Source organism: Brevibacillus sp. SYP-B805, assembly GCF_011059135.1.
Classification (GTDB): Bacteria; Bacillota; Bacilli; order Brevibacillales; family Brevibacillaceae; genus Brevibacillus_F.
In genome coordinates, this window is the sequence record NZ_JAALGD010000005.1 from 188,643 (window position 1) to 242,304 (window position 53,662).

The window sequence follows — 53,662 nt, forward strand, 5'->3', positions numbered from 1 at the left end:
GGCGCGTTGGGGAGGAAACCACCTTCATGAAGGTGACGAAGCTCGTCGCCGAAGCGCTGGAAAACAAGGCGCCTGTCCAGCGGGTCCTCGACCGCTGGGCAGCCTGGATCGTGCCGAGCAGCCTCGCCCTTGCCCTCCTGGTGTATGCGCTGACGGGCGATGTTGTGCGGGCGGTAACGATCCTGATCGTCTTTTGCCCGTGCGCCCTTGTGCTGGCTACGCCGACCGCCATCATGGCAGCCATCGGCAGCGCGGCCAAACACGGGATTCTGGTGAAAAGCGGTCTTGCCCTGGAGCAGGTGGGCCTGTTAAACGCGCTGCTGTTCGACAAGACGGGGACGCTGACCGAAGGCAGGCTGCACGTAACCGGCGTGGCGCACGCGGCGGGCGAATCGGGCGACGGGCTGCTGCAGACGGCCGCCGCTCTTGAACAGTATTCGGAGCATCCGTTGGCACAGGCGATCGTCGCAGCGGCCCAACAGCGCGGTTTGGCGCTGCCGGAAGCGGCAGACTTTACGGTGCATGCCGGCAGCGGGGTGTCGGGACGCGTGGGCGACCGATTCGTGCTTGCGGGCAACCGCCGATTGATGCAGGAAGCCGGCGTGGACATCAGTGAAATGGAAGAGATTCTGCTGGAGAAGGAACGCCTTGGCCACACGGGCGTGCTGGTTGCCGTCAACGGCAGGATCGCCGGCATGGTGACGCTGGCCGACCGCATCCGTCGCGAGGCCAAGGAGACGATCAGCCGCCTCCGGTATCATGGGGTCGGCGACATCGCCATCCTCACCGGGGACAATTACGGCGCCGCGCGTCATGTGGCGGAACAGGCGGGGATCGCCACCGTGTATGCCGAGCAGTTTCCGCAGGCCAAATATGAGAAAGTACAGGAATATCGCGAGCGGGGACTCGTCGTCGGCATGGTGGGGGACGGGATCAACGATGCGCCCGCCTTGACGGCCGCCCATGTCGGCATAGCCATGGGCGCAGGCGGCACCCAAATCGCCGCACAGGCCGCCGATATCGTGCTGTTGAGCGAGGATGTGTCGAAGCTGGCCGACCTGGTGAAGCTGGGGCAAAGAACGCTGCGTGTGATCCGGGAGAATCTGCTTGTCTCCACCCTGATCAATGCCGCAGCCATTCTGCTGGCGATGACCGGAGTGATGGGACCGGTGATGGGGGCGTTCGTCCATAATGCCACCTCGGTGCTGGTGGTGCTCAATTCCGCCCGTTTGATCGGATACCTGACCCGAACGGACAAAAAACGCAAGGAAAGCGGCGCACCGCTTGCCGGCTGTGCCAGCTGCCACTGCCCGGCGGGTTCCTGCCAGCTGAAGCTGTCCAAATAACTGGCAGGAGAAAGAACATGCTTTTTTGCCCAATCTGCGATACAATGGAACAAGCAGAAACGACGGATAAGGGGGCATTCAGTCACGTGATCATCCAGGTAACCGATCTCCATAAAAACTACGGCAAGCTTGAAGTGTTGAAAGGCATTACCACACAGGTGGCGGAACGGGAAGTGGTATGCGTGATCGGTCCTTCCGGATCGGGGAAGAGTACCTTTTTGCGCTGCCTCAACCAGCTGGAGGAAGTAACCAGCGGCCGCATCGTGATCGACGGTAAAGACCTGACCGATCCGAGAACCGATATCAATAAAGTACGGGAAGAGGTGGGCATGGTCTTTCAGCGCTTCAATCTCTTCCCGCACAAAACCGTCCTGGAAAACATCACCCTGGCGCCGATCAAGGTGAAAAAGATGGCGCCGGAAGATGCGAAGAAGCGCGCCCTGGAGCTGCTGGAGAAAGTGGGGCTCCGCGACAAGGCGGATGTGTATCCCGATCGGCTTTCCGGCGGCCAGATGCAGCGCGTGGCCATCGCCCGCGCGCTGGCCATGAATCCGAAGGTAATGCTGTTCGACGAACCTACCTCTGCCCTCGACCCGGAGCTGGTGGGCGAGGTGCTGGCCGTGATGAAGCAGCTGGCCAAGGAAGGCATGACCATGGTGGTGGTGACCCACGAAATGGGCTTTGCCCGGGAGGTGGGAGACCGCGTGATCTTCATGGATCGCGGCGTGATCATGGAGGAAGGCACACCCGAGCAGATTTTTACCAATCCGAAAAACGAACGCTTGCGCTCGTTTTTGAGCAGCGTCTTGGGAAAAACGGCGGCCCTTTCCTAACAGAGAGGGCCAGGCTGTCGATAGAGTCGGCAGCCATTTTTTCGTATATTGGAATGTTTAAGTACTTTAAAGCAATAAAGCAAGGTGGAGAAGCTGGGGGCCCCCGCCGACAACAGCAAGGGACCCCGCTCGGCAAAGCGTTAGCTATTGCCGAGTGGGTGGAGCGTTCGCTTAAGTCGGCGGGGATTTCTTATGGAAGCGGTCTCCTGAACAGGACGGACTTTGTCGCGCCGCTGCGGCATGCTATCTGGACGCTTCCAGCAGCTGGCTGATCGTGACGAACTTGTAGCCTCTGGCACGCAGATCCGTGATCAACTCCTGCAGAGCCGCCAGTGTCTGCCGCTGGTTCAGTCCGCCATCGTGAAACAGCACGATATCGCCGGAAGAGACGTTTTTCTTCACGCTGTTGGCAATCACGGAGGCGGTCCGCTCCAACGACCAGTCGCGGGGATCGACGGACCAGTGAATCAGGTCGTAGCCGGAGGATTGGACTGCGTTCCATACATCGTGGGTCATCACGCCCCCCGGCGGCCGGTAATATTGGGGGAGCACGCCGGTTGTCCGGTAGATCGATCGCTCCGTCCGTTTGATCTCATCGTAAATCTCCTGCTCCGTCAGCTTGTGCAAATCGCAGTGATGATAGCCGTGGTTGCCGATCTCATGCCCGGCTTTCTTGATCCACTGCATCACCTTCGGATATTTGTCCACCTGCGCGCCCAGCACGAAAAAGGTGGCGGGCACACCGTTTTGATGAAGGGTCTCCAGAATGAGCGGGGTATAGCGGGCATCGGGCCCATCGTCAAACGTCAGGGCCACCACTTTTTTCTGCGTGTCGATCCGGTGGATCGGCTGGTAGGCGGGGTGGCTGTGTAAGGCAGGCAGCGGCACGGAAAAGAGCAACGCGATGACCAATGGCAAGGAAAGCGCCCGACAGCGCAAGAAGACCACCTCATTTTCGTTTTTCATCTAGATAGCTTGGCCGGGGAGAAACAAAACATGCTTCCCCGACAGCCGGTTCTCCGTGAAATTTTTGACAGTCGGCAAACTCCCGGCGCCGGGAACGATTGTGGTACAATGGGACCATACATATGAACAAAGGGGAGACGCATGTGGAACTCCGCGGTGTATTGCATGGGCTTGTCCATCGTTACGAGCACAAGAACGAACCGGTTTCCTATTTTATGCAGATAAATGAAGAGAAAATGCCGCTGAACGAGCTTCTGGGCGGGCAGCTGACCCTATCGTTTCTGGGGGAGAAGAACTGCATCGCCTGCGGCCGCAAGACGAACAAAACGTTCAACAACGGGTACTGTTACCCGTGTTTTACCAAACTGCCGGAAAACGACCTGTGCATCGTGAAACCGCACGAATGCCATTTTGACAAAGGCACCTGTCGGGATGAGAGCTTCGGGGAGACGCACTGCATGATCCCGCATTACGTCTATTTGGCCCTGTCCAGCGATGTGAAAGTGGGCCTCACCCGCAAGCACAACCAGCTGAAACGGTGGGTGGACCAGGGGGCGGTGCGGGCGATCCCGATCGCGGAGCTGCCGACGCGGCGGATGGCGGGCGAGCTGGAGGCCCACCTCAGCCAATATCTGCCGGACAAGACCAACTGGCGCAAGATGCTGAAAGGCGAGGTGAATGAAGTGGATCTGCTCGTCTTGCGCGAGGAGGTGTACGGTTATTTTCCCGATGCGTTCAAGCCATTTTTCCTGCGGGAAGACGAGTGGGTGGACATTACCTATCCGGTGCTGGAGTCGGCGGGCAAGATCAATTCTCTCTCGCTGGACAAGCAGGAGAGCATCAGCGGCAGGCTGATCGGCGTCAAGGCCCAGTACCTGATTCTCGATTGCGGCGTTTTCCATGCGAAAAAGCACGCCGGCTATCAGGTAAGCGTCACTGCATAAGAATGCTCTCCATACTTCACACTGAGAGAAAACAGGTGAAGGAGAGACGTTGATGGACCCAACAATCGAGTACACCGATGAACTGACCGGCACGCTTGCCGAAGCGGCGGAAAAAGATCCGCTCGGCGTGCCGTACAGCCCGCTGCAGCAGATGTGGCAGGTGAATCCGGGAGCGGAAGCGATCGACCCGTCGGATACGGTGGGGCAGCAGGAGACTCCCTGAAGCGGAGAAAGCGGCAGCATGGTAATACCGGCTGGCCGCTTTTTTCTCATAAATGGTAGAATGGTTTGGAAAAACATTGCATTTCCAAGGGGCAGGAGGATGGCGATGAAAGGGTGGATCTATGCAATTGTGGCCGCTCTGCTGGTGTCTGCTGCAGGCTATGGAGGCTTCCTGATGGGACATGACAGCGCAGACATCCGTGCAAGGGGAGAGAAAATTAAGCTTGAACAGAAAATAACCGCCCTGCAGACGGAAGTGGAGCAGTTGCGGAAGAATGCGGCTGAGAGAGAGGAGGGGGATGTGGCCGTCCAGGACCATGACGGGTTAATCCGCTGGTTCCGGACGACGGATGACAAAGGCGTCGGTATCGAGCATACGCCCGAGGAGCTTCTCGCCTTGACGCAGAACCCGGAGAACAGGGATTACAAACAAGTGTTGAAGCGTTTCGTCAGCGAAGCGCTGGGAAAGGAGATCGCCAGCTTTCAAACGGCAAGCCGCACCCTCAATCCGCGCGAAGTACTGGTGATGACTACCGATCATGAAGCGCTGCAGATTCATATGAAAAAATGGAGCAATTACGACCAGATCTGGACGGTGACAGGATACAACAATCTCTTTCCAGCATCGGAGAATCTCGATCCGGTTCAACGCTATCGTACCCTCAAGATGGGGGATGCGCCCCAACCGGTTCAGGAGTGGGCGAGCAAGCTGCTGGGGACACCGGAATGGCAGCAAGCGTTTACCACGCAGGATGGAAAAACATACATTCTCCTCAAAACATCTTCCAGCCCGACGGATTCGGTTGAGGTGGAGGATATCGGCATCTGGGCAAATGAGATGTATGTCGATTACCATCGCTATGAGTTTGGCAAATCGGCCGATCCCTCCCTGATCAACGATTATTTGCTGCTGGAAGCAGATTACCCGGCGGATCGGGGCGTCCGTTTCACCGAAACGTATGCGTACCGCGAATAGGTTTGAGCCTGTCCCTTTTGCCATGATATGCTTAAAGAGAGAAAGCGAGGAGATGCAGAGTGACTATCACAGCTTACTTGTATGACAAATGCAGCACCTGCCGCAAAGCGAAGCAGTGGTTGACCAGGGAAGGCGTTCCGTTTACGGAGGTACCGATCGTGGAGTCGTCGCCGACCAAGGAGGAGCTGCGCGCCATGTGGCAGGCAAGCGGCCTTGACCTGCGCAAATTTTTCAATACCAGCGGACAGCTCTACCGTGAGCTGGGGCTGAAAGAGAAGCTGCCGACGATGTCGGAAGATGAGATGCTGGAACTGCTCGCCTCCCACGGCAAGCTGATCAAGCGCCCCCTGATCAGCGACAAGAAAACGGTGACGCTCGGCTTTGATGAAGCCGAACTTGCCAAAGCATGGGGGAAAAAGTGAGATGGGGATGCCAACACCTTCGCGCAGATTGGAGCATCTGACATCGGCGATTTTTACCGAAATGGCGCAGCGCAAGCGTGAAGTGGCCCGCAAGCGGGACGTGATTGATCTCGGGATCGGCAGTCCGGACAAACCGCCTGCCCCCCATCTGATGGAAGCGCTCGCCCAGGCGGTCAACCGGCCGGATGTCTACGGCTATCCCGGTTCGGAAGGATCGAGCGCTTTCCGGGAAGAGGTGGCTGCCTGGTATCGGCACCGGTTCGGCGTGGCGCTGGATCCGGAGCGGGAAGTCCACGCCCTGATGGGCTCTCAGGACGGCCTTGCCCATTTTGCCCTGGCCTGGGCGGATCCGGGCGATGTGGTGCTCGTCCCGGACCCCGGTTATCCCATCTATGCGGGAAGCGTATATCTGGCGGGAGCGGAGCTGTACCCCATGCCGCTTGTGGCGGAAAACCGGTTTTTGCCCGACCTGTCCGCCATTCCCGAGGAGATCTGCCGGCGGGCCAAGTTCATGGTGCTGAACTATCCGAACAATCCGGTCTCGGCGGTGGCGCCGCTCTCTTTTTTTGACGAGGTCGTTCGGTTTGCCAAACGGCACGGCATCATTGTCGCGCACGATCTGGCCTATTCGGAGATGGCGTTTGACGGGTATCGTCCGCCCAGCTTCCTGCAGGCGGAGGGGGCCATGGAGGTGGGGATCGAGTTCAACTCGTTTTCCAAAAGCTTCAATATGGCAGGCTGCCGCATCGCCTACGTGGTCGGCAATGCCGAGATCATCAAGCCGCTGGCCATCGTCAAGTCAAATGTGGATTACGGGGTTTTCGCCGCCGTCCAGGAGATGGCGGTCGCGGCGCTGCGCGCGGACCGCAGCGGGCACTTTCCCAATCCCACCGGCGCTCTGTACCAGGAACGGCGGGATGTGCTGCTGAAGGCGCTGGCGGAAATCGGGTGGAGGATCGACCCGCCGAAGGCCACGATGTTCGTCTGGGCGCCCATCCCGGCTGGCTGGGACTCGCGCAGCTTTGCCTTTGCCCTGCTCGAGCGTGCGGGCGTCGTGGTGATCCCGGGCAATGCGTTCGGCGCCCAAGGGGAAGGCTACGTCCGCATGGCGCTGGTTCAGGAACCGCATGTTCTGGCCGAGGCGGCGAGAAGGATCGGCGAGAGCGGCGTCCTGCAGGCGCGTTCTGCAGAGCGGGATGTATAAAGAACCCGCGAGCGGGGCAGGATGTTGATGGCGCAAATGCGCTTCTAGGTTGAAATTATTCCTATATTGTATTGACTATAAACTGGGCGGTTTGATATAGTGATAACTGTGTAAAGCAAAATTACTTTCCAAGGAGGTTCTCACCTATGGCACAACGTTTGGTTGGTCTTCCGGCACCAGATTTTACAATGGAAACCGCTCTCGGAAACGGCAAGGATTTCGGCAAGGTTTCCCTCTCCGATTACAAAGGCAAATGGTTGGTTCTTTTCTTCTATCCGCTCGACTTCACCTTCGTTTGCCCGACGGAAATTATCGCGCTGAGCGACGCATATGAGGACTTCAAGGATCTGGATGCAGAGATTCTGGGTGTCTCCACCGACTCGATTCACTCCCACCGCGCATGGATCAACACCCCGCGCGACAAGAACGGTCTCGGCGGCCTGAACTACCCGCTCGCGTCCGACATCCTGAAAACCACCGCCCGCAGCTACGGCGTGCTGGATGAAGAAGGCGGCGTAGCGTTCCGCGGTCTGTTCATCATTGATCCGGACGGCATTCTGCGCTACCAAGTGGTAACCGACATGAACATCGGCCGTTCCGTCGACGAGACGCTGCGCGTGCTGCAGGCGCTGCAAGCCGGTGGTCTCTGCCCGGCCAACTGGCGTCCGGGTGAAGCGCTGCTGCAAGCGAAGTAATCGGTTTACACGCAAGCATGGAAAAGGGTCTAACTTTCTGGCGTTAGACCCTTTTTGATCATAACAAAGGAGGAAGAACATGCGTCTGCGCGAAGAGCTGCCTGATTTTCCGGGGGTTACGGAATGGGTAAACGGTCAGGTGACCAAAGCGGATCTGGCCGGCAAGCCGGTGCTGGTTCATTTCTGGTCGGTCAGCTGCTACATGTGCAAGGAATCCTTGCCGCAAATCAATGAATGGCGGGATAAATACAAGGAAAACGGTCTGCAAGTAGTCGGCGTACATATGCCGCGCTCCGAAGCGGATACCGATATTCAGGCGATCAAGGATACGATCGCCCAGTACAATCTGATTCACCCCATCGCTATCGACAATGGCATGAAGACTACGGACGCCTTCCAGAACGAGTATGTGCCGGCGTTCTACCTCTTTGACGAAACGCTGCAGCTGCGCCACTTCCAGGCTGGCGAGAAAGGGCTCAATCTGTTGAAAAAACGTCTGCACAGAATTTTGGGGAGTGAAGAGGAATCCTAGGAGTTTTGTCCAATACTAAGAGGGTAATCATCCGATTGAATGCGATGGGAGGATCTGCAGAAATGGAATTTCCGAAAGAGCTTCGCTACAGCGAAGAGCATGAATGGGTACGCGTCGAAGGGAACAAGGCATATATCGGGATTACCGCTTTTGCCCAATCCGAGCTGGGGGACATTGTGTTCGTGGAACTGCCGGAAGTCGGCGCGACGGTGAAGCAGGATGAACCGTTTGGCAGCGTGGAATCCGTCAAAACCGTTTCCGAGCTGTATGCGCCTGTCAGCGGCAAGGTTATCGAAGTGAATGGCGAGCTGGAGTCTGCTCCTGAGCTGGTCAACTCTTCGCCGTACGACAAGGCGTGGATGATCGTTGTCGAAATGTCCGATCCGGGCGAACTGGAGAAGTTGTTGGATGCCGACAAGTATGCGGCGATGGTAAAAGAATAGGCATGACCAAGGCTGACATCCGCGATGCGACAGGTGTCAGCTTTTTGCTTTCCATGAGTGCGGGGGCCCTGCGGTTCGGGCTGACAGGAAAAGGATGCCTTTTTAATTGTCGGATTACTTTGAAAAAATGGCGCCGGCGTCCGGTTTTCGGTACAATAAAAGTGCTCCCCATGATTTGGCTGGATGTGTTGGCAGCTTTTGCGCATGGAAGAGACGGAAGCGTCTGCGGTACAATCAATAGGTGCAACGAAAAAGCAGATGAGACAGCAGGAGGTTGCACGCAAGGAGGGAGAGCGTATGAGTTATTGCTGTGGTGCGGGGATGATCGGATCGATTGGCACGGTCAGACATCAGCGGACATTGATCCGCAATGTGCCGATCCTGTACTGCCCTGCCTGCGACCGGATCGACGTGCATCCTTCAATCGAGATGGAGTACGAGATCCTGGTGGAGTACGCCCAGGGGGATCGGTCTCCGGAAGTGGATTTCAGCGATTTCGTCAATATTGAACATAGACAAGAGTTGTTTGAAAATTGTACGATGGTGGATGACGGCACCGGCTTCGGGGAGGTGCTGCGCCAGCAGATCGACATCTCACTGGATCTTCTCGGCGTTGCGAAAGCGCTGGAGGACGACGAGTGGCGGCAGGAGTTGAAAGACCGTTTGCATAGACTAAGCGAACGTCTGAATAAGTACAATAAGCGCAAGGAGATTTCACAGCGAAGCGCTTAATGGCTGCGAATCGTCGTCGCTTGGGAGGCTGGATTCATGTTTTATTTGAAAGGCGTTCATCATATTGCGCTCAACTGCCGCGATGTGATGAGGGTGGCCCGTTTTTTTGCAGAGATTCTGGAGGTGCCGGTCCCGCTGGAGAAGGCGGTGGAAGGAGAGCCCATCTACTTTATGGTCGGCCCCCAGACGAGAATCGGGCTGCATCCCGCCAAGGAAGAAGGGCGCAACGGCATCGGTCAGATGGATCACATCGCGTTTTCCGTTTCCACCCGGGCAGAGCTTGATTATCTGGTCGACAAGCTGGAAGCGGAGAACATCTGCTATCGCGGCCCGATCGAACGGCCCGAAAGCTTTAACCTGTACTTTGAAACGCCGGAGGGGCATCATCTGGAAGTGCGCCTCGACAAGGATGAATGGGACGACACCTGATGCGGGTGTCGTTTTTTATGGTTGCAGGGGGGCTGGAATGGGGGCATGGGGCGATGGGGCCAGGCGAGCTCCTTTGACGACCTGCTCAGCGCAGAAACGAAAGACGCGGGGAAAAAGGGGGCGTGAGTCTCACATCGCTGAGACACCCGGATGTTGAGCCCCCTTCCCGCGTCTCGTTTCGGAGCGGACATGGTACACTTCTCGCGGGTCGTCAAGAGAGCGAGCAGGAACCATCGTCCATGACAACTTTTCCGAGATTACAGCTTGTCCATGACATGTTCCTGCAGATAGGCGACGATCGCTTCGCTGCTGTCGAGGGTCATCACATGGCGGGCGATCTCTTTCATCCGGCCCTTGTCAAGCTGCTTCACCAGGTGGCGGGCACGCAGAATGGAAGAGGCGCTCATGCTGAACTCGTCCAGCCCCATGCCAAGAAGAAGCGGAATGGCCGTCAGGTTGCCTGCCATCTCGCCGCACATGCCGACCCATTTGCCTGCGCTGTGGGCCGCCTGAATGACGTGTTGAATCAGGCGCAGCACGGCCGGATGGAACGGTTGGTACAGATGGGAGATTTTTTCGTTCATGCGGTCCACCGCGATGGTGTACTGAATCAGGTCGTTGGTGCCGATGCTGAAGAAATCAACCTCTTTCACCAACTGGTCGGCGATCATGGCGGCAGACGGGATTTCGATCATGATGCCCACTTCCATCGTCGGGTTGTAGGCGATGCCTTCGCGGGCTAGCTCCTCCTTCACTTCTGCCAGCAGCTGATTGGCCTGGCGCAGCTCGTGCAGGGACGAGATCATCGGATACATCATCTTGATGTTGCCGAAGGCGCTGGCCCGCAGGATGGCGCGCAGCTGAGTCTTGAACATCTCCGTGCGGTCCAGGCAGAGGCGAATGGCGCGGTACCCGAGGAACGGATTCATCTCTTTCGGCAGGTTGAGATAGGGAAGCTCCTTATCCCCGCCGATGTCCAGCGTCCGGATCACGACCGGCTGCGTGCCGCCGAATGTTTCGGCCACCGCCTTGTATGCCTGGAACTGTTCATCTTCGGTGGGCAATGCCGACCTGCCCATGTACAAAAACTCCGTCCGGTACAGGCCGACGCCTTCCGCTCCATATTCTTTCGCCAGCACGGCGTCCTGCGGATTGCCGATGTTAGCCACCAGCTCTACCCTTGCGCCGTCAGCCGTCACGGACGGTTCGTCCTTCAACTGCTGCAGCAGTACTTTCTGGGCCGATTCCCGCTCGGCTTTTGCCTTGTAAGCTGCGACAAGATCGGGGGACGGGTTGACGTAGACAAGCCCTTCGCTGCCGTCCAGGATGAGGATGTCTCCCGGTTTGACGTTTGCCGTGATCTCCTTCAGCCCCACCACGGCGGGAATGTCCATGGACCGGGCCATGATGGCAGAGTGGGAGGTACGGCCGCCGATGTCCGTCGCGAACGCGGAGACCTTGCTGCGATCCAGCTGCGCGGTGTCGGAGGGGGTAAGGTCGTGCGCCAGCAGGATGACCGGTTCGTTGAAATCATCCAATGACGCGGTTTTCGCCCCTGTCAGCTTGCGCAGCAGCCGGTTGCGGATGTCGCGGATATCCGCGGCCCGCTCCCGCATATACTCGTCATCCATGCTGTCGAACAGCGCGATAAAGCTGTCCGCCACCTCTTGCAGGGCCGCTTCGGCATTGACGGCTTCGGTCCGGATCTTCGCTTCGATGGCGCCGATGAATTCCGGGTCTTGCAGGAGCAGAATGTGGGCGGAAAAGATCTCCGCCTGCTTTTCCCCCATCTTTTGCCGGGTGGATTCCCTGAGCGCTTCCAGCTCCTCGATGGCGAGCGACGTATGATCGGAGAAGCGCTTCACCTCACGTTCAATCTCCGCCTGCGGAATGGTCCGCTTCTGCACCTCGATTTTTTCCTCCAGCAAAAGGAAGGCGGGCCCGATGGCATAGCCGGGGGCCGCCCCAATTCCCTTCCATTGCATGATGCTTCGCCTCTTTTCTGCTCTCTATTCGAAGATGGTTTCGATGACGGCTCCCACGGCTTCCAGCGCTTCCGCCTCTTTTTCGCCGCTGGTGATCACGGTAAGCTGCTCGCCCTGCTTGGCGGCCAATGCCATCAGGCCCATGACGCTTTTGGCATTGATCTGTTTGCCGTCTTTCACCAGATAAATGTCACAAGGATAGGAGTTGGCAGTCTGGGCCAGCTTGGCTGCCGGTCTGGCGTGAAGACCAGTCGGGTTTTTTACGGTAAATACTTTTTCCATAATGAGGTTCCTCCTTTATTTTGAAAAGATGTTACAGGATTTCAATGGCTGCCGCTTCGGTTTGGGCGGCTGCGGCTTTCCCTTTTGTGACGGACAGGCGATGTTCCGGCTTCAGATTGGTAAACACAACCGGTGTGATCGTCGGTTTGGCCTGTGCCTCGAGAAAGCCAAGGTCCACCTGCAGCAGCGGGGTGCCTACTTCTACATTGTCTCCTTCTTGGCACAGGGATTCAAATCCTTCTCCCCGCAGCTTGACGGTATCGATGCCGACGTGGATCAGAAGCTCAAGCCCGGAGTCGGTGACGAGGCCGATGGCGTGCTTCGTCGGGAAGAGGGTGGCCACTTTCCCCTTCACCGGCGAGACGACCATGCCATTCGCCGGCTTGATCGCAAAGCCGTCTCCCATCATTTTTTCCGCGAAGACGGGATCCGGGACGTCCGCCAAGTCCACGATCTCGCCGCTCATGGGGGCGACGATGGCGGTAAAGGCAGGGAAGAGGTCTTCCGCTGCAGCCTGCGGGGCGCTTTCCGCCATCACCGGCTCGGCCGCTGCCCCGGCCTCCCCGTTTATGAGAGCCTTGATCTGCTCTTTCAGCGAGTCGGACTGCGTTCCAAAAATCGCCTGAAAGCGGTTGCCCATCTCCAGAACATTGGCCGCGCCGAGACGCATTAACGCCGCTTTGTCCACGCGGGACGGTTCTTTCACCGATACGCGCAGACGGGTGATGCAGGCATCCAGGACAGTCAGGTTCTCCATGCCGCCCAGGGCTTGCAGGACGTTGGCCGCGAGACTGCCTGTCCGTGCGGGGGCAGCGTCGACCGCTTCCTCATCCGCTTCCCGGCCTGTCTGCTGCAAACCCCGAAACGAATTGTGGAACATGTGATCACCTCTGCTGCTGAAAGTGGTCATGAAAAAACAAAAAAAGGCATGAGCAAGGAAGCAGGCGCGCTTTCCACAGGATGCGCCGGCTGGTCATTACTCATGCCTGATCGAGTCAGTCACATGGTCCGGTATTTATTTTGAAATGGCTTTCAAGCCGTTGGATGTGCAGGGTCAGATAGCCGACCTCCGCTTCGGGCATCTGCAGCTTCAACTCGTTTTGCATGATTTTGACGAGTTTATAGCTGAGATTGTAGCATACGGGATATTCTTTCTGCAATAAGGTGCTTAATGGGTGATTTTCCCCCAGGCCCTGCCCCTTCTCCGCCCGGTCGATGGCGAAGCGCAGGTGGGTCACCAGCCTGGCGTAGTCGGTAGAGGTTTTGTCGATCCGAATGGACAATTCTTTTTCAATTAGCTCCACCAGGAGGGCGATAAGCTTGGAAAAGCGGTTCATGGCCGCGATGGTCTGATTGGTTTGCGCGCTGCGCAGGTGAAGCGTGATGAACCCCAGCTCGTCTTCGGGGATTTCCAGACCGAGCTGCTGCTTCGCCAGGGGAATGATCGCCTCCGCGATGGCGTATTCCGCCGGATACAAGCTTTTCACTTCATGCAAAAAAGGGTTGTAGATGCGGATGCCCTGCCGCAGGCGTTTGATGGCAAACGACAGGTGATCGATGAACGAGAAGGCGAACTCTTCCGATAGCGGGTGGTTGAGGGCCTTCTCTACATGACGAATGTATTCCTGGATGGTCCGGATCACCTCTTCCTCCGTTTCGGCAAACAGCAGCAGCATCGCCTCCCTGCTGCTGTCCGAGGAAGGGACAAACACCCGTTCAATCGCTTCATCGTGCCGGATGATATCGTTTTTCTTCCGTCCGTAGCCGATGCTTTTTCCGAGCAGGATCACTTCCTGCTCGGCGTCATCCACCGCCAGGACGGCGTTGTTGCCGATTATTTTTCGGGCTGTATAGCGTTTCTGACTCTCCATGGGTATCACCACTACAACAATACCATAGAAAGGCCGCCTGCCGACATGGAAAAGTTACCTGTACGCGCACGGATTGTCGAACATTTTTCCCTCCGGCTGACAGCAGCCGACAAAGCCTTCCACCGCTCGCGAAAGGATTCGACGCGCCCCTGCCCGAACATGGTTGCAGCGAAGGAAGGTGTTGGCAATGCTCTCATTGGCTGCCCGATTGCACGCGTTCGTGGAAGCACTGCACCGCAAACCGCATGTGGCGGTATTGCTCAACGGATGGGAACGGAAAGTGGGCATCATCACGGAGGAAGAGGCACAGCGCTGCTGCCTGCTGTGGTTTCGGGCGGGGAAGGCGGAAATCGTGCCGTGGACGGAAGGGGTTACGCCCGATCTCGTCCTTCGCGGCGCCGAACGCCATCTGCTTACGCTGTTTGCCGGAGAAACGCTTTCGTATCTGCATGTGAAAACGCGGATTGAAACGACAGGGTCGGTGCGGGACCAGTTGAAGCTGGACGCCCTGATCCGGCTGGCCGCCGCCGGTGACGCGGCAAAGTGACAGCCGTGCCGACGGATGGGGCCCGTCGGGAGAGCCCTGCAAAAATGCTCCTTTTTTAATATAGGCTCATGGTGGTATGGAAAGGAGGCGCTTTCATTTGCGGAGCGCCAAAGCGGAACAAAGAAACGCCCACCGGATCGGAAGTGGTATGGTATAATGCACCTGGGAGTGGATGGAATAATGAAGAGAAACATACTGGGCAGGACCGGTCTGGAGGTTTCCCATCTCGGTTTTGGCGCCATGCGCCTGCAGGGGGTCAGCGAACAGGAAGCCGCACGGGTGCTGCATCATGCGCTCGACCGCGGCATTACTTATATCGATACTGCCGCGGAGTACGGAGACAGCGAAGAAAAGGTGGGCAGGGCGATCGCCGCGCGCAGGGCGGAATACGTGCTGGCCACCAAGACGAAGAAGCGGGATTACGCGGCAGCCAAGGCGGAGATCGAAAATAGTCTGCGTCTTCTGAAAACGGATTACATCGACATTATCCAGATTCATTACGTGAATTATGTCCAGGAATACAAACAGGTGAAAGGGCCGGAGGGGGCCTTGCGGGCTGCCGAAGAGCTGAAAGCGAAAGGCTACATCGGCCATATCGGGATTACCGGACATCGGCCGGAGCTGTTGGCGCGCTGGCTGAAGGACTATCCGTTTGATACGGTGCTGTTTCATCTCAACATGGCCCAGCCCTTCGCGGAGCGCGAGCTGATGCCGACCGCCCTTGAGGAGCAGGTCGGCATGATCGCCATGAAGCCGCTGTCCGGCCCGTTTTTCTCCCATGTGCGGGAGGCGATCCGCTATTCGGCCGGCTCATCCGCTCATGTGATACTGTCGGGCATGAAAAGCGTGGAGGAAGTGGACATGAACCTGGCGGCGATGGAAGGCGACATCACGCCCGAGGAGCGGCAGAGCCTGCTCGCCCTGGCGGAAGGGCTGGATGCGCACGGATGCCGCCGCTGCAACTACTGCTCCTGTCCGCTGGGGATCCGGATTCCGGATACCTTGATCCCGTCGCGCTACCGGGAACGGTTCGGCCTGCTGGAAGCGGGCGAACAGCTGTGGGAGAAATCGGCCGCCAAATTCGCGGCATGCCTGGAACATGAACGATGCCGGGAGAAGCCGCTGTGTGAGCAGGCTTGTCCGTACCACCTGCCCATCCAGGAGGAAATCCGCCGCCTGGCGCAGGTGCAGATCAGCCGTTAAAGGGGAGAAGTAGATGAATACATCGAGGATAAAGGAAACGGTGGAAAAACGGCGGGAGCAGATCATGTCCACCTTTGACCATCTGCATGCCCATCCGGAAATCAGCTGGAAGGAAGTGGAGACCACCCGCTATCTGGCGGAGCGGGCGCGTGCCCTGGGGCTGCGGGTGACGACGTTTGACGACTGCACCGGTCTGGTGGCGGAATGGGGGGAAGGCAAACCGGTGATCGGTCTGCGCACCGATATCGATGCGCTGTGGCAGGAGGTGGACGGTACCTGGCGGGCCAACCATTCCTGCGGCCATGATGCCCATATGACCTTGGTTCTGGAAACGCTCGAGACGCTGAAATCGTCCGGCTTCCAGCCCCCAGGCACGCTGAAGGTCCTGTTTCAGCCGGCGGAAGAAAAGGGGACCGGCGCCCTGAAGCTGGTGGAGAAAGGGGTGGTCGATGACATCGACTACCTGTTCGGCGTGCATCTGCGCCCGATCCAGGAAATGGAGGCGGGCTGTGCCGGACCGGCGATCTACAACGGAGCAGCCATGTTTCTCGAAGGGGAGATAGCCGGAACAGCCGCACATGGCGCGCGGCCCCACCTGGGCATCAACGCGATCGAAGCGGCAGCGGCCATCGTGCATGGCTTGGGCGCCGTTCATACCGATCCGGTTGTGCCGGCCACGGTGAAGATGACGATGCTGCAGGCGGGAGGAGAGAACTACAACATCATTCCCGACCGCGCGACGTTTGCGCTTGATTTGCGCGCGCAGACAAACCAGGCGATGGATGATCTCCTCAGCCGTGTCCGGAAGGTGATCGCCGGTGTGGAAGCGATGTTCGGCGCCACCATCACGCTGAAAACCGGCTCCCGCATGGTGGCGGCGGAAGTGGACGGGCAAGCGAAAAAGCTGATGGAACAGGCGATCGTCGACGTGCTGGGCGAAGAGGGCCTGCGGCCGGCGCCGGTCAGTCCGGGCGCGGAGGATTTCCACTTTTATACCGTGGAAAGGCCCCATCTCAAGGCGACGATGCTGGCGCTCGGCTGTGACCTGCAGCCGGGGCTGCACCATCCGCACATGCGGTTCAAGCGGGAAGCGCTGTTGGACGGGGTGGCGATCCTGTCGCGCGTGGTGATCCGCGCATTTGAAGAAACTTCTGCAACCTTGGACAATCCTGTCCGCGTCTGAAGGGACAGCAACACAACTACCCCTTTTGCAACCGTCTGGGTATCCAGGCGGTTGTTTTTTGGGAAGACTTCCCCTGGACAACCCTTCACATTTTTTTCACACCTTGCACAAAAATCATGTAGCTTAATTCATTAAATGTGATATACTAATTTCATACCAAGCGATTATTAGAAAAATTTTATTGGGATATGATCAGGGGAAGGAGTTCGTTCACAATGGAAACCAAAACGGTTAAACAACTGGCTGACGTACTGGCTGCCACCACCGTTTTTTATAATTTGCCGGTTGCTCAACTGGTCGAGATAGCTGTAAAGCGCGGAGAAGGGGTCTTGACGGACAAAGGGGCCCTGAACACGCTGACAGGAAAATTTACTGGCCGTTCCCCGAAAGACAAGTTTATTGTGGACGAAGCTTCTGTCCGCGACATAATCAACTGGGGAGCCGAGAATCAACGGATTGCCCCGGATAAATTCGACCGCCTGCATGCGGATGTGCTTGATTATCTGCAGAAGAAGGAACTGTTCGTCTTCGACGGCTTCGCCGGTGCAGCGGAAGACTACCGCCTGCCGATTCGCGTGGTGAATGAATACGCTTGGCACAATCTGTTTGCCCGCCAGCTGTTTATCCGCCCGACGGCAGCCGAACTGGAGGGTCATCAGGCGGAATTTACCGTCATCGCGGCTCCCGGGTTCAAAGCCGATCCGGCAGTGCACGGCACCCGTTCGGAAACGTTCATCATCATCAGCTTCGAAAAGAAAACCGTGCTGATCGGCGGAACGGAATACGCCGGCGAAATGAAAAAATCGATTTTCAGCGTCATGAATCTGCTGCTGCCGCAGCGCAACGTCCTGTCGATGCACTGCTCGGCCAATATCGGCAAAGACGGCGATGTGGCCCTCTTCTTCGGGCTTTCCGGCACCGGCAAGACGACGCTTTCCGCCGATCCCAACCGCTTCCTGATCGGGGATGACGAGCACGGCTGGTCGAATGACGGCGTCTTCAACCTGGAAGGCGGTTGCTACGCCAAGTGCATCCGCCTGTCCGAAGAAGGGGAGCCGCAGATCTGGAAAGCGATCAATTTCGGCACGGTGCTGGAGAATGTCGTGATCGATCCGCTTACCCGGACTGCCGATTATGACAGCGACGCCTATACGGAAAATACCCGTGCCGCCTATCCGGTTGAAATGATTCCGGGCGCGGTCATTCCCGGGGTGGGCGGACATCCGAAGGTGATCATCTTTCTGACGGCCGACTCGTTCGGCGTCATTCCACCGATCGCCAAGCTGAACCGCGAACAGGCGATGTACCACTTCCTTTCCGGTTACACGAGCAAGATGGCGGGAACCGAACGGGGCGTAACCACCCCGCAGACCGAGTTCTCCACCTGCTTCGGGTCGCCGTTCCTGCCGCTGCGGCCGCTTGTCTATGCCGAGATGCTGGGCAGGAAAATCGTGGAGCACGATGTGCGCGTCTACCTGGTGAACACAGGCTGGACCGGCGGCCCGGTCGGGGTTGGCAAGCGCATGAACCTGGCGTACACCCGCGCGATGGTGACCGCGGCGCTGAACGGCGAGCTGGAGAATGCGGAATTCGTTACCGATCCGGTGTTTGGCGTGCAGGTGCCGACCTCCTGCCCGGGTGTCCCGGCAGAGGTGCTGCAGCCGCGCAACACGTGGGAAGACAAGGAGGCATACGACAGGCAGGCCCGCGATCTGGCCGCCCGTTTTGCCGACAACTTCTCCCGGAAATTCCCGGATGCCGCAGAGATCGCAAAAGCGGGTCCGCAGGTAAACTAAGGGAACATGCCGAATAGGAAAGCTCTCCTCCTTCGCTCCGATGCGAACAGGAGGAGGGCTTTTTTGCGTCTTTGAAAAAAAGATCATTTTGCCGCCAACCAAAACGGCCGATTTCGCCTCTAACAGGATAGAAACGAAAAAAGGAGGCGCATCAAAGATGGATGCAGCTTTCGTGGAAGACGCCGAACGGGCCGTCGCCGGAGAAAAGGAAGCGTTCGTCCGCCTGGTCATGGGCATGGAGCGGACGCTCTACCGGGTCTCCCGGTCCATTCTGAAGTCGGACAGCGAGTGCGTCGATGCCGTGCAGGAAGCGGTGCTGAACGCCTACCATGCCGTGCATACGCTCCGGGAGCCGCGCTTTTTCAAGACCTGGATGGTCCAGATTCTGATGAATGTCTGCTACCGGATGGCCCGTGAGAAAACCAAGGTGGTTCTGCTTCCTGATCCAGAGCGGCGGGAAACGGAGCGCAGCCTGGAGGCCCATGTGGAATTGCGGGAGGCGCTGGATGCGCTGGAGGAGGATTTGCGGCTGGCGATCGAGCTGCACTATTTGGAAGGGTTTACGGTGAAGGAGATGGCCGAGATCCTGCAGGTGGCCGAAGGGACGATCAAATCCCGCCTGGCGAAGGCCCGGACCAAACTGGCCAGCTGGTTTTTGTCTGATGACGGAGAAAGGGGATGGGTGATCTATGAGCGATAGGCTGGAACAACGCGTGGACGAATGGCTGAAACTGACTGCGCAGTCCCAGGAGGAAAGCGTTCCCCGGGCATTTCACGAAGCGTTGGTGCGGATGCTGGAGAACCTGCCGGAGAGGGACGGCAGGGTACCTGTGAAGCCCCGGCAGCCGTTCTCCCGATCCAAAAAATACCTGCTGGCCGCCGCTTCCGCTGCTGTCATCGTCACCGGATTGGCCGCCGGTACCTATGTATCCCCGACGTTTGCCGAATGGATCAAGTCGTTCTTCACGCGTCCCGAACTGGATAAAGGATGGCAGGCTGCTGCCCAGCAGGGCTTCTCGCAGCTGCCGCAGGCGGCGGTGACGGATCAGGGCATCACCCTGAAAGTGATGGAAGTGCTGGCCGACACCAAACGGCTCATTTTCACGTACAGCCTGGAGAAAACGGACGGAACCCCGCTTGATCCCACGTCCATCTTCCAGAAGGAAACATACGGACGCTATACCGATTACTACATCAAGGACCGCAACAATTTTTACCTTACCGACGAGAAGGGGAATGTGGTCTCCGAAAGCATCACGTATGGACTGCTTTCCGGCCAAAAGGTGACCCAAAGCTTCCGCAGCGTCACCCCGCACGACGGCAGGTTTGCGGATGTATCGTTTTATCTGAAGCCCAATGTGGCGCCCAAGCAGATTTATTTGAACATCCTGTTGAAAAAGGTGGACGGCGTGGATGGCACATGGTCGCTCAAGGTGCCGGTTGACCTGGAAAAAAGCATCGCCGCGACCATGACGGTTCCGGTGAACGCCACCTATACGACTCCGTCCGGGCTGGTGATCGAACTGGAAGATGTCACCTATTCGCCGACCGTGACTACGTTCAGGATCCGATCCGAGTGGACAGGGAAAGCGTTGCAGGAGATGAGAGCCAACCATCCCGAGTATTTTGTCGATGAGAAACGGGATCGGCTCATTTATCACAGCGTGCATTACGATGTGGTGGATGAGACGGGCAAGGTGGTGGCGACGACGGACCCGGCAGCCTACCAGAAGTCAGGCGGGGAACTGTTTCATCAGGAAGAGATCGACCCGAATGATCGTTCCCGGGGAAGCATTTCCATCGTCAGCCAATCGTTTGCACCGCTGGATAGGAACAAGACGTATAAGCTGGTGTTGAGAGGTATCGCCCGGACGGAACGGCCCATGAAGGCGTGGAAAGTAAACCTGAAAGACCTGGAGAACCAACAAGCCTCATTTGCCTACAAGGATTTCCGCGCGGCCATTACCGGCATCCGGTACGGAGAAGAGAGCAGCATCCTGGAAATGGAGCAGGAGGTTACGACGATGGGCGGCGATTTCGAGGTGCTGGATGAAGCGGGAAACGTGCTGCCGATCAAAGAGGAGGAGAGCAAGATCGAGCTGGGCGAGCCGGAGTCCGGAACCATGATGCGCCGGATCAAGGTGCAGCTTCCCGTCGAAGGCTTGACGCAGAAGACTCAATCGATCACCCTGCGGCTGCGAACCGTAAGCACGTTCGACCGCAACGTCGACTGGCAGGTGGAGATTCCGCCGCGGAAATGAGGAAACACCGCAAGCCTGGCACAGGGCCAGGCTTCTTGATTTTGTCAGCGGACGGAAACGGACATGCTGCAAAAGATAAGCGCAGGGTACATTTCCGGATCTCCGCCCCTGTTGCGCTGGGCAAGAAAAACAACTATACTATGTATTGCTGCTAACAAATGTAAAGCAAAGGAGATTTGACATGATGAACACAACGCCAACCAACACGTCAACCGATTTCTTCGAAGTGGTGAAATCCCGGCGTGCCGTTAAACAATACGATGCGAGCTATCAAATGAGCGAGGCGGAGCTCAAGGAACTGCTCGAAATCGCCGGACGTGCTCCTTCCTCCTGGAATCTGCAGCATTGGAAGTTTTTTGTGATTACGGATCAGGATGCGAAACAGCGCCTTCTGCCCATCGCTTACGGCCAGCAGCAGGTGGTGGATGCTTCCGCCGTCATCGCCGTTCTTGGCGACCTGGAAGCGAATCGCAATGCGGAGGCGGTTTTCGGCCCTGCCGTGGCAGCCGGTCTCATGTCTGCCGAGGTGAAGCAGAATCTTGTCGCCCAAATCAACGGCGCCTACACGATTCCGACCGTGCCGCGCGACGAGGCAATCCGCAATGCGTCGCTGGCAGCCATGACCCTGATGCTGGCAGCGCGGGCCAAAGGGCTGGACACATGCCCAATGGGAGGATTCGACGCCCAAAAATTTGTGGAAGAATTCCGTGTGCCAAGCCGTTATCTGCCGGTCATGCTGATCACCGTCGGCAAAGCGGCGCAGCCCGGCCGTCCGAGCAATCGCTTCCCGGTGGAAGAGACGATTGTCTGGAACCGTTTTTGAATAAAAGCCATCCTGCAGGGAGCACCTCACCGGGTGCTCCCTTCAGACTGATGACAAACTTCTGTTTGGGACATGGAGTAATGGGGACAGGCGAGCTCCTTTGACGACCGACTTAGCGGAGAAACAAAGACGCGGGGTCACAGGGGGCGTGAGTCTCACATCGCTGAGACGCCCAGATGTTGAGCCCCCTGCCCGCGTCGCGTTTCGGAGCGGACAAAAGCCCACTTCCTCGCGGGTCGTCAAGAGAGCGAGCAGGAACCATTACCCATGATCGACCGACTTTGTCGGCACACTGCAGGGAGCACCTCACCGGGTGCTCCCTTAACTGTTGGGACGGGTATGCTTGAAAACCTGTTTCATGCTATAATAATGTACTGTTATCCATAAGGCACGTTTTGCTCAGAGAGGGGTTGGGTACGATGATTACCTCCGTTCGACAACCGGTTTCCACGCTGGCGCTGAAGGAATGGGCCGTTGCGGTCAAGGCGCTTGGGGAAGGCAAGCAGATCATTACCGTCCGCAAAGGCGGTTTGTACGAAGAGACGCGGGAGTTCAGGCTGGAGAACGACACGTTTTATCTTTACCCGACGTATGAACACCAGAAGCCGGAAATGGTGAAGGAAGAATACCATCCGATGCTGGAGGCGACGTTGGCGGGGTGGAGCCCGGAGAAGACGACCGTCGAGATCGGCTACTTCGCCCACATCACGGACGACATCGAGCTGATGGATGAAGCGAAGTTGCGCGCGCTGGCGCCGTATCACATCTGGACCGACAATTTTGCCGATGTGCGCCTGCACTGGAAGAAGAAGCAGCCGCTGCACATCCTGTTTGCCCGGGTGTACCGCTTGGCCCAGCCGGTGACCATTCCGATTGATGAGGCGTACAAGGGATGCAAATCCTGGCACCATCTGCTGCAGGAGATTGGTCAAGGCGATTTTGCCCCGGTGCTCACCGATGAGGAGTATGAGGCGAAACGGACAGCGATCATGCAGGTCCTGAACGGCTAACCGATCACGTGGAGATAGGGGAAGGCTTTCGCGCAAAGCCTTCTTTTCTACGTTTTTTCCATGCTGCACCAGACACGAAGGCGCGTTCGGAGCCATACATAATAAACATAAGAGTTTAAAAAATGCTGAAATAGTTCTATCCTTGATTTAAGATAAGAATTATTATAAGATGGTAATTGAGAATGGATTGAGAATGATGCCGGATGGGAAGAGAGGAAGTACGTTCCTGTGCGCAGACCGGCCATTCCACAATCGATATGCATACTGGAGGGAAAGTAAGATGACTGCTGTACCACATCTGCAAATAAACAATCTTCATGCCCGCATTGAAGAGAAGGAAATCATCAAGGGCCTCTCCCTGGAGATCAAGGGAGGCGAAGTTCATGCGATCATGGGGCCGAACGGGACGGGGAAATCCACGCTCGCCTCTACGCTGATGGGGCATCCCAAGTATGAAGTGACGGAGGGAAGCGTCACCCTGAACGGGGAGGATCTTCTGGAGATGGCCGTGGACGAGCGCGCCCGGGCTGGTCTGTTCCTTGCCATGCAGTATCCGTCCGAGATCAGCGGCGTCACCAACTCCGACTTTCTGCGTTCCGCCATCAACGCCCGCCGCGGGGAAGGCAACGAAATCTCGTTGATGAAGTTTATCCGCGAGCTGGACAAGAAAATGGCGACCCTCGAAATGGATGAATCCTTCGCGCACCGCTACCTGAACGAAGGCTTCTCCGGCGGTGAGAAAAAGCGCAATGAAATCCTGCAGATGATGATGCTTGAACCGAAAATCTGCATCCTCGACGAGATCGACTCCGGTCTCGATATCGACGCGTTGAAAGTGGTGGCCAAGGGCGTGAACGAGATGCGCACCGCTGACCGTGGCTTCCTGATCATCACGCACTACCAACGCCTGCTGAACTACATCAAGCCGGATTTCGTCCATGTCATGATGCAGGGCCGCATCGTGAAATCAGGCGGTCCCGAGCTGGCCGAACGCCTCGAGGCGGAAGGATACGACTGGATCAAGGAAGAGCTCGGCATCGTGGATGAAACCGTAAACGCGAACGTGTAGGAGAAGGAGGCCATCCCAAGATGAGTGTCGATTTGCAACTCCGCTTCGACCGTGAAGCGATTACCCAATATTCGAAAGCCAACCAAGAGCCGGAGTGGTTCCTTGCCAGCCGTCTCGCCGCATTCGAGGCCTGTAGCCAACTGGAGCTGCCGGTTTTGGAAAAAACCAAAATCGATAAATGGAACATCGACCAATACGTTCCGTTTTTGACGCAGCCCAAAGTGGCGAGCGCCGATCAGCTGGATGACGTGGTCAAGGCGGAAATCGACGCGGCGGCGGTCAAAAGCCTGCTGGTGCAAAAAAACGCTTCGATCATTTTCCACCGGGAGCAGGCGGAAGCAAAAGCGCAGGGCGTGATCTTCACCGACCTGGCAACCGCTTTGCGCGAGCATGGCGACCTGGTGAAAAAATACTGGATGCAGGCCGTCGCCGCAGACGAGCATCGATTGACGGCCCTCCACGCAGCCTTGGTCAATGGCGGCGTATTCATCTACGTGCCCAAAAACGTGGAGGTGGACGTACCGCTGCAAGCCGTCTTCCAGGTAGCCGGTGATGGTGCCCTTCTGTGTCCGCACGTGCTGATCGTGGCAGAAGCCAACAGCAAGGTTACCTATGTGGACACCTACGTCTCTTCGGCCGGAACCTCCATGGTGGCCAACAGCGTCGTGGAAGTGTTTGTCGGCCCGGGAGCGTCCGTGCAGATGGCCTCGGTCCGGTCCCTTTCCGCCGAGGTGCACGATTACGTGTTCCGCCGGGCCATCCTTGACCGCGACGGCAAGATGGAGTGGATTCTGGGCGAGATGAACGACGGCAACACGGTTGCCAACAACACCACGGTGCTCAAAGGCAGCGGCTCCGCCGTCAACACCAAGACGGTGTCCGTGGGAACCGGCAGCCAACGGCAGAATCTGACGTCGCAGGTTCAGCACATCGGCACCCATTCCGAGTCCGACATGCTGAGCAAAGCCGTGATGACGGACGAAGCAACGGCGATTCTCAACGGCATCACCAAGATCGAAAAGGGAGCGGAAAAAGCCAATGGCGAGCAGGCGGAAAACATTCTCATGCTGAGCGAAAAGGCTCGCGGCGACGCCAACCCGATTCTGTTGATCGATGAAGACGATGTGAAGGCAGGACACGCAGCATCCGTGGGCCGCATCAGCGAGGAGAGCGTCTACTACCTGATGTCCCGCGGCATTACGCGCAAAGAAGCGGAACGCTTGATCGTACTAGGATTCCTTGATTCCGTCGTAACCGAAATCCCCATCGAAGAAGTGAAGAACCGGCTTCGTCAGGCGCTGGAAAGGAAGTTGGCCTAACATGAACGCGAAAGAACTCCGCCGTTATTTTCCCATCCTGGATCAACAGGTGAACGGGCACCCGCTGGTTTACCTGGACAGCGCGGCAACGTCGCAGAAGCCCGTCCAGGTGATCGAGGCGCTGGACAAATACTACAAGGAGTACAACTCCAATGTGCACCGCGGCGTCCACACGCTCGGCTCCCGCGCGACGGACGGCTATGAAAACGCGCGGGAAAAGGTTCGCGCCTTCATCAACGCCAGGGAAAGCGCCGAGATCGTCTTTACGCGCGGCACCACCTCGGCGGTCAACCTGGTTGCTTACGGGTATGCCCGTGCAACGCTGAAGCCGGGAGACGAGATCGTGACCACGGTGGTGGAACACCACAGCAACTTCATCCCGTGGCAGCAGGCAGCCAAAGCGACGGGGGCAACCTTCAAGTTCATCCCGCTCGCAGCGGACGGGACCGTGACGGTGGACGCGGTGAAGGAGGCGATTACGCCAAACACCAGGATCGTCGCCATTCACCATATTTCCAACGTGCTGGGGGATACCACCCCGATCAAGGAAATCGCCGCCATCGCGCATCAGCACGGGGCGGTCCTGTTCGTCGACGGTGCCCAGAGCGCACCGCACAAGAAAATCGACGTGCAGGCGCTGGACTGCGATTTCTTCTGCTTTTCCAGCCACAAGATGTGCGGGCCGACGGGCATCGGCGTGCTGTACGGCAAGCGCGCTGTCCTGGAGAAGACCGAACCGGTGGAATTCGGCGGAGAGATGATCGACTTTGTCGACCTGTATGACTCCACGTGGAAGGAGCTACCCTGGAAGTTTGAGGGCGGCACGCCGATCATCGCAGGGGCGATCGGCCTCGGTGCGGCGATTGACTTTTTGACCGAGATCGGGCTGGAAGAAATCGAGCGCTACGAAAAGCAGTTGCTGCGCTATGCATTGGAGCAGATTAAGGAGATAGAGGGACTGACCATCTACGGTCCCACGGAGAACCGCAGCAGTCTAATCACCTTCAATCTGGAAGGCGTGCATCCGCACGATTTGGCCACCGTGCTTGACAGCTACGGCATTGCGGTGCGGGCCGGACATCACTGCGCCCAGCCGCTGATGCGCTGGCTGGGTGTGACGGCCACGGCGCGTGCCAGCTTCTACCTGTACAATACGGAGGAAGACGTGGATGCCTTGATCGCCGGATTGAAGAAGACAAAGGAGTATTTCGGCAATGTCTTCTCTTGATGATCTCTACCGCCGCGTCATCATGGACCATTACCAAAAGCCGCGCAACCGTGGTAAACTGGATGAAGCGGAAGGACTTATCGTACATCTGAACAATCCGACGTGCGGCGACAGCATCTCCCTGTCGTTGAAGCTGGAGAACGGCAGGGTAGCCGACGCCAGATTTTTGGGCGAGGGCTGTTCCATCAGCATGTCCTCCGCTTCCATGATGACGGAAGCGGTGAAGGGCAAGACTGTGGAAGAAGCGCTCCACCTGGCGCAGGTGTTCTCCGAGCTGATGCAGGGCAAGGAGCCGGACGAGTCGATCGATCTTGGCGATATTGAAGCGCTCTCCGGCGTGGCGAAATTCCCCGCGCGGATCAAATGCGCCACCCTGGCCTGGAAAGCGCTGGAGCAGGGTATCAAACAAGCCGAGCAATAATACAAAAGAAGTAGAGGAAAAGGAGCGTGAGCGCAGATGGCCAAGAAAGCCCCTGAGCTGCAGGATTACCAGTACGGCTTTCACGACAAGGATGTGTCGGTCTACCGTACGAAAAAGGGCTTGTCCCGCGAGATCGTCGAAGAGATTTCGCGCATGAAAAACGAGCCGCAGTGGATGCTTGATTTCCGCCTCAAGGCGCTGGATATCTTCCTGAAAATGCCGATGCCCAAATGGGGCGGCAATCTGGACGATCTGAACTTCGACGATATCACCTACTATGTGAAACCATCGGAAAAAACGGGCCGCAGCTGGGATGAAGTGCCGGAAGAGATCAAGGCGACGTTCGACAAGCTGGGGATTCCGGAAGCGGAACAGAAGTTCCTGGCCGGGGTCTCCGCCCAGTACGAATCCGAAGTGGTTTACCACAACATGCAGGAAGACCTGGAGAAGCTGGGCGTGCTGTTCACCGACATGGATTCTGCGGTGAAGCTTTATCCCGATATCGTAAAAGAATACTTCTCCACGGTGATCCCGCCGGCGGACAACAAGTTCGCTGCCCTGAACTCGGCGGTATGGTCCGGCGGTTCCTTCATCTACGTGCCGAAGGGCGTGAAGGTGGAGACGCCGCTGCAGGCCTATTTCCGGATCAACTCGGAGAACATGGGGCAGTTTGAACGCACCCTGATCATCGTGGATGAAGACGCGTTCGTCCACTACGTGGAAGGCTGTACGGCGCCGATCTACAGCACCGACTCCCTCCACTCCGCAGTCGTGGAGATCATCGTGAAGGAGCGGGGACGCTGCCGCTATACGACCATCCAGAACTGGTCCAACAACGTGTACAACCTGGTGACCAAGCGTGCCGTTGCCTATGCCGACGCCACCATGGAATGGATTGACGGCAACATCGGCTCCAAGCTGACCATGAAGTATCCGGCCGTCATCATGAAAGGTCCCCGCGCCAAAGGCACCGTGCTTTCCATTGCGGTGGCGGGCAAAGGGCAGCATCAGGATGCGGGCGCCAAGATGATTCACCTGGCCCCTGACTGTACGTCGACGATCATCTCCAAATCAATCTCGCGCGACGGCGGCAAGGTGACCTATCGCGGGCTGGCCCAGTTCGGCCGCAAGTCGGATGGCTCCAAGTCCAACATCAAGTGCGACACCTTGATTCTGGATAAACTGTCCACCTCCGACACCATCCCGTACAATGAAATCATGAACGACAACATCACGCTCGAACACGAGGCGACCGTGTCCAAGGTTTCCGAAGACCAGCTCTTTTACCTGATGAGCCGCGGCTTGTCCGAAGCAGAAGCCACCGAAATGATCGTCATGGGCTTCATCGAACCGTTTACGAAGGAATTGCCGATGGAGTATGCCGTGGAGATGAACCGCCTGATCAAGTTCGAGATGGAAGGCTCAATCGGTTAATCAAAACAGCAGCATGCCTTGCGGGGCATGCTTTTTTCACTTCCGGCGCAAGGGGGAGAGCGGATGTACATGATCGGCTGGGGAATCGTCGCGATGGTGGCGATCTTGACGATTCTCTTCATCATACGCTGGGTGCAGGAGAGACAGCGTCCTACCTATCCCCTGTTCCTGGACGCCTTGACAGGGGCGCTTGATCCGGATGCGCGGCAGGAAGCGGAACCTCCCGCAGCCGGCGGGGCGGAAGAACCGGAAGATCCGAAGCATCCGGAAGTTCCAGAGGTTCCGGAAGTGCCAGCGTCTCTCCGTACGCCGCTGCCGCTTTCACCCGGGGTGCTGGCCCATTACCGCTCCTTCTTTGCGGTGGAAGGGGAGAGGGTGGAACGCGACGATCTTGCGGTACCCATCGTGGTGTTCCCACCAACGCGGAAACGGGGCTGGTGGACGTATGCGACAGCCGGACTGCACCGGCGGGGCCAGACGGAGCTGCTGCTCTATTCATACAAGCGGGATGAGGCCATGATCGCCCATCTGGTCCGCATCGCCGACGACGTGCAGGGCATCTTTCAGGCCCAGGGGACGGGCATTGCGGAGCATGTGCTGTTTCCGCTGCCCGGTCCGATCATACCCGGCTCTGCTTTGGATCGGCTGCTGGCGGTTCCTCCTTTTTTCGAACAGGAGGGATTCGGGTATTATTATGACGGGGACACCGTGATCCGGTTCCTGATGCTGCTTCCCGTGACGGAAGCCGAGTACCACTGCCTGCTTTCACAGGGATGGGACGCGCTGGTAGAGAGATTTGTCCAGCAGGAGGTAAATGCCCTTGATCTTCTGCGCCATTCTGCCGTGGACGGGGGTGAATGTGATGAATCAGATCCGCTTGCGCGTGAGCGTCGTGGTGGTCCATGACGGCAAGATTCTGCTGATCAAGGAAGTGACGGACGGTGTGCTGGCCTACAGCCTGCCCGGCGGGGGCGTGGAGTTCCTGGAATCAATCCCGGAGGCGACCCGGCGGGAGGTGTGGGAGGAGACCGGCGTGCTGGTAGCCTACCAGCAGATGCTGTGGCTGGATGAGAGGATCGACAGGAACGGGGACGGCAAGCATACCGTTGGTGTCGGCGTATTGGCCGCGTTGGTGGGGGAGGAGACCACCCCCATTCCGGGCGGTCTGGAGGACGAAGAGATCGTCTGGGCGGGGTGGGTGAGTCTGGAGGAGCTCCATACCCTGCCGTTTGATAACGACAGACGACGGGAACAGGTGTTGAAAGCATTGAAGGAAGCAAACTATCTTCCCGGGTACATCGGGAACGTGATGTAAAGAGCCGTGGCTGCGCGATGTCAGCGCGGCTTTTTTTTCGTCGTTCGACAATTTGAAACATTTTCCTGGTTTCCTCGTAATACATACGGAAACAGTTTCTGGAAAGGAGGGTGCATGTTTGGAATGGCTTGAGACGCTCTATGTCGTCTGTATCGGGATCGGCATCATCTATTCTCTGCTGCTGCTGTTTTTTGGCGATTGGTCCGGAAATTTTCACATCCCTGTCCTGCAGCCGGTGATCCTGGTAAGCGGGGTGACCGCGTTCGGCGGCTGCGGAATTCTCCTGTCACGGCTGACAGCGTATGCTCCCGGAATCGTGCTGCTGCTGTCGCTGATGGGCGGAGCGATCCTGGCCGTGCTTTCTTATTTTTTCTGGATCAAGCCGATGGAGAAAACGGAGTCCTCCACCGGGTACTCCATGCAGGAGCTGACCGGCCGGCTTGGCCTGGTCTCCACCTCCATCCCCGCGTCCGGCCTCGGAGAAGTGTTGGTGACGATGGTGAGCGGCACGACCCATCATATGGCGTCGAGTCTGGAACAAAAGCCCATTCCGGAGGGAACGAAGGTAGTCGTCGTGGAAGTGAAGGACCATGTCCTGTATGTCGTGCCATTTGAGAAAGAGAACGGGGAGCGTGTGGTATGAGCGGATTGTCAACACTGACGATAGCGGGTATCGTCGTCGTGGTGCTGTTGGTGCTGGGCATCGCGTTTTGGGCGCGGTACAAGACGGTTGGCGCCGATCAGGCGATGATCGTGACGGGCAGCTTCCTGGGGTCGAAAAACGTGCTGGCCGACGAATCCGGCCGCAAAATGAAGATCGTCCGGGGCGGCGGCGCTTTTATTCTGCCGATTTTTCAGCAGGCCAAGTTCCTGAGTTTAATGTCCCATAAACTGGATGTCTCCACACCGGAAGTGTATACCGAGCAGGGCGTGCCGGTCATGGCGGACGGGGTCGCCATCATCAAGGTGGGCGGTTCGATAGAAGATATCGCCACCGCGGCGGAACAGTTTATGGGCAAGACGGATGAGGCCCTGAAAGCGGAGGCGCAGGAAGTACTGGAAGGCTATCTGCGCGCCATTCTGGGCAGCATGACCGTCGAAGAGATTTACAAAAACCGCGAACGCTTCGCGCAGGAAGTGCAGGCGGTCGCCGCCAAGGATCTGAAGAAGATGGGCCTGTCCGTCGTCAGCTTCACGATCAAGGATGTGCGGGACAAGAACGGCTATCTGGCGGCGCTCGGGATTCCGCAGATCGCGGCGGTGAAGCGGGACGCCACCATCTCGCAGGCGGATGCGGACAAGGAAGCGCGTATCCGACAGGCGCAGGCGGAGGAGGAAGCCCGCAAGGCCGAGCTGCTGAAAGAGACCAACATCGCCGAAGCGGAAAAAGAAAAGGAACTGAAGGTGGCCGCCTTCAAGCAGGAGCAGGATCGGGCCAGAGCGGCGGCCGACCAGGCGTACAAGCTGCAGGAAGCCGTGATCAAGCAGCAGGTAACGGAAGAGGAAATGAAGATCGACATCGTCCGCAAGCAGAAGCAGATCGAGCTGGAAGAGAAAGAGATCCTGCGCCGCGAGCGGCAATATGATGCCGAAGTGAAGAAAAAGGCGGACGCCGACCGCTATGCGGTGGAGCAGGCGGCCGAAGCGGAGAAAGCGAAGAAAATCCGCGAGGCAGACGCGCTGAAATACCGGATCGAGGCGGAAGCGAAAGCGCTGGCGGAGCAGAAGCGCCTGGAAGGCCTGGCGGTAGCCGAGGCGGAGAAGGCAAAAGGGACGGCCGAAGCCGAAATCACCCGCTTGAAGCTGGAAGCGGAAGCGGAAGGGAAACGGAAGCTGGCGGAAGCCTACGAGAAGTTCGGTCAGGCAGCGGTGCTGGACATCGTCGCCAAGATGCTGCCCGAACTGGCGGCCAAAGTGGCAGAGCCGATGAAGGCGATCGACAAGGTGACGATCATCGATACGGGCGGCGGCCAGGGAGACGGCGTCAACCGCTTGAGCACCAATGTGACCAAGATGATGGCGCAGCTGCCCGAGATGTTGAAAGACGTCTCCGGCCTGGATGTGAACCAGATGATTGCCGAGTTCATGAAGCAGCAGCCGGCGCAGCATGCCCCGGCTGCGGAAGGAACGAAGGGATCAAACGAAGTGATTGAAAAAGGTTGAGGCATGGTGAGCGGGAACCATCACCCATGACAGGACGGACTTTGTTTGCACAATTAGGCGGGATTTCGATCCCGCCTGTTCGCATGCTTCACTCCATCCCGTCGTAAACCACGCTTACCCCAAGGTGGCTGTAGGTTTCTTCCGTGTAATGGCCTTTTGGGCACGATTTAATGCTGCACAAGCGGGTATGTTCCACCTGCAGCGGATGACGGCACAGCGGACAGTTCGCCGACAGCATGCTCTTCAAGAAAGCGAACATGTTAATCACCATTTTCCGATTCATTTACTTGGTTTTTATTATACGATTCTATGCCCTCTTCGAACAGAGGGTTTTTCGGTATTTTACCGCAAAAGGAGGAGGTGTATAATCGACGTTGTCAGGGAGTCGGACCAAGGAGGACGTCTATGGATTGGAACCTGTTCATCGTGATGCTGATTCTGGGGGGAATCGGCTCTTTTTTTTCGGGTTTACTGGGGATTGGGGGAGCCATCATCCATTATCCTCTGCTGCTGTTCATTCCATCCGCTCTGGGGATAGCCCGCTTTACCGCCCAGCAGGTATCGGCCATCAGCATGTTTCAGGTCTTTTTTTCGGCGCTTGCGGGGGTGCTGGCGTATCGCAGCCATGTCAGGAACGGGCCCGCGCTCATACATAAAGGGCTCGTACGCTGCATGGGAACCAGCATCCTCCTCGGCAGCCTCATCGGGGGCATCAGCTCGACATACTTGTCCGGGGAGGCCATCCATCTCGTCTATGGAGTGGTCGCGATCGTGGCGGTTGTCCTGATGCTTTTCCCGAACAAAGGTACCCCGCAGGCTGCACCTCACGAGATGGCGTTCCACAAGCCCACGGCGGCCGCGGCCGCGTTCGTCGTGGGAGTGGTATCGGGAATCGTTGGGGCGGGAGGAGCTTTCGCGCTGATTCCCATCATGCTGACGGTGCTCAAGATCTCGACAAGGGTGGCCATCGCTTCGTCCCTGGCCATTGTCTTTATCTCGGCTGTCGGCGGGGTGATAGGAAAGATCGCCGCGGGGCATATTCCGCTCATGCCAACCGTGTTTACGGTGATCGGCAGCTTGCTGGGAGCCCCCATCGGTTCACGCCTCAGCACCAAGATCAATGTCAGGGTTCTGCGCTACGGGCTGGTCGTCGTCATCACGGCATCCGCCATCAAAATCTGGCTGTCGGTTTTCTAACAGTGTATGGGGATGGCCGCCTGCATGTGACAGCCGCCCTGTCGGGAAAAAAACAAGAAGAGAGGCACACGCCTCCCTTTTTTGTCAGGATGGAGCAGGGTTAAGCGCCATCCGACTCGTCGGACTCGACATAACGCTGGAGCGCGGACATCTTGTTCTCCCAAAAACGCTCGTAATACGACAGCCATCGCTTCAGTTCAAGCAGCGGTTCCGGCTCAAGCCGGTAGCGCGTCTCCCGGCCGACTTTCCTCGGCTTGACGAGTCCCGCATCCGCCAAAATGCGCAGATGCTTGGAAACGGCCGTCCGGCTCATCGGAAAGTGGCCGCTGATGGCGGTGACAGGCATTTCCTGTTCGCCCAGCAATCTCAGCAGCTGACGGCGGGTAGGATCGGCGATGGCCTGAAAAACGTCATGTTTCAGTAATGAAGCCGCCATGTCAACCCTCGACGTAGCTGCCCAACTTGTTGACAATCCCGCTCCAGCCTTGGTCCATGCGGTCGCGCACAATCGTATGGGCTTCCCCGAACTCCGTCACCTTGTCGGCATCCCAGCCGGAATGAATCAGCGTAAACTCCGTTTTTCCGTCAAGCTCCTTCAGTTCAAACGTGATGGTCCAATCTTTTCCCCAACGGAAAGAAAGGCGGTGGGGAGGATCGATTTCCGTGACTTTGCAGGGGGACATGCCAAACGGCCCCGCGTTCAAGTGAAATTCGTGGCCCACTACAGGCTGAAAATCATTCGGCATGAACCATGCGGCGATGCCTTCCGATGTGGCAACGGCCTGCCATACTTTTTGAATCGGCGCGTTCATTACAAGGGTTCGCCGTATATCCGGCAGCGTGCTGTGGTTGTTGTTTTCCATTGTCGTTCCTCCCATTTCCGATATGATTGATTTTTCAGCTTTCCCTTTGTCCTGGCGGCGAATACACAATGCCGCCGACCATTCCCTTCCTTTTTGTGAAACCATTTGGTTTCGTTTTGTACTATATAACACCTTTTGGTTTCATGTCAAGTGACGGGGGAGCATTTCAGGCGCAAAGCATTTGCCTGAAGCCGGGTGCATTCGCTTGGGTTCCAGGAAATAAGCATTGCATTTTCGTGCAGGTGGAGATAAAATAAAAACAAAAGTTGCCCCGAGGCAAAAATTATAGTTTAGACAAATTCTTAAGGAACATTTTTTCTTCCATGTCATACCTATGGGTGTAGGCGCATTTTTTTAGCCTAAAAAGTTGCGCTAACGCAAAATAGTTAGCTTGTTCCATAAAATGACCGTAAATGAGGTGAGACTGATGACACCCGAGTATGGAAGCAGTGTGGCTCTTGAGCAAAAAGGGGAATGGCATGACGCCCCCAAGCAGCCGTCCCTGCCGGAAGTGCATCGTTCGCTGCGTGTGCCCAAATCGGGATCATGGCTGCGCAAGTTTCTGGCGTTCGCAGGTCCCGGCTATCTGGTGGCTGTCGGCTATATGGACCCGGGGAACTGGGCGACCGACCTTGCCGGCGGATCGCTCTTTGGCTATACTTTGCTGTCCGTCATTATGCTTTCCAACCTGATGGCGATTCTCTTGCAAGCCTTGGCCGGAAAATTGGGAATCGTGACGGGAAGGGATCTGGCCCAGGCCTGCCGGGATCATTACAGCAAACCGGTGGCGATGGGGCTGTGGGTGCTCTGCGAGCTGGCCATCGCCGCGTGCGATCTGGCCGAGGTGATCGGCGCCGCCATCGCGCTGAATCTGCTGTTTGGCATCCCGCTGCTGTACGGGGTCATCCTGACCAGCTTCGACGTGATGCTGGTGCTGCTCCTGCAGAACAAGGGATTCCGGTACATTGAGGCGATTGTGATCGCCCTGATCGCCACCATCGCGGGTTGTTTTGCCGTGGAGATGTACCTGTCCAAGCCGGATGTGACGGGTATTCTGGGCGGATTCGTGCCCAGCGCCGAGATCATCCGCAATCCGGAGATGCTCTACATCGCCATCGGGATCCTGGGGGCGACGGTGATGCCGCACAACCTCTATCTCCATTCCTCCATCGTCCAAACCCGCCGGTATGAACAAACCAGCAGCGGCAAACGGGAAGCGATCCGCTATGCGACGATGGATTCGACCATCGCGCTTCTTTTCGCCTTGATGATCAACGCGGCGATCCTGATTCTCTCTTCGGCAGCTTTTCACCGGGCGGGGATGACGGATGTGGCGGAGATCGGGGATGCGTACCATCTCCTCACGCCCGTCCTCGGCACAACGGCAGCCAGCATCCTGTTCGGGGTGGCGCTGCTCGCGGCAGGGCAGAACTCTACCTTGACGGGGACCCTGGCCGGACAGATCGTCATGGAAGGCTTCCTCAACATCCGCCTGAAGCCCTGGCTGCGCCGGCTGCTCACCCGGCTGATCGCGATTATTCCCGCCGTGATCGTGACCGCCCTCTACGGCGAGAGCGGAACGGCCCAGCTGCTGATCCTGAGCCAGGTGATTCTCTCCCTGCAGCTTTCCTTCGCTGTGGTGCCGCTTGTGCAGTTCACCAGCGACAAAAGGAAGATGGGCGAGTTCGTCAACCCGCCGTGGCTGAAAATGCTGGCATGGACGGTTGCCATCGTGATTATGGGGTTAAACGCCTATCTGCTGTTCCAGACGTTTTTTGGGTAACATGAAAACATCCCCTCTGTGCTGACAGGTTCTTCCTGTCGCGGGAGGGGATGTTTTTTGGAGAGCATGTTCATACGGGATCGACAAGCATCAATGCGTGCCGGAACTGCTCTTCCGCATGCGCCAGCGCTCTGAGAGCGGCCGCAAGATCCTGCCGGTTATCCGCCACCGCGTGTACGTGGCAGGTGCCGAACAACTGCGCCTGCCGTTCTTTCAGGCGGGCCAAACCTGGCAGACGCCGGGCGAAAAAGTTTGCGTAATCGAGCGCTCTGCGTGCCCCCAACTGAAAAAGGAAATAGCGCATATGATTGCGGCCTTCCGGGGTGATCGTTTCCTGTTCGATCGCGTCGGCGAAGGCTCGTATGGCTTTCTCGCAGCAGGGAAGGCCCTTTTGACCGGCTTCTTCCTCGGTTTCCCGATACACCGTTTGGAAGTAGCGGATCGCCTGCCCGAACAGTTCTTGTTCCGCGGGTGTGCGCTGGCGGGAGGGCCGTGTCCAGAACTGATAGGGATACCTGCGATAGGGAATCTTCTCCGCCCGCCATGCCAGCCCGAATGGTTCCCACGCCAACGATACATGCGGGTAGCCGGCCGGATCGTGCAGGTATACGTTCTCGTCATCTGCCGCATAAACGAGCACATAATGGTCGCTGCCGCCCAAATAGGAATGGTTCGGATGGTACAGCAGCATGCCCATGTCAAGGGGGCCCACGACGGCAGGTCCGTCTTTCAGGTGGGTGCGCAAATCCTCAACAGGCGGTGCGGATGTGGTGTCACAGCCTTGTGCAAGAAAGGTGAACCCCAACAGGTCCAGTGCCCGGCCAATCCCTTCATCGGGTGCGACCCGGCCGTTAAACCAGGCAAACTGCAGCGCTTCCTCCCACATGGCCCCGAGTCCTACCCCGGTTAACACTTCAATCAGGGAAGGGGCGATTTTTTCTCCGATGCTGTGAAGCAGCATGGCGGTTGAATTGGCATAGCAATAGGCGCCGTTTCCGATGTACGCGGTGGTGCCCATGCCTCTCATCCTCCTTTCATGCAAAAACGCCTGTTGCATAGACATCAGGAGGAGCGGTTTTCTGACAGCGGTTGAACCAAGTCGGAAAACAAGGGATGATCCGACCTATTCACCCGTGTCCAATTTCAGTTTCAGATAAATCTGTTTGCTTCCGTCGCTATCCGTTTTGACCCATTTGCCGGCCAGCTTTTCTCCCTTCTCGCCATAATTCTCTTTCACGGTCTGCCAGGCGTCCTCCCTGGGTTTAAACACAAGCTCCACATACATGTTCTTGCTGTCTTTCGGGTAAGGGATGCTTAGATCAAAGGAGCCGTCGGGATTGACGTATTTCGTGGCGGAATAGCCAAACGTGACATAACCGGGTATCTCGACACCGCCTGTTACTTGTGAACCTTCCAGCAGATTGCTGGTTGCATGCACATAGATCAAACGCTCGTCTTTACGCAGCTCCGGTTTGATCCACACTTCCGGACTGCCGTAATCGGCCGGTTTTTCCCATTTCGGCATCTCCAAAGCCAGTTTGAGCGGATGATCCTTCCTGGGGTGAAAATAGCCTTTCAGTTCCACTTTTTTCTTTATCGATTTGTCATCATCCTGATATTGATAGACGGCGTCCCCCTGCAGCTTGTCACCGTTTTCGCCGTAATGTTGCTGCAGTTCGGGAATCTGCATCTTGGGGTTGAAGGTAACGGTCAATTCCACCTGCTGGTTCAGATTCGGTTTTTTGATGAACAGCTGAAAACTGCCATCCGGGTCGACCTCCGCCGTATCCGAGTATCCGAACATGGCATATCCCTCCGCATCCACGTTTCCGCTTACCTTGGCGCCCGACAGCAGGTTGCTGGTGCCTTTGACAACCAGATAGCCATCCTTTTCTTCGACCGTTGCCTGCATGGACACCTGTAGGTTTCCCTGATCCGGTCGAACGCTGTTTTCGGGACTGCCTACTACTTGAAAGGAAACGGCCTCTCCTTGCTGCTCTGGAGCGGAAGAGGGGGAACTGCCAGGCGAGCCGGAAGCGGAAGGCTGTATGCCGGTTGCAGCCAAATCTGCTTCCTTGCCGGCTGCATCCGGTTGAGCAGCCTGATTCTCCACTTGCTTCGGCGTTTCTTCCGCTTGATTGCAGCCTGCGATCATGAGCGAAAGAACAAGTAACAGGGCAAATCGTTTCACATCATTACCTCCTTGTTCTCCATTAAAGAGAAGTATAATACACAAATTACAAAAATGTATAATTTTGTTAATTTGTGAAGAATGCAATGAGATGTGACGATTGCCCTTGCGTCAACGCCAATGTTATTTTTTACTCGTAGAGCCCGCGATCAATACCGGTCACAGCACGTCGTAATCCCGCTCATGAAAGCGGCCGTCCTCCATCTGGTACAGGCGCAGATCAGGATGCCCGCCTGCGAAGGACAGGATCCAGTAGCCGAGGGACGGGTAATGCCAGCCATCCCTGTCTGCGGCGGAAGGGACGGGCGGTGTGGCGGGATGGGTGTGGAGCACGCCGAGCCACTGCAGGCCGGCTTCCCGGATGGCGCGCAGCGTACGGAGAAGGATCTCTCCTTCCCAGGCGAAGGCATGGCGGTATCTTCCCTCGGGAGGATGGGGAAAACAGTGCGTAATGACGGAGCCATGTCCGGCCAAAAGCGCAGAATATTCATCGGGAAGCGCCTCTCTTCCATCTGCGCAGAGGCGTTTCACCACTTTTCCATCTATCTGCAGTCTGGTATGCTTATTCCGAAAAGGATTTCCCAACAGATCGGGGCGCATGTCCGTTCCCCCTTTTAGCAGAGAGGTTGTTATGGCAAAAAGCAGCATCCACGTGGGATTATGCGGATGGGGAGATCATGAATCGCTCTATCCTCCCGGTGTACGCGACAGGGAGAAGCTGTCGGTGTATGCCAGCCATTTTCCGCTGGTGGAAATCGACAGCTCGTTTTACGCTATTTTACCACAAAAAAACTATGAGACCTGGGTGCGGGAAACGCCGGAATCCTTCCGCTTCGTGATCAAGCCGCATCAAGCCATCACCGGCCATCAGCGCGGCGGGCAGGAGGAAGACCGAAGCGAGCTGTTCCGCCGTTTTGAGGAGAGCATCCAGCCGGTGGCGGCATCGGGGAAGCTGGCTGCCCTGCTCTTTCAGTTCCCGCCCTGGTTCGACTGCACGCGGGAGCATGTGCGGTACATTCAGCGCTGCGCGGAGGCGTTTTCCCGCTATCCGGTGGCGGTGGAGTTTCGCCATCGCAGCTGGTTTGAAGCGGAGTACCGGGAGAAGACGCTCGCGTTTCTGCGGGGGCTTGGGGCCATCCACACCGTGTGCGACGAACCGCAGGCGGGGGTGGGGTGCGTGCCGATCGTGGTCGCCGTCACCCAGCCCAAGCTGGCGCTCGTCCGGTTCCACGGCCGCAATGTCAAGGGATGGCGCGACCCCGGCAAGGGTGTGAACTGGCGGGACGTGCGCTACTTGTACCACTACAAGGAAGAGGAGCTCCGGGAATGGGTGCCGCGCGTCCAGGAACTGGCCCGGCAGGCGGAGCAGGTATTGGTCCTGTTTAACAACAATTCGGGGAAGCATGCGGCGGGCAATGCCAAGGAATTCATGCAGATGCTCGGCATTCAGCCAAGCGGCCTGCATCCGAGACAGCTGGAGCTTTTTTGACATCGAGCCAATGCGAAATGAGGGGAATCATGTTTGGATTGATCCTGCTTTTTATCATCATCGGATTGTTTGCCGGAGCGACCGGGAGCATTGTCGGGATAGGCGGAGGCATGTTTTTCGTCCCGGCGCTGCTGTTTTTTGTCAATCAGCAGGCGCCTGGCACGATGACGCCGCAGATGGCGGCCGCCACCTCCCTGGCGGTGATCGCCGTAACCGGGCTTTCGTCGTCGCTCTCCTATTTGAAGCAGAAGCGGGTGGATACGCAGGCAGCCCTGCTGTTTTTCCTCGGCAGCGCGCCGGGGGCGGTCGCCGGGGTCTATCTCAACAAGCTGCTGCATTTTGAATCGTTTTCCCTCTTTTTTGGGCTGTTTCAACTGGGGATGTTCGTGCTGTTGATGGTGAGGGACCGCATCAAGCCGCGTACGCTCCGGTGGGATGTGAAGCGTACCTTCATCGATGCGGAAGGCATTGAATACGAATACGGCTATCAGCGGTGGTTGGCTGTGACCATCGCCTTCTTCGTCGGAATCGTTTCCTCGCTGTTTGGCGTGGGGGGCGGCATCCTGATGGTGCCATCCATGATCATTCTGTTCCGTTTTCCGCCTCACGTGGCGACGGCTACCTCCATGCTGGTCATTTTTCTGTCGGCCGTGGTCGGCTCGGTCACCAACGCGCTTCACGGCCACATCGACTGGCTGTATGCTGCCTGCCTGGCCCCCGGCGCCTGGTTCGGCGGCAAGGCCGGGGCGCAGATTGCGGCACGCTTGAAAGGAAAAACGGTCGTCCTCGTGCTGCGCGTCCTGATTCTGGGAATCGCGATACAGATGATCGGCGAAGCCATCCTTGAATAAAAAGCTCAAACGGGATTGTCGCGGGCGCGAGGGGGGGAGAAACGTGACGAGAATCCTGCACATTCTACATACCAATGATCTGCACAGCCAGTTTGCCCACATGCCGCAGATCGCGTCCTGCCTCAAGCAGCACCGGGCCAGATGGGAAGAGCAGGGGGAACATGTGCTGACCGTCGACGTCGGCGATCATCTGGACAGGATGAGCATCAAGACGGAAGCGACCTGGGGCCGGTCCAATGTGGAGGTCTTAAACCGGTCGGGTTATCAGTATGTGACCATCGGGAACAACGAAGGGATTACCCTGCCAAAGGAAAAGCTGGACGTCCTGTACCGCGATGCCCGCTTTACCGTCGTGCTGAACAATCTGCAGGAAGCGGGTGCGGACGGCCCCCTGCCATGGGCTGTGCCGTTTGCGATTCATGAATGGCCGGACTTGCGTGTCGCGCTGTTGGGGGCGACCGTGCCGTTTGCGGAGTTTTACCGGCTGCTCGGATGGGAAGCGAAAGATCCCCTGCCCATCCTGGCGGAGCAGGTGCGGATGCTGCGTCCCAAAGTGGACGCGATCGTCGTGCTCTCCCATCTCGGCCTGCGGGCGGATCGGGAACTGGCCAGGAAAATCCCGGGGATCGATGTGATTTTGGGCGGCCATACCCATGAGCTGTTGAAGAACGGGGAGCAGGTCGGCTCCACGTTGATCGCGCAGGCGGGCAAATTCGGGGAGTATGTCGGCCATGTCAGGCTGACCCTTGGAAGCAAAGGGGTCGTCGCCGCCGAAGCGGAATGCCTGCGGGCGGCCGATTATCCCTATGATCCGCAGATTGTGCAGCTGATCGCAGACGAGCGGGTGAAGGCCGAGAAGCGCCTGTCTGCGCCTGTGGCCCGGCTGGAACAGGATTGGCCGGTGAACTGGGAGCGGGAGACGGCGCTGGGGTCCCTGCTTGCTGCCTGCATCCGCAAATGGACGGGGGCCGAGATCGGGCTGGCCAACAGCGGCTTGCTGCTCACCTCCCTTCACAGCGGTGTGCTTACCCGCAAGGATCTGCTGCAGTGCCTGCCCCATCCGATCAATCCATGTGCGGTAACGCTGACGGGCGAGCAGCTTCTTGGGATCCTGACCCGGGCGATTCAGCCGGAAGTGGTGCACAGGGAACTGCGCGGGTTCGGCTTCCGCGGCAAGATCGCTGGCTGGCTGGGCGTTGACGGATTGAAGATTCGCTATGCCCTGGAGCCTGCACCGCAGATCCTGCAGGTGCTGGTGGGCGATGTCCCCCTCGAGAACGGGCGGGAATACCGCGTGGGAACGGTGGACATGTTCGTCTTTAACCGCATGTTCCCCGAACTGCTGGAAGGGAGAGACATGCAGTTCTTTTTGCCGGAGGTGCTGCGGGAGATCGCGGCAGAACTGCTGAACGACCGCGTCCTGCTGCAATCCTGCCTCCTTCCGCGCTGGGAGCTTGCCCATGGCGGCGGATAACCGTCGGTAGCTTTTCCGGCAAATGGGAAGGATAAGAGGAAAAGGGGGAAGCGCCATGCGTTTTGTCGATGAACTGTATGCCTTGTATCGCGGCCATTTCAACGGGGATGAAGAGGATATCGTCGCCATCGTCGTCGGCATTCTGGAGGAACAGACGCGCATGGATCTGTACCGGATTATCGACGGGATGGATGACGAGGAACTGTTTCATATGCTGGCTACCTACATGATCGAAGTGATGAAGCGGAAGGTTGCCATGGACGATGAGCGGCCGGGCATGCTCCTGCAGTAATCGCGACACCTTTTCCCCCTTGGCTCCATAGGTTATGGTAGCCCCCGATTCATGGGTTGGAAAGGAGAATGAGGATGATCGAGGTACAGCCGATTCATTTCCCGGAGGGCACCGCCCTCGCCGTCACCGTGCGGCTGCCCAAAACCACGCTGCTTGCTGTGACAACGGATCAAGGCTATATCATGTGCGGGGCGCTGGATATCGGACTGTTGAACGAACGGCTCGCCAGCCGCGAGATCCTGGCAGGCCGGGCGGTCGGCGTGAAAACCATTCAGGAATTGCTGGACGCGCCGCTGGAATCGGTGACGACAACGGCCGAGAAGAGAGGAATCACGCCGGGGATGATCGGACGCGATGCCGTTCGTAAAATGTTTTGAGAGCTTCCAACAGACGGAAGCTTTTTTTTGTGGTATGATTGGAAAAATGACGAATCACGTCGATGGCATCATCAGAAAAGAGGAAGAGAAAGGCGACGAAAGCGAACATGAGACTTGTATCCGTACGGCGATGCCGGCCGGGGGCCATCCTGGCGCGCTCGGTCTACCTCGACAACGGGACGGTGCTGGTGGGAGAAGGGGTCGAACTGACCCAGCGCATGATCGACAGACTCATCGCCATGCAGGTGACCAATGTGTATATCCGGGATTCCCGCACCAGCGACGTGGTGGCACAGGATGCCATCTCCGAGCAGACCAGGCGGGAGGCCATGGGCCTTATCTTTGAATCGTTCCGGAAGATTCAGGATGAACCGATAAAGTGGAGGCACCGCATCCTCGACCAGCAGATGGGCCGGCGGTTCCGGCAGGTGATGCACCAGGTGATTGACGAGCTGAAGCAGAACCGCGCGGCGATGAACCTGCTGGGAAACGTCTGCGCCGCCGATCACTATATTTTTTCCCATTCGCTCAACGTGGCGCTCTACTCGACGGCCCTTGCGCTCAAAGCGGGCTACAACGAGAAAGAGCTGCTGGAGATCGGCCTGGGGGCGATGCTGCATGATATCGGCAAGATGGCGATCCCGCTTGACATCCTGAACAAACCGGACACCTTAACCGAAGAAGAGTTCGCCATTATGCAGACGCATACGGAGATCGGCTTCGACATGCTGCGCCAGCAGGACGAGATCCCGCTGCTTTCGGCCCACTGCGCGTTCCAGCATCATGAACGCATGGATGGCTCCGGCTATCCGCGCAGGCTGAAAGGGGAGCAGATCCATCCGTACGCCCGTCTCCTAGCCGTCTGTGACGTGTTTGACGCATTAACCACGCCTCGCGTCTACCGCAAACCGATGCTCCCCCACGAGGCGATGGAGATACTGTACGGCGGGGCGGACAGGTTGTTTGCGCCAAGCATGGTGGAAACGCTGCGGGATACCATCGCGATGTATCCCATCGGCCTCTCCGTCCGGCTGAGCACAGGCGTTTCCGGCGTGGTGGTGGATTACAATCGGGGGCAGCCGGGCAGACCGGTTGTCCGTATTCTGCAGAATGAAGCGGGCGAAGAATTGTCAGCTCCCTATGAGATCGATTTGTCAAAACATCTGGACATCGTGATTACCGCATGCGATGCCTTGCCGTAGCGCAGGAAGAGCATGAAGCGGAGCACCTCGAAATACTTGTGCAGGCTGCCGTCAAGCAACGGCAGCTCTTTTTAGTATATCGGAACCTTTAAGTACTTTAAAGAAATAAAGGAGGGGAGAGAGGCTGGGGGCCCCCGCCGACAACAGCAAGGGACCCCGCTCGGCAAAGCGTTAGCTATTGCCGAGTGGTGGAGCGTTCGCTTAAGTCGGCGGGGATTTCTTATCCTTTCAGAAAGCGTTTTTGGGGCGCACAGCATTTCGCTCGCAGCCCGATGAATGTGTGGAGCTGCGACCGATAGGCCGGAACGCGCCATGCTCATCAGGAAACACGCGGCGGGCAAGCGGCCTGCCGCATGACGCATTTATACAAAGATTTACAAAAATTAATGTTTTATGGTATTATATGGAAAATATTAAGTGCTTGACCATCTATTTCGATTGGGGGGTGTGTTGATGACGTTTGGCGAGGTTGTCAGAAGGTATCGTGAACGTGAAAATCTTACCGTAACCGAATGCGCCCTGCGAACCGGGATCAACCGAAGCGTATGGTCACGCATTGAATCGGGAGATATCAGGCGGCCCGGGCTGTCGACGAGCCGGGCTATCGCGTCGGCGTTGGCCATCCCCTACGAGCAGGTGATTTTATATTATCTGGATAACTCCCAGCGGGGAGAGACGTTGAAAAAGCTGCTGCATGAAGCGGTCCTCCATACCAACAGGGACATTGTGCGAAAAGCCGCCCTCAAGCTGCTGGAAACGCCCAAAATGAACTCGTTCTTGACCCTGGACTACCTGCTGCAGCTGGCCCGGGAGACGGAAAAGCCGGAGATCAAGCTTTCCCTGCTGAACGTCATCATCGAATATACCAAAAAGCACGGCATCCCCTTCTATCTGGCCAAAGCCCTCTTCGAGCAGTATCAGGCTGAACGGGATGATTTCAGCAGGTTGGAAGAGACGTACCGGAAAGGCAAGGAACTGCTGCACTATATCGAGTATCTGCAGCCGGATGAGCGCATCGCCGCCTACTATCGCCTGGGGATTCATGCCTATGTGCTGGATTATTACGGTGACAGCATCGAACTGTGCAGCAAAGGGCTGCGCGAAGATCAAGAGGACAGCAAGATGAAAGCCTCGGCTTTGATCACCATCATCAGCTCCTATCTTTATTTGGGCGATCTCATCTTGGCGGACTATTATCTGCCGCAGTATGAAAGCAGCGCCTACGCCGATTTCCGTGCGAAACACCTTCGGGCCTTTATTTTGGCGAAAAAGGGGAGGTACGAGGAGGCGATCGATCTGTACAAGGCAAGTATGGAGGAAGCCACCCAGTTAGGCCGTATTTCCATTGCCCACGATATATTAGAGGTATGTATGGAAACAGGAAGAAACGATATCATCGAAGAGTTGATCCAGTCGGAACATACATTTTTGCCTCTGGGCAATATCGACCATCCCAACAAGGTGAAAAATACGGCTGCGTATTATCAGCGAAAAGGGATGTGCCTGCTGTCTGTCGGACAGGTCGATGAGGGAATTGACAGCCTGATCCAGGCGCTGTCCTATTATCGACAGATTGGCAGGCATGAAAGAGTCACCGAGTGCATCTGTCACATTTTGGAGTATCACAGGCAAAATCATAAGAATTTGTCGATCGAATATTTGGAAAAAATTACCCAAATCATAGATAATAGGATTAGATGATATGAGAGGAGGGGTACGATGAAAAAGTTGCTGTCTGCAATGTTGTTCTCTGCTCTTCTGTTCACACTCGCGATCGCTCCCGTAACATTCGCGGCTCAGAATGAGAACGCAAGCGTCGTCATCAACTCACCCGATCCTGAGTGGTAAACCGTCCGCAAGATTTTTTGAGAGAAAAGAGAAAAAGCTGCGCCAGCAAGGGGGGAATACTGCTGCTTGCTGGCCAGCTTTTTTACATAGGATTATCAGTTTTAAACCAGAGAAGTGATTACACTGCTATTACTCTTGATCCCCCTCCTTTTCCCCCAGCATCCGGGGAAGGATATGCGCCACGATCAAGTCATAGGCCAGCCGGAGCGCCTCCCGGCCGGGCGGATTCACGACGATCTCCTTCTCCTCTCCCTGCATCCCGATGACACCTCCTGCCTTATGGGTATGCGGGCATGCATGTCTGTTTGTTCGAATGTTGAATTTTGCGAACATTGACAACTTTCTTCCCGAGTCGGAAAATGAAGACGATGGACAAAGGAACGAAACGGAGGGGGATGCATGACACGGGGACGCTCCATTGCGTGGGAACCGGGGAAAGAGCTGGTGGAGAACAGCAATCTGCTGCGCTTTATGCGGGCGGAGGGGATCGCGGACTACGAGACCCTGCTGGCCCGTTCGGAGGACGATATCGCCTGGTTTTGGGAGGCATTTATCCGTTTTGCCGATATCCGTTTTTATGAGCCGTATACCCAAGTCGTGGATCTGAGCGGCGGGCTGGCCTGGCCGAAATGGTTTCCGGGCGGGAAGATCAATCTGGTCCACAACTTCCTGGACAAATGGGCGGGCGATCCGGTCACGGCCGAACGCACGGCTCTCCTGTGGGAGGGAGAAAACGAAGAGTCCCGCCGCTATACATTTGGTGAGCTGTACCGCCAGACCAATCGCGTGGCCAACGCGCTGGCAGCCCTTGGGGTGGAGCGGGGAGACCGCGTCGCCCTCTACATGCCGATGATTCCCGAGACGGTGATCGCGCTGTATGGCATCTACAAGGCGGGAGCCGTCGCCGTTCCGCTCTTTTCCGGGTTTGGACCGGAGGCGGTGGCGATCCGGCTGGATGATGTGGAGGCCAAGGCGGTGATCACGGCTGACGGGTTTTACCGGGGCGGGCAGCAGGTACGGTTGAAACAGGTGCTGGATCAGGCGCTGGAGGAGGCGCCGACGGTGAAAAGCGTAATCGTGGTGGAGCGGTTGGGTACCGGTGCGGATTATCTGACGGGGCGGGATTACCGCTGGGGCGATGTGGTGGCAGCGGCTTCCGACCAATTTGAGACGGTTCGGACCGAGGCGGAAGAGATCTGCATGGTCAGCTACTCGTCGGGCACGACCGGCAAGCCGAAGGGAATCGTGCATGTGCATGGCGGCATCGCGGTGAAGACGGCGGAGGTCGGCATGTTTGTCTACGATACCCATCCCGAAGACATCTTTTTCATGATTACCGACTTTGGCTGGATGATGGGACAGCTGCCGCTCTTCTCGGCCCATACGGTGGGGGCTCCTTACCTCATGTACGAGGGCAGTCCGCTGCACCCGCATCCCGGCCGCCTGTACGACATTTTGCAAAAATACCGCGTCACGGTCTTCGGCGCTCCGGCAACGGCGCTGCGCCTTCTGAAAACCTATGCCGAACGGTTCCGGCAGGCGGCAGACCTCAGCCACCTGCGCATCCTGGGCCATACGGGAGAGCCGATCGATGCGGAGACGTGGAACTGGTTTCTCTCCTGGACTGACGGCAAAGCCCCCATTATCAACGGAAGCGGCGGGACGGAGGTATTTGCGGAGATCATCTCGTCGGTCTGTATCAAACCGCAGAAGCCCACCTGCCTGGGAAGAACGCCCGCCGTGGGGGCGAAGGTGGTGGATGAACGCGGCGTGCCCGTCCCGCCCGGCAAGCCGGGCTATCTCGTCTTTACCCTGCCGCAGCCCGCGCAGACCCGGGGGTTCTGGAAGAATCCGGAGCGGTACCTGCAAACGTACTTCCCGCTCGGGCCGGGGATGTGGTGGCAGGGAGACATGGTGCTGGTGGATGAGGATGGATACTGGTTCCACTTGGGGCGCGCCGACGATGTGATCAAGGTTTCGGGGCGGCGAACCGGGCCCGGGGAGATCGAAGACGTCGCCAATGCGCATCCCGCCGTGCTGGAGTCGGCGGTGATCGGGGTTCCCCATCCGTTCAAGGGGGAAGAGATCATTCTGCTGGCCGTGCTGAAGCCGGGGGCGAGCCTCGCTGCGGATGAATTGAAGCGTCATGTCGCGGCGGCGCTCGGCAAGCCGTACGAGCCGGGCGAGGTTCATTTCGTCCGCGATCTGCCGAAAACGCGTACGCAGAAAATCATGCGGCGGTTAATCAAGCAGCGATACCTCGGGGAGATACTGGGGGATACGTCGAGCCTGATGAATCCCGAAGCACTGGACCAGCTTCCCCGAAAGAGCGGCGAAAGCTGAGTTCCGCCAGGACAGACCAGCAACCCCCGACCGGCAGCCGGCCGGGGGCTCAACCTTCATGAAAGATAAAGAAGTTTGTCATTAGTCTGGGCCGGCAATACCGGCCTTTTGCTTTGGCAAAATCATGAATTGTTGCGCGGAGTCCGCAAATTTTTGCGGGGAAGGGTTCATCGTTTGCGCGTTTGCATGGCTTCTCCTGCTTTATGATGTGTTCATACCGACCAAGGTGTAAGGTACGAATTCATTTTGAGGAGGAGCATCAAATGAAAAGGTTATTATGGCGTATCGTTGTTTATTTTTGTATTTTCGTTGTGTTTGTGGGAGGGATCGGTCTCATCGGATTTCTGCGTGAAAAGCAGGATTATTGGACAGCGGGCCGCAAACAGCCGGTACCTGCCTTGCAAGGTTTGGTAAAACCTGCCTATGATCCAAACAAACCGACGGTGGCGGTCGTCCTGGGGAATCCAACCACAGAGGTTTTTGATTTCATGGTTCCCTACGAAATGTTCGTGATGACAGATGCCTATAATGTGTATGCGGTTGCCCAGGATCATCATGTGACGACTTTAACGGGTGGCCTGGATCTGGCCCCGCACTATTCATTTCAAGAATTAGATCAAATGTTGGGAAAAAGTCCCGATCTGATCGTGGTTCCGTTTATTCCGATTGTGGATGAGGAAAAGTATAAACCGGTCCGTGAATGGCTGCAAAAACATGCCAATACCCAGATACTCAGCATTTGTGGCGGCGCGGCCAATATTGCTGACGCCGGTTTGGCGAAAGGAAAATCCATCACGACACATTGGCAGGTGTTCACCCAGTTCAGTAAGATGTATCCTGACGCCAACTGGGTAAGGGGGCTTCGTTATGTACACGACGGGAACGTTGTCGCTTCGGCTGGTCTGACATCAGGCATTGACGCTGTCCTCTACGTCATCTCCCAACAACTGGGCGAACCGATGGCGGAAAAAATTGCGCAGGAAATGAATTACCCTTCTTATCACTTCGTTAAAAATCCGAAGGTGGAACCGTATTATATTGATTGGAGCGAAGCCATTTATAATTTCAACCAAGCATTTCAGTGGAACAGGAAAAAGACGGGCGTGCTGCTGTATAACGGCATGGATGACGGAGCACTGACCACGATATTTGATACGTATGCCGCTTCCGGCACGACAAAGGTTTACACCATTGCAAGTTCCAAACAGCCGATCGTTACCAAATATCATCTGAATCTCATCCCCCGATACGATATGTCGGATGCCCCAAAAATAGAAAGAATGTTCGTTACAGGGTCGGAGGCAAAGTCGATGGCGGCGGATGTTGTCAAGCAGTGGAACGACAAGGGTACGGGAGTGGAGCCGGAGTTCATCCACAGCGAATCGGCAGACAGGTTTATCTTCGATGCGCCGCTGGAAGACCTGGCCAAGCAGGAGGATATTCTGACCGCCAAATATGGCGCCAAACGGCTGGAATACCGTGCAACGCATCTGAAACTGGAAGGCAAACCATTCTCTTTTGAAACTTTCGGCATACTGTTCCTGTTGACTGTCATATCCGTGCTGCTGGCAAGGTATATTGACAGACGATTCATCATCGGCAAGATTGCTTCCTCGAAACATTGCTAAACTTCTTCCAAATAGGGGCGTAGGTTTCGATGAGGGGGAGCCATGCGAGTGGTTCCCCTTCGCAGCTGCCCGTCCCGTTTTGGCCGTTCAGCACATTTTGCGGCCGCCCCCCATTTTTTTGCGGGCCAACGTCAGAAGATTCCATTAAAATTGTCTTAGACGGGATTGAGAAATGCCTGTGAGGTCAGATGAAGACAAGGAGAATCTGGTGATGGATAAGGATCAGGCGCAGCGAGCGGCCATCGAGATGGACAAAAGTGAGGAAAAGTACCGGATTATCGCTGAGAATACATTGGATACGATTGTGCTCGTCGATACCAATGCGATTGTGTGTTATGTATCGCCATCCATCAAGACCTTGACGGGTTACGACATCGAAGAGTACGAAGGGATGGATGCATTTGAGCTCATTCATCCGGATGACAGGGAACGCGTTCGACAATCCAATGCATATGTTGTCCAATCCAAAACGCCGGTGGATGTGGAGTATCGGGTGATCCATGCGCAGGGCCATACGGTTCATGTGGAAACACGGGTAAAGCCGGTTCTGGACGTGGATGGTAACGTAAAGTACGTGGTAGCGGTTGTGAGGGATGTAACCGCACGGAAAAAGACCGAGCAGTTGCTGCAAAACATCTTGGATAATGTAAACGCTGCGGTTTGGTCGACCGACAGGGATTTTACCCATTATACGTTTTGTTCGGAAAGCATCGAGAAAATAGCCGGATTGCCGAGGCAGGAAATCATGGCCAACCCGATTCGTCTGCATGACCATATCCACCCCGATGATAACGCGCTTCTTATGGGGGAAGTGAAAAACAAGCTCGATATGGGCATACCGGTCGACCAGGTGCTTCGTTTCATCCATGTTGAAGGTGAAACCAGATGGGGCCGACTGATTGTCCATCCTTATCTGGACAATGCGGGTGCTGTCGAACGACTCGACGGCATCATCCTGGATATTACCGAGAAGAAGCGTTCCGAGTTGGCGCTGGAGGAGAGTGAACAAAGGTATAAGTCGTTGTTTGAACATAATCTGGACGGCGTATTTTCCATTGATTTGAACAGGCTGTATTTTGTCAATGCCAATCGGTCATTTGAGGAGATTACAGGCATCCAGATAGACAATCTGTCCGATCGCTGCTTTATGGGGTTGATTCATGATGAGGATCACGCGTCGGTATATGAAGCGCTGTTCCATGTGGCCCAAAAGAAAGAGCCGAGGGATATCGAATGCCACATCATGAAAGCAGGACAGATTGAGAGAATGGTAAATATTACGTTTGTCCCCATCCTCCTGTCAGGGGAGCTGAACGGTGTGCACGGGATTATCAAAGATATTACGGAACGAAAAAGAGAAGAGAGAGAATTGATCCAAAGCGAAGAAAGATACAAAACCCTCCAGCAAAGTTTAAACCGGTTCTCCAACGACCTCGCCAACGTGATGAAAGTATCGGAATTGGAGAACCGGTTAATGGAGGAAATAAGGACGGTCCTGCAGGTCACCCATGTATCCATTGAAGAAGTGCCGAGAGGGCAGGAACCTGTTTCCATAAACCCGCATGATATCTGGGTGAAAATCGGAGAGAAGCAGCAGCCGGTCTATTTACGGGTCGGCATGGATCATTCCCTGCTAAAGATTGAGGAAGAATGGCTTGAAACCGCCGTTCATTATGTCACGCTCCTCTACGACAATCTCCAGCTGATTGAAGACCTGATGAAGCGCCTCGAGGACATGGTAAGCAACAACGACACGCCCAAATGGATGCTGAGACTCTTGTTTAAGCTGTCGGAAAAGGAAAGAGCTTCGTTATCCAGCGACCTGCATGATTCGGTGCTGCAGGATCTGATTATCTGGTATCGCAAGCTGGAATCATTACGCTCCCAAGCGGCATTTGATCAGGAAACAGAGCGTGAACTGATTCAAATCGAAGAGGGACTTCTTGACGCCATTCACCAGATCCGCATTACCTGCAACGAACTGCGCCCCCCTTTTCTGCTGAAAATGGGGCTTGTCGAATCCTTGAAAAGTTTATTTGCATATACGCGGATGTTTGCCAATTACGAGATCGAGTTTTCGGCGGAGCAGTTCGATGGTTCGTTAAATGAGGAGCAGATTCTCGGGGTATATCGAATCGTTCAGGAATTGTTAAACAATGCATCGAAGCACTCCAAGGCAACTAAGGTGACCATGGCGCTGACAAGCACGAAAGATCACATTTCTTTTTCCTATTCCGACAACGGGGTCGGGATGGATTTATCCGCTTTTGAAGGCTCGTTTCAACATATGGGCATCGCAGGCATCGAGAAAAGGGTTCTCAGTTTGGAAGGGGAAGTGGAATTGAAATCTGCCCCGCAGCAAGGGTTTCACGTCAATATTCATTTTCCCCAAAATTCAGCCTGAAGGTGATGGATATGGAAATCTTGTTGATTGATGACCACAGGTCGGTCGTAGAAGGAACGAAGATGCTGATCGAATCCGAGCCGGACATGCATGTCACGATTGAGACGGATGTTTTTTGCGTGCCGGACCTGGTGCGCCTCAAGAAGTTTGACGTCATGCTGTTGGATTTATACATGCCCAATATGAACGGCGTCGATTTGACGCGCAAAATTCTCGATTATGTTCCCGATGCCGTGATCCTGATCTATTCGGGGTTTGAAATCGCACCTCATTTCAATTTGCTGATGGAAGCAGGCGTTTCCGGTTTCATTGCCAAAACATCCACCCGGGACCAATTGATCCAGGCGATCCGCTGCGCTGCGAGGAAAGAGGCCATTGTCCCGATGCAGCTGCTCAAGCAGCTCAGGCGGCAGGAGATTGTGGTGCAGGGGGAAACGGATCATGAGAAAACGACGATCACCCAGGAAGAAGACAGGCTGCTTCGGGAACTGGCAAAAGGGAAGAGCAACAAGGAGATTTCAAAAACGCTGATGATCAGCCAGCGCTCCCTGGAATACAGTCTGACGGAGCTTTTCCAAAAGCTGCATGTCAGTTCACGGGTTGAGGTTATTAAAAAGGCAAAAAGCCTGGGGATCCTGCCAACAGAAGATTTATACTAAAGCGTGTTCGGGGCTGGAAAATACCGGCCGCAGCAGTTAGAGTTTGATGCGGAAATACGGCTCTACGATTGACAGCACATCGCTGCGGTGCTATTTTTAAATTACAAATAGTAAGTGACTTATTTTTGGTTAGAAAATCCTTTTCCCGAAGAAGCTGACAACGGCTCGCCGGCCATAAGCCAACCGATAGGAAAATGACAAGAAAGGCATGTGAAACGAGATGACCCCTTCGTTCTTTATCTGTCATGGCGCTCCCGATATCGCCATCCAACAAACGGACTACACCCGGTTTCTCAACGGGCTGTCCCAAACGTTTGCCAAACCGAAAGCGATTCTGGTTTTTTCCGCTCACTGGGAGAGCCGGACGCTTTCCCTCACCTATACCGACGACACCTATGAAACGATCTATGATTTTGGCGGCTTCCCGGATGAATTGTACAGGATCACCTATCCGGCCAAAGGGTCGACGGCGGTGGCGGAGGAAGTGGTGCGCCTGTTCGAGGAGCAGGGGATTCCTGTTCAGAGGGATATGGTCAGGGGACTGGATCACGGGGCATGGGTCGTGCTGCGCCTGATCTATCCGGAGGCTGATATTCCGGTCATTGCGCTGTCGGTCAATCCCTTCCTGCCGCCGGAAGAACAGTACCGGATCGGCAAAGCGCTCGGAAGGCTGCGGGAAGAAGATGTCCTCATCATCGGCAGCGGGGCAACCTCCCACAATTTGCGCATGCTGAAGTGGGGGCAGCAGGAACCGGAGGCCTGGACCACAGCCTTTGATGATTGGCTGATCGATGCGGTGGAGAACTGGCGGACGGATGCGCTGTTTGCTTATGAAGAACAAGCGCCGTACGCCAAGCTGGCCGTGCCGCGTCCGGAGCACTTCGTTCCGCTGTTTCTCGCGATGGGCAGCGGAGATGGTCGGAAACAGGCAGCGCTTTTGCACCGCAGCTATGATCTCGGCACGCTGAGCTACATCTGCTTCCGGTTTGATTGAGAGTGGGAATGGGGGTCAGTCGTTCGGCACACTGAACACTGCGCATCGGCGCAGTGTTTTTTGGCTTGTCGAGGAAAGATTGGCGCGGGGAAAAACGGATTTTGATTCAGCTAAAGCAGGAAACGTTTTCACGCGAAACGAATAAAAAAAAGCACATATAGCATAGCGATGGGTTTGCTTCGCAATCAGTCCCAGCTTTCAATTGGTATAGGTTTTTGTTGCTCTTCATGTATGGCAGACCACTCATGCGGATAATGATAATAATATTATCATTAATGGATGTCGCACAACTGAACTTGTGCGACATTATTTTTCAAATTCTTTTACAATATATCATAGTAAAAGAAAGGTTTTCAAGCATTCATTATCCAGAGGGCTGCTGTGCCTGTTATCAAGCAGATCCGTTCATGCAA

The 53,662-nt window shown here is 56.5% G+C and carries 56 protein-coding genes (1 of these 56 running past the window's edge); 44 read left to right on the forward strand and 12 right to left on the reverse strand.

Annotation, left to right across the window (positions count from 1 at the left end; genetic code table 11):
- Together G3578_RS08700 and G3578_RS08705 are read left to right on the forward strand one after the other, a co-directional pair.
- On the forward strand, positions 1–1,346 hold the 3' portion of the coding sequence (locus G3578_RS08700; RefSeq protein ID WP_165211504.1) for a heavy metal translocating P-type ATPase. 571 nt of this gene lie to the left of the window's left edge; the window shows 1,346 of its 1,917 coding nt (coding positions 572–1,917); its start codon lies off the left edge, out of view; its stop codon occupies positions 1,344–1,346.
- 86 nt (positions 1,347–1,432) lie between these two features.
- On the forward strand, positions 1,433–2,179 hold the full coding sequence (locus tag G3578_RS08705; protein ID WP_481752733.1) for an amino acid ABC transporter ATP-binding protein: 747 nt from the start codon (positions 1,433–1,435) through the stop codon (positions 2,177–2,179).
- 243 nt (positions 2,180–2,422) lie between these two features.
- Here the strand turns inward: G3578_RS08705 and G3578_RS08710 are convergent, their stop codons facing one another.
- The gene (locus G3578_RS08710; RefSeq protein WP_481752730.1) at positions 2,423–3,118 is read right to left on the reverse strand and encodes a polysaccharide deacetylase family protein; all 696 of its coding nucleotides are present in this window, start codon (positions 3,116–3,118) and stop codon (positions 2,423–2,425) included.
- Between the two features lie 170 nt (positions 3,119–3,288).
- On the opposite strand from G3578_RS08710, the gene G3578_RS08715 reads away from it, so the two are divergent.
- The 10 genes from G3578_RS08715 to G3578_RS08760 all read left to right on the forward strand — a co-directional run bounded on the left by G3578_RS08715 (position 3,289) and on the right by G3578_RS08760 (position 9,744).
- The gene (locus G3578_RS08715; protein WP_165211692.1) at positions 3,289–4,089 is read left to right on the forward strand and encodes a DUF2797 domain-containing protein; all 801 of its coding nucleotides are present in this window, start codon (positions 3,289–3,291) and stop codon (positions 4,087–4,089) included.
- Between the two features lie 52 nt (positions 4,090–4,141).
- Positions 4,142–4,312: a hypothetical protein gene (locus G3578_RS08720; protein ID WP_165211510.1), complete on the forward strand. Its 171-nt coding sequence runs from the start codon at positions 4,142–4,144 to the stop codon at positions 4,310–4,312.
- Positions 4,313–4,417: 105 nt separating this feature from the next.
- Positions 4,418–5,287 (forward strand): hypothetical protein, encoded by an 870-nt coding sequence (locus tag G3578_RS08725; protein ID WP_165211513.1) that lies wholly within the window; start codon positions 4,418–4,420, stop codon positions 5,285–5,287.
- Between the two features lie 59 nt (positions 5,288–5,346).
- Entirely contained in the window at positions 5,347–5,709 is a 363-nt protein-coding gene (locus G3578_RS08730) for a Spx/MgsR family RNA polymerase-binding regulatory protein (protein ID WP_165211516.1), read from the forward strand.
- A 7-nt stretch (positions 5,710–5,716) separates the two neighbouring features.
- Positions 5,717–6,913, forward strand: a complete 1,197-nt coding sequence (locus tag G3578_RS08735; protein ID WP_165211695.1) for an aminotransferase class I/II-fold pyridoxal phosphate-dependent enzyme — start codon at positions 5,717–5,719, stop codon at positions 6,911–6,913.
- A gap of 146 nt (positions 6,914–7,059) precedes the next feature.
- The gene (locus G3578_RS08740; protein WP_165211519.1) at positions 7,060–7,608 is read left to right on the forward strand and encodes a peroxiredoxin; all 549 of its coding nucleotides are present in this window, start codon (positions 7,060–7,062) and stop codon (positions 7,606–7,608) included.
- Positions 7,609–7,687: 79 nt separating this feature from the next.
- Positions 7,688–8,140 carry a redoxin domain-containing protein gene (locus tag G3578_RS08745; RefSeq protein WP_165211522.1) on the forward strand — a complete coding sequence of 151 codons (453 nt, stop codon included), beginning with the start codon at positions 7,688–7,690 and terminating at the stop codon, positions 8,138–8,140.
- Positions 8,141–8,202: 62 nt separating this feature from the next.
- Positions 8,203–8,583 (forward strand): glycine cleavage system protein GcvH, encoded by a 381-nt coding sequence (gcvH, locus tag G3578_RS08750; RefSeq protein ID WP_165211525.1) that lies wholly within the window; start codon positions 8,203–8,205, stop codon positions 8,581–8,583.
- A gap of 297 nt (positions 8,584–8,880) precedes the next feature.
- Positions 8,881–9,315: a hypothetical protein gene (locus G3578_RS08755; RefSeq protein WP_165211528.1), complete on the forward strand. Its 435-nt coding sequence runs from the start codon at positions 8,881–8,883 to the stop codon at positions 9,313–9,315.
- A gap of 36 nt (positions 9,316–9,351) precedes the next feature.
- The gene (locus G3578_RS08760; RefSeq protein WP_165211531.1) at positions 9,352–9,744 is read left to right on the forward strand and encodes a VOC family protein; all 393 of its coding nucleotides are present in this window, start codon (positions 9,352–9,354) and stop codon (positions 9,742–9,744) included.
- A gap of 257 nt (positions 9,745–10,001) precedes the next feature.
- On the opposite strand, the gene ptsP is transcribed toward G3578_RS08760, so the two are convergent.
- From ptsP to G3578_RS08780, 4 genes are all read right to left on the reverse strand, one after another.
- A complete protein-coding gene (ptsP, locus tag G3578_RS08765; RefSeq protein WP_165211534.1) occupies positions 10,002–11,729 on the reverse strand; it encodes a phosphoenolpyruvate--protein phosphotransferase in 1,728 nt (575 codons plus the stop codon).
- Between the two features lie 24 nt (positions 11,730–11,753).
- Positions 11,754–12,011 (reverse strand): HPr family phosphocarrier protein, encoded by a 258-nt coding sequence (locus G3578_RS08770; RefSeq protein ID WP_165211537.1) that lies wholly within the window; start codon positions 12,009–12,011, stop codon positions 11,754–11,756.
- Positions 12,012–12,042: 31 nt separating this feature from the next.
- The gene (locus G3578_RS08775) at positions 12,043–12,891 is read right to left on the reverse strand and encodes a glucose PTS transporter subunit IIA (protein ID WP_241254532.1); all 849 of its coding nucleotides are present in this window, start codon (positions 12,889–12,891) and stop codon (positions 12,043–12,045) included.
- Between the two features lie 115 nt (positions 12,892–13,006).
- The gene (locus tag G3578_RS08780; RefSeq protein WP_165211543.1) at positions 13,007–13,882 is read right to left on the reverse strand and encodes a PRD domain-containing protein; all 876 of its coding nucleotides are present in this window, start codon (positions 13,880–13,882) and stop codon (positions 13,007–13,009) included.
- A gap of 187 nt (positions 13,883–14,069) precedes the next feature.
- Here G3578_RS08780 and G3578_RS08785 point away from each other — a divergent pair, with 187 nt between their 5' ends.
- The 17 genes from G3578_RS08785 (at position 14,070) to G3578_RS08865 (ending at position 31,654) form a co-directional block, all read left to right on the forward strand.
- Positions 14,070–14,429, forward strand: coding sequence for a hypothetical protein (locus tag G3578_RS08785; protein WP_165211546.1), 360 nt, complete (start codon positions 14,070–14,072; stop codon positions 14,427–14,429).
- 180 nt (positions 14,430–14,609) lie between these two features.
- A complete protein-coding gene (locus tag G3578_RS08790; protein WP_165211549.1) occupies positions 14,610–15,632 on the forward strand; it encodes an aldo/keto reductase in 1,023 nt (340 codons plus the stop codon).
- Positions 15,633–15,645: 13 nt separating this feature from the next.
- Positions 15,646–16,815, forward strand: a complete 1,170-nt coding sequence (locus tag G3578_RS08795; RefSeq protein ID WP_165211552.1) for a M20 peptidase aminoacylase family protein — start codon at positions 15,646–15,648, stop codon at positions 16,813–16,815.
- A 215-nt stretch (positions 16,816–17,030) separates the two neighbouring features.
- Complete coding sequence (pckA, locus tag G3578_RS08800; RefSeq protein WP_165211555.1) at positions 17,031–18,611, forward strand: phosphoenolpyruvate carboxykinase (ATP); 1,581 nt, start codon at positions 17,031–17,033, stop codon at positions 18,609–18,611.
- Positions 18,612–18,768: 157 nt separating this feature from the next.
- The gene (locus tag G3578_RS08805; protein WP_165211558.1) at positions 18,769–19,311 is read left to right on the forward strand and encodes a sigma-70 family RNA polymerase sigma factor; all 543 of its coding nucleotides are present in this window, start codon (positions 18,769–18,771) and stop codon (positions 19,309–19,311) included.
- Positions 19,301–20,872, forward strand: a complete 1,572-nt coding sequence (locus G3578_RS08810) for a DUF4179 domain-containing protein (RefSeq protein WP_165211561.1) — start codon at positions 19,301–19,303, stop codon at positions 20,870–20,872. The genes G3578_RS08805 and G3578_RS08810 overlap by 11 nt, the downstream gene beginning before the upstream one ends.
- 181 nt (positions 20,873–21,053) lie before the next feature.
- Positions 21,054–21,695, forward strand: a complete 642-nt coding sequence (locus G3578_RS08815) for a nitroreductase family protein (RefSeq protein WP_241254533.1) — start codon at positions 21,054–21,056, stop codon at positions 21,693–21,695.
- A 419-nt stretch (positions 21,696–22,114) separates the two neighbouring features.
- On the forward strand, positions 22,115–22,705 hold the full coding sequence (locus tag G3578_RS08820) for a DUF1802 family protein (protein ID WP_206529579.1): 591 nt from the start codon (positions 22,115–22,117) through the stop codon (positions 22,703–22,705).
- 280 nt (positions 22,706–22,985) lie between these two features.
- Positions 22,986–23,774 carry a Fe-S cluster assembly ATPase SufC gene (gene sufC, locus G3578_RS08825; protein ID WP_165211564.1) on the forward strand — a complete coding sequence of 263 codons (789 nt, stop codon included), beginning with the start codon at positions 22,986–22,988 and terminating at the stop codon, positions 23,772–23,774.
- Between the two features lie 20 nt (positions 23,775–23,794).
- Complete coding sequence (gene sufD, locus G3578_RS08830; protein ID WP_165211567.1) at positions 23,795–25,093, forward strand: Fe-S cluster assembly protein SufD; 1,299 nt, start codon at positions 23,795–23,797, stop codon at positions 25,091–25,093.
- Position 25,094: 1 nt separating this feature from the next.
- Positions 25,095–26,321: a cysteine desulfurase gene (locus G3578_RS08835; RefSeq protein ID WP_165211569.1), complete on the forward strand. Its 1,227-nt coding sequence runs from the start codon at positions 25,095–25,097 to the stop codon at positions 26,319–26,321.
- Positions 26,308–26,742, forward strand: a complete 435-nt coding sequence (sufU, locus tag G3578_RS08840) for a Fe-S cluster assembly sulfur transfer protein SufU (RefSeq protein ID WP_165211572.1) — start codon at positions 26,308–26,310, stop codon at positions 26,740–26,742. Before G3578_RS08835 ends, sufU begins: the two co-directional genes overlap by 14 nt.
- 36 nt (positions 26,743–26,778) lie before the next feature.
- Positions 26,779–28,176, forward strand: coding sequence for a Fe-S cluster assembly protein SufB (sufB, locus tag G3578_RS08845; RefSeq protein ID WP_165211575.1), 1,398 nt, complete (start codon positions 26,779–26,781; stop codon positions 28,174–28,176).
- Positions 28,177–28,239: 63 nt separating this feature from the next.
- Positions 28,240–29,082 carry a suppressor of fused domain protein gene (locus tag G3578_RS08850; protein ID WP_165211578.1) on the forward strand — a complete coding sequence of 281 codons (843 nt, stop codon included), beginning with the start codon at positions 28,240–28,242 and terminating at the stop codon, positions 29,080–29,082.
- Positions 29,039–29,491, forward strand: a complete 453-nt coding sequence (locus G3578_RS08855) for an NUDIX domain-containing protein (RefSeq protein ID WP_165211581.1) — start codon at positions 29,039–29,041, stop codon at positions 29,489–29,491. The genes G3578_RS08850 and G3578_RS08855 overlap by 44 nt, the downstream gene beginning before the upstream one ends.
- 118 nt (positions 29,492–29,609) lie before the next feature.
- The gene (locus tag G3578_RS08860) at positions 29,610–30,134 is read left to right on the forward strand and encodes an NfeD family membrane protein (RefSeq protein WP_165211584.1); all 525 of its coding nucleotides are present in this window, start codon (positions 29,610–29,612) and stop codon (positions 30,132–30,134) included.
- Positions 30,131–31,654: a flotillin family protein gene (locus G3578_RS08865; RefSeq protein WP_165211587.1), complete on the forward strand. Its 1,524-nt coding sequence runs from the start codon at positions 30,131–30,133 to the stop codon at positions 31,652–31,654. The genes G3578_RS08860 and G3578_RS08865 overlap by 4 nt, the downstream gene beginning before the upstream one ends.
- A gap of 88 nt (positions 31,655–31,742) precedes the next feature.
- On the opposite strand, the gene G3578_RS08870 is transcribed toward G3578_RS08865, so the two are convergent.
- The gene (locus G3578_RS08870) at positions 31,743–31,913 is read right to left on the reverse strand and encodes a hypothetical protein (protein WP_165211590.1); all 171 of its coding nucleotides are present in this window, start codon (positions 31,911–31,913) and stop codon (positions 31,743–31,745) included.
- A gap of 146 nt (positions 31,914–32,059) precedes the next feature.
- Between G3578_RS08870 and G3578_RS08875 the strand changes: the two genes are divergently transcribed.
- Positions 32,060–32,851 carry a sulfite exporter TauE/SafE family protein gene (locus tag G3578_RS08875; protein WP_165211593.1) on the forward strand — a complete coding sequence of 264 codons (792 nt, stop codon included), beginning with the start codon at positions 32,060–32,062 and terminating at the stop codon, positions 32,849–32,851.
- 100 nt (positions 32,852–32,951) lie between these two features.
- On the opposite strand, the gene G3578_RS08880 is transcribed toward G3578_RS08875, so the two are convergent.
- Together G3578_RS08880 and G3578_RS08885 are read right to left on the reverse strand one after the other, a co-directional pair.
- Complete coding sequence (locus G3578_RS08880; RefSeq protein WP_165211596.1) at positions 32,952–33,287, reverse strand: ArsR/SmtB family transcription factor; 336 nt, start codon at positions 33,285–33,287, stop codon at positions 32,952–32,954.
- Position 33,288: 1 nt separating this feature from the next.
- Positions 33,289–33,714 carry an SRPBCC family protein gene (locus G3578_RS08885; RefSeq protein ID WP_165211599.1) on the reverse strand — a complete coding sequence of 142 codons (426 nt, stop codon included), beginning with the start codon at positions 33,712–33,714 and terminating at the stop codon, positions 33,289–33,291.
- A 427-nt stretch (positions 33,715–34,141) separates the two neighbouring features.
- On the opposite strand from G3578_RS08885, the gene G3578_RS08890 reads away from it, so the two are divergent.
- On the forward strand, positions 34,142–35,497 hold the full coding sequence (locus G3578_RS08890) for an Nramp family divalent metal transporter (RefSeq protein ID WP_165211602.1): 1,356 nt from the start codon (positions 34,142–34,144) through the stop codon (positions 35,495–35,497).
- Positions 35,498–35,567: 70 nt separating this feature from the next.
- Here G3578_RS08890 and G3578_RS08895 read toward each other — a convergent pair whose 3' ends face one another.
- The 3 genes from G3578_RS08895 to G3578_RS08905 form a co-directional block, all read right to left on the reverse strand.
- Positions 35,568–36,515, reverse strand: coding sequence for a BtrH N-terminal domain-containing protein (locus G3578_RS08895; RefSeq protein WP_165211605.1), 948 nt, complete (start codon positions 36,513–36,515; stop codon positions 35,568–35,570).
- A 105-nt stretch (positions 36,516–36,620) separates the two neighbouring features.
- Entirely contained in the window at positions 36,621–37,688 is a 1,068-nt protein-coding gene (locus G3578_RS08900) for a hypothetical protein (RefSeq protein WP_165211608.1), read from the reverse strand.
- A 159-nt stretch (positions 37,689–37,847) separates the two neighbouring features.
- Complete coding sequence (locus tag G3578_RS08905; protein WP_165211611.1) at positions 37,848–38,288, reverse strand: M67 family metallopeptidase; 441 nt, start codon at positions 38,286–38,288, stop codon at positions 37,848–37,850.
- A gap of 31 nt (positions 38,289–38,319) precedes the next feature.
- On the opposite strand from G3578_RS08905, the gene G3578_RS08910 reads away from it, so the two are divergent.
- From G3578_RS08910 to G3578_RS21145, 8 genes are all read left to right on the forward strand, one after another.
- Positions 38,320–39,177, forward strand: coding sequence for a DUF72 domain-containing protein (locus G3578_RS08910; RefSeq protein ID WP_165211614.1), 858 nt, complete (start codon positions 38,320–38,322; stop codon positions 39,175–39,177).
- A gap of 29 nt (positions 39,178–39,206) precedes the next feature.
- Complete coding sequence (locus G3578_RS08915; protein ID WP_206529580.1) at positions 39,207–40,028, forward strand: sulfite exporter TauE/SafE family protein; 822 nt, start codon at positions 39,207–39,209, stop codon at positions 40,026–40,028.
- A 43-nt stretch (positions 40,029–40,071) separates the two neighbouring features.
- The gene (locus G3578_RS08920) at positions 40,072–41,502 is read left to right on the forward strand and encodes a bifunctional metallophosphatase/5'-nucleotidase (RefSeq protein ID WP_346773979.1); all 1,431 of its coding nucleotides are present in this window, start codon (positions 40,072–40,074) and stop codon (positions 41,500–41,502) included.
- Between the two features lie 55 nt (positions 41,503–41,557).
- Positions 41,558–41,794 carry a DUF6154 family protein gene (locus G3578_RS08925; RefSeq protein WP_165211617.1) on the forward strand — a complete coding sequence of 79 codons (237 nt, stop codon included), beginning with the start codon at positions 41,558–41,560 and terminating at the stop codon, positions 41,792–41,794.
- Positions 41,795–41,868: 74 nt separating this feature from the next.
- Complete coding sequence (locus tag G3578_RS08930) at positions 41,869–42,171, forward strand: YunC family protein (RefSeq protein ID WP_165211620.1); 303 nt, start codon at positions 41,869–41,871, stop codon at positions 42,169–42,171.
- 107 nt (positions 42,172–42,278) lie between these two features.
- Positions 42,279–43,373 carry an HD-GYP domain-containing protein gene (locus G3578_RS08935; protein WP_165211623.1) on the forward strand — a complete coding sequence of 365 codons (1,095 nt, stop codon included), beginning with the start codon at positions 42,279–42,281 and terminating at the stop codon, positions 43,371–43,373.
- A gap of 453 nt (positions 43,374–43,826) precedes the next feature.
- Positions 43,827–45,074 (forward strand): helix-turn-helix domain-containing protein, encoded by a 1,248-nt coding sequence (locus G3578_RS08940; protein WP_165211626.1) that lies wholly within the window; start codon positions 43,827–43,829, stop codon positions 45,072–45,074.
- An 18-nt stretch (positions 45,075–45,092) separates the two neighbouring features.
- Positions 45,093–45,221: a hypothetical protein gene (locus tag G3578_RS21145; RefSeq protein ID WP_277603128.1), complete on the forward strand. Its 129-nt coding sequence runs from the start codon at positions 45,093–45,095 to the stop codon at positions 45,219–45,221.
- A gap of 129 nt (positions 45,222–45,350) precedes the next feature.
- Here G3578_RS21145 and G3578_RS21150 read toward each other — a convergent pair whose 3' ends face one another.
- Positions 45,351–45,479: a hypothetical protein gene (locus G3578_RS21150; RefSeq protein ID WP_277603129.1), complete on the reverse strand. Its 129-nt coding sequence runs from the start codon at positions 45,477–45,479 to the stop codon at positions 45,351–45,353.
- 141 nt (positions 45,480–45,620) lie between these two features.
- On the opposite strand from G3578_RS21150, the gene G3578_RS08945 reads away from it, so the two are divergent.
- The 5 genes from G3578_RS08945 to G3578_RS08965 all read left to right on the forward strand — a co-directional run bounded on the left by G3578_RS08945 (position 45,621) and on the right by G3578_RS08965 (position 53,249).
- Positions 45,621–47,564, forward strand: coding sequence for an AMP-binding protein (locus G3578_RS08945; protein WP_165211629.1), 1,944 nt, complete (start codon positions 45,621–45,623; stop codon positions 47,562–47,564).
- 263 nt (positions 47,565–47,827) lie between these two features.
- Positions 47,828–49,192 carry a DJ-1/PfpI family protein gene (locus G3578_RS08950; RefSeq protein WP_165211710.1) on the forward strand — a complete coding sequence of 455 codons (1,365 nt, stop codon included), beginning with the start codon at positions 47,828–47,830 and terminating at the stop codon, positions 49,190–49,192.
- A 211-nt stretch (positions 49,193–49,403) separates the two neighbouring features.
- The gene (locus tag G3578_RS08955) at positions 49,404–51,596 is read left to right on the forward strand and encodes a sensor histidine kinase (RefSeq protein ID WP_241254534.1); all 2,193 of its coding nucleotides are present in this window, start codon (positions 49,404–49,406) and stop codon (positions 51,594–51,596) included.
- An 11-nt stretch (positions 51,597–51,607) separates the two neighbouring features.
- Complete coding sequence (locus tag G3578_RS08960) at positions 51,608–52,255, forward strand: response regulator transcription factor (protein ID WP_165211635.1); 648 nt, start codon at positions 51,608–51,610, stop codon at positions 52,253–52,255.
- A gap of 220 nt (positions 52,256–52,475) precedes the next feature.
- Positions 52,476–53,249: a DODA-type extradiol aromatic ring-opening family dioxygenase gene (locus G3578_RS08965; protein WP_165211638.1), complete on the forward strand. Its 774-nt coding sequence runs from the start codon at positions 52,476–52,478 to the stop codon at positions 53,247–53,249.
- The last annotated feature ends 413 nt before the right edge of the window (positions 53,250–53,662 follow it).

What these genes read in the sequence shown, in the direction of transcription:
- G3578_RS08785 (WP_165211546.1), top strand. Translation starts at nt 14,070, where the DNA reads ATGCTCTCATTGGCTGCCCGATTGCACGCGTTCGTGGAAGCACTGCAC.
- G3578_RS08955 (WP_241254534.1), top strand. Translation starts at nt 49,404, where the DNA reads ATGGATAAGGATCAGGCGCAGCGAGCGGCCATCGAGATGGACAAAAGT.
- G3578_RS08790 (WP_165211549.1), top strand. Translation starts at nt 14,610, where the DNA reads ATGAAGAGAAACATACTGGGCAGGACCGGTCTGGAGGTTTCCCATCTC.
- G3578_RS08820 (WP_206529579.1), top strand. Translation starts at nt 22,115, where the DNA reads ATGATTACCTCCGTTCGACAACCGGTTTCCACGCTGGCGCTGAAGGAA.
- G3578_RS08905 (WP_165211611.1), bottom strand. Translation starts at nt 38,288, where the DNA reads ATGCGCCCCGATCTGTTGGGAAATCCTTTTCGGAATAAGCATACCAGA.
- G3578_RS21150 (WP_277603129.1), bottom strand. Translation starts at nt 45,479, where the DNA reads ATGCAGGGAGAGGAGAAGGAGATCGTCGTGAATCCGCCCGGCCGGGAG.
- sufC (WP_165211564.1), top strand. Translation starts at nt 22,986, where the DNA reads ATGACTGCTGTACCACATCTGCAAATAAACAATCTTCATGCCCGCATT.
- G3578_RS08865 (WP_165211587.1), top strand. Translation starts at nt 30,131, where the DNA reads ATGAGCGGATTGTCAACACTGACGATAGCGGGTATCGTCGTCGTGGTG.
- pckA (WP_165211555.1), top strand. Translation starts at nt 17,031, where the DNA reads ATGGAAACCAAAACGGTTAAACAACTGGCTGACGTACTGGCTGCCACC.
- G3578_RS08945 (WP_165211629.1), top strand. Translation starts at nt 45,621, where the DNA reads ATGACACGGGGACGCTCCATTGCGTGGGAACCGGGGAAAGAGCTGGTG.
- G3578_RS08850 (WP_165211578.1), top strand. Translation starts at nt 28,240, where the DNA reads ATGTACATGATCGGCTGGGGAATCGTCGCGATGGTGGCGATCTTGACG.
- G3578_RS08890 (WP_165211602.1), top strand. Translation starts at nt 34,142, where the DNA reads ATGACACCCGAGTATGGAAGCAGTGTGGCTCTTGAGCAAAAAGGGGAA.
- G3578_RS08870 (WP_165211590.1), bottom strand. Translation starts at nt 31,913, where the DNA reads ATGTTCGCTTTCTTGAAGAGCATGCTGTCGGCGAACTGTCCGCTGTGC.
- sufB (WP_165211575.1), top strand. Translation starts at nt 26,779, where the DNA reads ATGGCCAAGAAAGCCCCTGAGCTGCAGGATTACCAGTACGGCTTTCAC.
- G3578_RS08740 (WP_165211519.1), top strand. Translation starts at nt 7,060, where the DNA reads ATGGCACAACGTTTGGTTGGTCTTCCGGCACCAGATTTTACAATGGAA.
- G3578_RS21145 (WP_277603128.1), top strand. Translation starts at nt 45,093, where the DNA reads ATGAAAAAGTTGCTGTCTGCAATGTTGTTCTCTGCTCTTCTGTTCACA.
- G3578_RS08815 (WP_241254533.1), top strand. Translation starts at nt 21,054, where the DNA reads ATGATGAACACAACGCCAACCAACACGTCAACCGATTTCTTCGAAGTG.
- G3578_RS08960 (WP_165211635.1), top strand. Translation starts at nt 51,608, where the DNA reads ATGGAAATCTTGTTGATTGATGACCACAGGTCGGTCGTAGAAGGAACG.
- G3578_RS08855 (WP_165211581.1), top strand. Translation starts at nt 29,039, where the DNA reads ATGAATCAGATCCGCTTGCGCGTGAGCGTCGTGGTGGTCCATGACGGC.
- G3578_RS08770 (WP_165211537.1), bottom strand. Translation starts at nt 12,011, where the DNA reads ATGGAAAAAGTATTTACCGTAAAAAACCCGACTGGTCTTCACGCCAGA.
- G3578_RS08925 (WP_165211617.1), top strand. Translation starts at nt 41,558, where the DNA reads ATGCGTTTTGTCGATGAACTGTATGCCTTGTATCGCGGCCATTTCAAC.
- G3578_RS08935 (WP_165211623.1), top strand. Translation starts at nt 42,279, where the DNA reads ATGAGACTTGTATCCGTACGGCGATGCCGGCCGGGGGCCATCCTGGCG.
- G3578_RS08930 (WP_165211620.1), top strand. Translation starts at nt 41,869, where the DNA reads ATGATCGAGGTACAGCCGATTCATTTCCCGGAGGGCACCGCCCTCGCC.
- ptsP (WP_165211534.1), bottom strand. Translation starts at nt 11,729, where the DNA reads ATGCAATGGAAGGGAATTGGGGCGGCCCCCGGCTATGCCATCGGGCCC.
- gcvH (WP_165211525.1), top strand. Translation starts at nt 8,203, where the DNA reads ATGGAATTTCCGAAAGAGCTTCGCTACAGCGAAGAGCATGAATGGGTA.
- G3578_RS08760 (WP_165211531.1), top strand. Translation starts at nt 9,352, where the DNA reads ATGTTTTATTTGAAAGGCGTTCATCATATTGCGCTCAACTGCCGCGAT.
- sufU (WP_165211572.1), top strand. Translation starts at nt 26,308, where the DNA reads ATGTCTTCTCTTGATGATCTCTACCGCCGCGTCATCATGGACCATTAC.
- G3578_RS08780 (WP_165211543.1), bottom strand. Translation starts at nt 13,882, where the DNA reads ATGGAGAGTCAGAAACGCTATACAGCCCGAAAAATAATCGGCAACAAC.
- G3578_RS08880 (WP_165211596.1), bottom strand. Translation starts at nt 33,287, where the DNA reads ATGGCGGCTTCATTACTGAAACATGACGTTTTTCAGGCCATCGCCGAT.
- G3578_RS08810 (WP_165211561.1), top strand. Translation starts at nt 19,301, where the DNA reads ATGAGCGATAGGCTGGAACAACGCGTGGACGAATGGCTGAAACTGACT.
- G3578_RS08735 (WP_165211695.1), top strand. Translation starts at nt 5,717, where the DNA reads ATGCCAACACCTTCGCGCAGATTGGAGCATCTGACATCGGCGATTTTT.
- G3578_RS08745 (WP_165211522.1), top strand. Translation starts at nt 7,688, where the DNA reads ATGCGTCTGCGCGAAGAGCTGCCTGATTTTCCGGGGGTTACGGAATGG.
- G3578_RS08910 (WP_165211614.1), top strand. Translation starts at nt 38,320, where the DNA reads ATGGCAAAAAGCAGCATCCACGTGGGATTATGCGGATGGGGAGATCAT.
- G3578_RS08720 (WP_165211510.1), top strand. Translation starts at nt 4,142, where the DNA reads ATGGACCCAACAATCGAGTACACCGATGAACTGACCGGCACGCTTGCC.
- G3578_RS08965 (WP_165211638.1), top strand. Translation starts at nt 52,476, where the DNA reads ATGACCCCTTCGTTCTTTATCTGTCATGGCGCTCCCGATATCGCCATC.
- G3578_RS08875 (WP_165211593.1), top strand. Translation starts at nt 32,060, where the DNA reads ATGGATTGGAACCTGTTCATCGTGATGCTGATTCTGGGGGGAATCGGC.
- G3578_RS08805 (WP_165211558.1), top strand. Translation starts at nt 18,769, where the DNA reads ATGGATGCAGCTTTCGTGGAAGACGCCGAACGGGCCGTCGCCGGAGAA.
- G3578_RS08940 (WP_165211626.1), top strand. Translation starts at nt 43,827, where the DNA reads ATGACGTTTGGCGAGGTTGTCAGAAGGTATCGTGAACGTGAAAATCTT.
- G3578_RS08915 (WP_206529580.1), top strand. Translation starts at nt 39,207, where the DNA reads ATGTTTGGATTGATCCTGCTTTTTATCATCATCGGATTGTTTGCCGGA.
- G3578_RS08725 (WP_165211513.1), top strand. Translation starts at nt 4,418, where the DNA reads ATGAAAGGGTGGATCTATGCAATTGTGGCCGCTCTGCTGGTGTCTGCT.
- sufD (WP_165211567.1), top strand. Translation starts at nt 23,795, where the DNA reads ATGAGTGTCGATTTGCAACTCCGCTTCGACCGTGAAGCGATTACCCAA.
- G3578_RS08755 (WP_165211528.1), top strand. Translation starts at nt 8,881, where the DNA reads ATGAGTTATTGCTGTGGTGCGGGGATGATCGGATCGATTGGCACGGTC.
- G3578_RS08775 (WP_241254532.1), bottom strand. Translation starts at nt 12,891, where the DNA reads ATGTTCCACAATTCGTTTCGGGGTTTGCAGCAGACAGGCCGGGAAGCG.
- G3578_RS08885 (WP_165211599.1), bottom strand. Translation starts at nt 33,714, where the DNA reads ATGGAAAACAACAACCACAGCACGCTGCCGGATATACGGCGAACCCTT.
- G3578_RS08795 (WP_165211552.1), top strand. Translation starts at nt 15,646, where the DNA reads ATGAATACATCGAGGATAAAGGAAACGGTGGAAAAACGGCGGGAGCAG.
- G3578_RS08895 (WP_165211605.1), bottom strand. Translation starts at nt 36,515, where the DNA reads ATGGGCACCACCGCGTACATCGGAAACGGCGCCTATTGCTATGCCAAT.
- G3578_RS08950 (WP_165211710.1), top strand. Translation starts at nt 47,828, where the DNA reads ATGAAAAGGTTATTATGGCGTATCGTTGTTTATTTTTGTATTTTCGTT.
- G3578_RS08835 (WP_165211569.1), top strand. Translation starts at nt 25,095, where the DNA reads ATGAACGCGAAAGAACTCCGCCGTTATTTTCCCATCCTGGATCAACAG.